The organism is Streptomyces sp. NPDC029138 (genome assembly GCF_055564375.1).
The window spans coordinates 1-57,671 of the sequence record NZ_JBVHWM010000058.1 but is presented as its reverse complement, the minus strand read 5'-3'; the positions used below and the strand labels follow the sequence as shown (position 1 = coordinate 57,671).

The following is a 57,671-nucleotide window of genomic DNA, read 5'->3' as shown; positions in this document are numbered from 1 at the left end:
TCCAGCCGCTGTACTACACGAACGCCTCCTCCAACGACGGCAAGTGGTCGGACAAGAAGTTCGACAAGCTCGTGAACGAGGCGAACGCCGAGACCGACCAGGCCAAGTCCGTGAAGCTGTTCCAGCAGGCCGAGGGAGTCGTCCGGGACAACATGGCCGCCATCCCGCTGTGGTACCAGAACGGCAGCGCCGGTTGGTCGAGCCGCCTGTCGCATGTGGCGCTCAACCCGTTCAGCGTGCCCGTCTACGACGAGATCAAGGTGAGCTGAGCCGCCATGGGGCGTTATGTCGTCCGGCGACTGCTCCAGATGGTGCCGGTGTTCGTCGGGTCCACCCTGCTGATCTTCCTCATGGTCAACGTGATGGGCGATCCCGTCGCGGGCCTGTGCGGGGAGCGGGCGTGCGACCCGGCGACGGCGGCGCAGCTGAAGCGGGAGTTCGGCTTGGACAAGCCGGTCTGGCAGCAGTACCTCACCTACATGGGGCACCTGTTCACCGGCGACTTCGGTACGGCGTTCAACGGGCAGAAGGTCACCGAGCTGATGGGCACGGCGTTCCCCGTCACCATCCGGCTCACGATCGTGGCGTTCCTGTTCGAGATCGTCATCGGCATCACGCTCGGCGTGCTGACCGGCCTCAGGCGCGGCCGGCCCGTCGACACGGCCGTCCTGCTGATCACGCTCGTCGTCATCTCCGTCCCCACCTTCGTCACTGGTCTGCTGCTCCAGCTGCTCCTCGGCGTGCAGTGGGCCTGGATCGAGCCGTCCGTCTCCCCGGAGGCGCCTTTCGGCGAGCTGATCGTGCCGGGTCTGGTCCTGGCCTCCGTGTCCCTGGCCTACGTCACCCGGCTGACGCGGACCTCGATCGCGGAGAACAAGCGCGCCGACTACGTCCGTACGGCCGTCGCCAAGGGCCTGCCCCGGCGCCGGGTCGTCGTCCGGCACCTGCTGCGCAACTCGCTCATCCCCGTGGTCACGTTCATCGGCACGGACATCGGGGCGCTGATGGGCGGGGCGATCGTCACCGAGCGGATCTTCAACATCCACGGGGTGGGCTATCAGCTGTACCAGGGCATCCTGCGCCAGAACACCCAGACGGTCGTCGGCTTCGTGACGGTCCTGGTCCTCGTGTTCCTTCTGGCCAACCTCCTTGTCGACCTCCTGTACGCCGTACTCGACCCGAGGATCCGCTATGCCTGAACAACAGCCTTATGAGGCCGAGGGCGCGATCGCCGGTACCGGGATGGGCGGCGCCATGGACCTCGCGGCCGACGAGGCCGCCGGCCTGGACAGACCCGCAGGAGGGCCCGGAGGCGGCGCACCCCGCTCCCTGTGGTCGGACGCCTGGCGCGACCTGCGCCGCAACCCCGTCTTCATCATCTCCGCCCTGGTCATCCTCTTCCTCGTCTTCATCTCGGTCTGGCCGTCGGCGATCGCTTCCGGGAACCCGCTCCAGTGCGACCTGGCCAAGGCGCAGGACGGCTCGGCTCCCGGGCATCCCTTCGGCTTCGACGGTCAGGGCTGCGACGTCTACACGCGGACCGTGTACGGGGCCCGTACGTCGGTGACGGTCGGCGTCCTGGCGACGCTCGGGGTGTCCCTGCTCGGGTCGGTCCTGGGCGGGCTGGCGGGCTATTTCGGGGGCCTGTGGGACTCGGTGCTGTCCCGGATCACGGACATCTTCTTCGCGATCCCGGTGGTCCTCGGTGGTCTGGTCCTGCTCTCGGTGGTGACCTCCAATACGGTCTGGCCGGTCATCGGGTTCATGGTGCTGCTCGGCTGGCCGCAGATCTCCCGGATCGCGCGCGGCTCGGTGATCACCGCCAAGCAGAACGACTACGTCCAGGCCGCCCGCGCGCTGGGCGCCTCCGACTCCCGCATCCTGCTGCGGCACATCACCCCGAACGCCGTCGCACCGGTGATCGTGGTCGCGACCATCGCGCTGGGCACCTACATCGCCCTGGAGGCGACCCTGTCCTACCTCGGCGTGGGCCTCAAACCCCCCAGCGTGTCCTGGGGCATCGACATCTCCGCCGCCTCGCCCTACATCCGCAACGCCCCGCACGCCCTGCTGTGGCCCTCGGGCGCCCTGGCGGTGACGGTGCTGGCGTTCATCATGCTCGGCGACGCGGTCCGCGACGCCCTCGACCCGAAGCTGAGGTGACGTTCACCGTGCTCCTCGAAGTCCGGGACCTCCACGTGGAGTTCCACACCCGCGACGGCATCGCCCACGCCGTCAACGGCGTCAGCTACGCCGTCGACGCGGGCGAGACCCTCGCCGTGCTCGGCGAGTCCGGGTCCGGGAAGTCCGTCACCGCGCAGGCCGTCATGGGCATCCTCGACACGCCCCCGGCCAGGATCACCGGCGGGGAGATCGTCTTCGACGGCCGCGATCTGCTGACGTTGTCCGCCGAGGAACGCCGCAGGGTACGGGGCCGGCAGATGGCGATGATCTTCCAGGACGCGTTGTCCGCCCTCAACCCGGTGATGACCGTGGGGGATCAGCTGGGGGAGATGTTCGTCGTCCACCGGGGCATGTCGAGGAAGGACGCGCGGGCCAGGGCCGTCGAGCTGATGGAGCGGGTGCGCATCCCGGCCGCCGCCCAGCGCGTCCGCGACTACCCGCATCAGTTCTCGGGCGGGATGCGCCAGCGCATCATGATCGCCATGGCGCTGGCCCTGGAACCGGCCCTCATCATCGCCGACGAGCCCACCACCGCCCTCGACGTCACCGTCCAGGCCCAGGTCATGGACCTCCTCGCCGAGTTGCAGCGCGAGTACCGCATGGGACTCATCCTCATCACCCACGACCTGGGCGTGGTGGCCGACGTCGCGGACAGGATCGCGGTGATGTACGCGGGCCGGATCGTGGAGTCCGCCCCCGTCCACGACCTCTACAAGGCCCCGGCCCACCCCTACACCCGGGGCCTGCTCGACTCCATCCCCCGCCTCGACCAGAAGGGCCGGCAGCTCTACGCCATCAAGGGCCTGCCACCGAACCTGACCCACATCCCGCCCGGCTGCTCCTTCCACCCCCGCTGCCCCATGGCCAGGGACGTCTGCCGCACCGACGAACCCCCGCTCCACGAGGTCTCCGACACCCGCACCAGCGCCTGCCACTTCTGGAGGGAGTGCCTCGATGACTGAACCGATTCTCCAAGTGAGCGGCCTGGTCAAGCACTACCCCCTCACCCGGGGCGTCCTGCTCAAGAAGCAGACCGGCGCGGTCAAGGCCGTCGACGGCGTCGACTTCACCCTCGCCAAGGGCGAAACCCTCGGCATCGTCGGCGAATCAGGCTGCGGCAAGTCCACCGTCGCCAAGATGCTGGTCAACCTGGAGAAGCCGACGGCCGGCACGATCCGCTACAAGGGCGAGGACATCACCCGGCTCTCCGGCAAGGCGTTGAAAGCGGTCCGCCGCAACATCCAGATGGTCTTCCAGGACCCCTACACCTCCCTCAACCCCCGCATGACGGTCGGCGACATCATCGGCGAGCCCTACGACATCCACCCCGAGGTGGCCCCGAAGGGCGACCGTCGCCGCCGGGTCCAGGAACTGCTCGACGTCGTCGGCCTCAACCCCGAGTACATCAACCGCTACCCCCACCAGTTCTCCGGCGGCCAGCGCCAACGCATCGGCATCGCACGCGGACTGGCGCTGCGCCCCGAGATCATCGTCGCCGACGAACCCGTCTCCGCCCTCGACGTCTCCGTCCAGGCCCAGGTCATCAACCTCCTCGCCCGCCTCCAGAGCGACTTCGACCTCTCCTACGTCTTCATCGCCCACGACCTGTCCATCGTCCGCCACATCTCCGACCGCATCGCCGTCATGTACCTCGGCCGCATCGTGGAGACCGGCCGCGACACCGAGATCTACGATCATCCCACCCACCCCTACACCCAGGCCCTGCTCTCCGCCGTCCCCGTACCCGACCCCGACGCACGCGAACACCGCGAACGCATCATCCTCACCGGCGACGTGCCGTCCCCGACGAACATCCCCTCCGGCTGCCGCTTCCGCACCCGCTGCTGGAAAGCACAGGACCGCTGCGCCCACGAGGACCCGTTGCTGGCCGTTCCGGCGGAGTTCCGCTACACCACCGGCCCCGCCGCGCACCCCTCGGCCTGTCACTTCGCCGAGGAGAAGCAAGTAGTGCCCCCGGAATGAGTCATGCTCACTCATAGTCACTGTTACAGTCGCAGGCATGAAAACACTTGACATGACGGATGCCGCCGCACAAGCGTGGCTCGAGAATGTCGCGGCCATCGCCGAAGCCCTGCCGGGAGGCCTGTGTGTGCGGGCCGAGCCGGGAATGGCTCTGCTGGGCAGTGGTGCCCCGCTCGCGTCGGTGAACGGTGTCTTCGACGTCCGTTCCTCGCCACGTCCCGGACTGATCGCCGGTCTCGCCGAACGCGCCGCCGATGAGATCGAAGTGCCGTGGTGCATCCAGGTCAGGGCGGAGCCGGATGCCGGGATGGCCGAGACGGCGGCCGCTCATGGCATGACGACCGTGGTGCGGACCCCGCTCATGGTCCGCGAGTTGGCGGGTCGTGGGCCACTCGGCGGCTTCGTCCCGCCCGCGCGGTTCGCTCTCAGGCACGTCGGACCCGAGGACAGTGCCGTCTTCGCCGCGGCTCTGGCAGCCGGTTTCGAGGCGCCGACCAAGGTGATGAGCCTGCTCGGAGGCGCCGAGGTACTGAGCCTGCCCTGCGCGACCGGATACCTGGCCGAGGTGGACGGCGAGGTCGTGGCGACCGGGCTGGCACTGCGCGCCGAAGGCTGCGTCGGCATCTTCAACATCTCGGTTCCGCCCGGGCGACGCAGGCAGGGGTACGGCGCCGCCGTCACCTCGGCGATCCTGGAGGCCGAACGGGAACGGGGTGCGCGACTGGCGTATCTGCTCTCGTCCGAGAAGGGACTGTCCGTCTACACGTCCCTGGGGTTCCGCACAGTGGAGCGGTGGACACGCTACACGGTGTGACATGAGTGGATGCTGATATCAGCTGTCTTCGGCAAGAGTTAAGCTCCTGACATGATACGTCGCCCCTATCACCATGGGGACTTGCCCGCGGAACTGCTCGCCCACGCCGAGAAGACGGTGCGCGAGAGGGGAGCGGGCGCCCTGTCCCTACGGGAAATCGCCCGCGACATCGGTGTCAGCCCCGCCGCGCCGAGCCGGCACTTCAGGAACAAGCAGGCCCTGCTCGACGCCTTGGCGCTGCGGGGCTTCGAACGGCTCGCCGCGGCGACCGAGGACGCCCGGAACGGCGCGGGCGGGACGTTCGCCGAACGGCTCGGTGCCGTGGCCCGTGCCTACCTGGGCTTCGCGCTGGCCAACGGCGCGCTGTTCGACCTGATGTGCCAGGCGGCCACGGGGGCGAGGACGTCAGCGGAGCTGCGTGAGGCCGCCCGGCGCTGGTCCGGGCAGCTGGTCGCTCTCGTCGCCGACGGGCAGAGCGGGGGCGAGGTACGGACGGGGGCGCCGGAACATGTCGCCCTTCCGGTGCTCGCGGCGCTCCACGGTTACGCCCGCCTGGCGGTCGGCGGCGTGTTGCCGACGGAACTGACGGAACACGGCCTGGACGACGTGATCGAGTCCGTCCTGCGGGGTTGCCGGCCCTAGAACCCTGAGCAACAGGCCCTCTCGGTGCCGGCGTTCGTCCGGCGTCCAGTGCCGTGCCCGCGCGTCCCCAGGTCAGCCGTACCCGCGCCCGCCCAGGTCAGCCGTACCCGCGCCTCACCAGGTCGTGCACCGCAGGCGCCCGCACGGCGCCCGCGACCCGCTGACCCGGGACGCCCCAGGTCAGCGCGGCGCCCCGCCCGGGAGCGGACCGGGCGCCGGCATGGAGCGTGGCACCGGTGTCCTGCTGCCCGCCAGCCAGTCGTCCAGCGCACGCGCCAGTTCGGTCAGCGGGGGCGGGACGTCGGGGGCGGAGCGGTCGGCGGCTTCCGGTTCGCACGGGTCCACCAGTCCCGCCAGACGCCGTAGCGCACGGGCCGTACCGGCAGCGTCCGTGCGCAGGCCGTCCGGCTGGTCCGTCACCTGCTGGGCCAGGCTGAGCGTGGCCGCCGACACCTGGTCCAGCGGGGCGGCGGCGACGCGCACGCCGCGGCGCTCGCCCGCGGTGCGCTCGTTCAACAGCCGGAGCAGGGCGACCGCGTCGCGAAGCGCAGCCGCGCGCCCCGGCTCCGGCCCCGCCTCGATCAGCCCGGCCGCCGCCGTGAGCACGGCGGCGACGGCTTCCCGGCGGTGCCGCACGGCCCAGCGCCGGGTCACCAGCTGACCGGCCGCGGCGGCCGCGGCGCAGCCCAGCACCGTTTCCAGAAGACGGTCGGCGGTGATGGTGAGCACCGCTGTCGCTCCGGTGGCGGAGGTCACGAGGAGGACCGAGAGAGGGGTGACGAAGACCATGGCGATGGCGTAGTTGCGGGCGACGACCAGCTCGATGACGAAGGTGAGCGCGGCGAGCAGGACGGCGATCGCGACGCCCCGCGGATGGGTCGCGGCCAGGGCGCCGGCGAGCAGACAGCCCACGGCGGTACCCACGCCGCGCAGCACGGCCCGGGTGTTCGCGCTGACGGCGTGACTGCCGCGCGCGAGCACCGCCGCCGCGGCGGCCATGGCCCAGTAGGGACGCCCCACCTGGCACAGCAGGGACGCGGCACCGGCGAGGCCCACGGCCGCTCCGGTCCTGACGGCCATCCAGGGCAGGGGCGAGGACGGCAAGGATCTCGCGGCCGACAGCAGCCGGTTCCCCGACGCGGCTTCCGCCGCGGCCGGCCGAGCGGACCCGCCGGCACCAAAGACCCTGGCGGCGAGCCAGGACAGAACCGTCGCACAGCAGCCCACGCCGGCGACGGCCAGGACCCGCAGCCCGGTGTGTCCGGGCGGGAGCCCGGTCCCGACCGAGCAGACCAGCACCGGCATCACGATGCCCGGCGGCCGGGCCTGGGCCAGCGCGAGGAACAGCGCGGCGACAGCCGCCCACAGGGCGGTGCCCAGCACGGCCAGCCGGTCGTGCCCGGCGAGTGAGCTGCCGATGGTCATCCCCACGGCGAGCGCGAGGGCGGCACCCGCCACCGCACCGGCCTCCTGGCGTGGCGTACCTCGCCCGCCGTACAGGGCGGCCAGCGCGCCCGTGCTGGAGACGAGACCGAGGACCGGCTGCCCCAGAGCCTGCCCGGCCAGGATGGGAGCGGCCGTACACACGGCGGCGATGGCGGCACTGCGGCGACGGGAGGGCATCGGGTGCAGGACGAACAGTTCCCGCAAGGGGCGTGGTGCCGCGTGCCGGTGTCGGCCGGGAAGGTGCGTGTGGATCATCGGGACCGGGTTCCTCGGAAGGCGGGCGTGGGACGGGCGCCGGACGTACGGCGGGCGGGCCGGTCGCCGAGGGACGGCCGTGCGGGCCACCCTCGGCATACCGGGCCGGCGGGCTCAGAGCGGGTAGACGGAGTGCCGGTCGGCGAGGGTGACCCAGCGCGTCTCCGTGAAGAACTCCACACCCCAGTCGCTGCCGAAGTGGCCGAAGCCGCTGTCCTTGACGCCGCCGACCGGGGCCTGGGGCTCGTCCGCGACCGAGTGGTCGTTGATGTGGACGTTGCCGTGCCGAAGCCGCCGGGCAACGGCGAGACCTGCACTGGCGTTCTCGGTGTAGACCGCGCTGGACAGGCCGTACGCCGTGTCGTTGGCCAGGTCGACGGCCTGGTCGACGGTGTCGACGCGGAAGATCGTCGCGACCGGGGCGAAGACCTCCTCCGAGTAGATCCGCATGTCCGGCGTGACGTTGTCGAGGACGGTCGCCGGATAGAACGCGCCCTGGGCGGGCCCGCCGCCGTGCAGCACGGTGGCACCCTTCTCGACGGCGTCCGCGACCAGAGCGGCGACCCGTTCGGCGGCGCGCGCGTTGATCATGGGGCCGACGAGGGTGTGCTCGCCCTCCGGGTCGCCCTGGCCGAGGGCGCGGACCTTCTCCAGGAAGGCCGCGACGAACTCGTCCGCTATGCCGCGCTGGAGGATGACCCGGTCGACGGACAGGCAGATCTGACCCGCGTTCATGAACTTGGCGACGGTGACGCCGGAGGCGGCGTAGGCCGGGTCGGCGTCGTCCAGCACGACGATCGGGTTCTTTCCGCCGAGTTCCAGGATGACGGGCTTGAGGTGCTCGCCGGCCAGCCGTCCGACGATCCGGCCGACCGGGGTGGAGCCGGTGAAGTTGACGCGGCGCACCCGGTCGTCCGCGATGAGCGCCTCGACCACGGCGGGCGCGTCGGCGCGGTCGTTGGTCACGACATTGACGACACCGTCCGGCACACCCGCCTCGGCGAGGATGTCGGCCAGGAAGTACCCGGAGGTGACGGGGGCGTCCTCGCTGGGACGGATCACCACCGGGTTGCCGGTGGCCAGGGCGACCGCGATGGCCCGGGTGCACAGGATCAGCGGACCGTTCCAGGGCACGAACGCGGCGACGACACCCGCGGGTTCGCGCACCGCCACGGACCACTCGCCCGCGACGTCGCTGGCCAGCAGCGAGCCGGTGGGACGGGTCGCCATGGTCGCCGCCTGCCGGATGAGGTCCACGGACATGCGGATGTTGAAGGCGGCCCACGTCCGGGTGCCGCCGGTCTCGCTGATCATGATGTCGGTGAACTCGGCGACCCGTGCCTCCAGCAGATCCGCCGCCTTCTGGAGCAGCCCGCGGCGCACCGACGGGGCGGTGCCGGCCCACCCGGGGAAGGCGGCGTGCGCCGCGTCGACGGCCCGGGTGACGTCCTCGGGGCCGGCCGCGGGCACCTTCAGGTACACCTCGCCGGTGACGGGGTTGAGGTCGTCGGTGGTACGTCCGGACAGGGCGGGCACATCCTTGCCCCCGATCAGGAGGCCGCGGGACGCGGTTGCGGTGGCGAGGTCGGTCATGTTCACTCCTTGGCATGCGGCGCGCCGGCGGCCCCGGGCACGGAGCCGGCCGCGCGAGGATGTGACGACTGTGTCAACCGCGCACCCGCCGTGGCTGTAGGGCCGGCCGCAGGTCCCGGAGCGGGACCGTCGTACGGGCGGCCGTGGCGGCCCCCAGGCGGGGGAGTGGGGAGAGCCCGAGAACGCGCTGCTCAGACCTTGTGCGTACGGCGCGTCCGATCAGCTCCGCCGGTCGTCTGTGCGGGGAAGAGGAAGGCGACCGCGAGGGCGGTGAACGCCACGACGCCCGTGGCGACGAGGTACGACAGCGCGTACCCGTCCGCCGGCGAACCCGTACTGCCCGTACGCGCGGCCGCGATCGTGGCGAGCAGGGCCAGTCCCACGGCCGACCCCAGCTGCTGGGCGGTCACGAACATGCTGCCGGCGAGGCCGCGCAGAGCCGGCGGGACGTCGGACGTGATCGCCACCGAGCTGGTGGGGAAGGCCAGTCCCATGCCGATCGCCGTCAGGACGATGCCCGGCAGGACGTGGGTGGCGTAGCCGCTGTGCGCGGTGAGCGTCGACAGCCACAGCTGGCCCACGCCGACGAACGCCAGCGCGAGCAGGAGCGTCCGGCGCAGCCCGAGGCGCGGCTGGACTCGCCGGGTGAGCAGGATGGACACGGCCATCACGAGCGCCGTCGCCGGGATCAGGGCCAGGCCGGTCAGCAACGTGGACATGCCGCGCACCCGTTGCAGGTACAGGGACACGAAGTACACGTAGCCCGCGACCACTCCGCCCAGCAGCAGCATCACGACCAGCGCCGTGCGCCGTGCCCGGTCCCGCAGCAGGGTCAGGGGCAGCATGGGGTCGGAGGACCGGCTCTCGACCAGGACGAACACACCGGTCAGCAGGACGGCGGCGAGGAGCGGGACGAGCGACAGCGCGCTGCCGAAGCCGCGCTGCTGGCCTTCGCTCAGTCCGTAGATCAGCGCGCCGGCCCCCGTGGTGGCCAGCGCGGCACCGGGCAGGTCCAGCCGGGCGGCGGCCGGTCCCCGGCGGTCGGCGGGGAGCCTGCGTGCCATCAGCCATGCCAGGACCGCGATCACCGGCGGGTTGACCAGCAGGACCGAACGCCAGCCCAGGTACTCGGTGAGCACCCCGCCCAGCACGATGCCCGCGGTGGCTCCGGCGGCGCTGCTGCCCTGGAAGACGCCGAGCGCGCGCGCCCGGGCCCGGGGGGTCGTGTAGGCGTCGGTGAGCACGCCGAGCGCGCCCGGTGCGACGAGGGCCGCGCTCGCTCCCTGCGCCAGCCGCGAGACCACCAGCATGAGAGCCGAGGTGGCGAGGCCGCCGGTGAGCGAGCTGAGTCCGAACGCCGTCAGTCCGACGAGCAGCGCCCGCTTGCGGCCGATCAGGTCGGCGGCGCGCCCGGCGACCAGCAGCAGCGCGCCGTACGTCAGGGCGTAGCCGGTCACCACCCACTGGAGTCCGGCGGCGGTGAAACCGAGCCGGCGCTGGATCGCCGGCAGGGCGACGTTGATGATGCTGAAGTCGAGCTGGAGCACGAACTGCGCGGCGGCGGCCAGCGCGAGCACCCAGGCCGTGCCCGCTGCCGCGGCCGTGCCGCTGTCGTTCGGGGACTCGTCCGGCCGGCCGCCCGGCTGGTCGTGGCCGGAGGCGGGACGGTACCCGGGGGTCGGGTGTGTCATGACGGAAGTCCGATCGGTGCGGAGCGCCGGTGGCCGGCGGGCGCGACGCGTGACGGCCGCGGTGCGCCGGTGCGGCTGAGGTGGCCGGTGAGGGGGTACGGCGTGCGACAGCGCTCTTACAGGACGGGGGCGAGGTCGAAGTTGTCGTGGAACAGGTTCCGCGGGTCGTACCGTCGCTTGAGGGCGACCAGCCGGGCCAGCGTGTCCGGCGGGAAGGCCTCCGCCAGGCGTTCGGGGCGGGTGTCGGTCTCGAAGCTCACGTACAGGCCGGACAGCTGGGAGCGCAGCGGCTCCCAGTACCGGTCCAGCGCGTCGGGCTCGCTGCCCATCGCGACGACCTGGAAGGCGGCCGACCGGTGCGCGAAGGCGGTGGCCGCGGGGTCGGCGTCGGCGATGGCGCCGCCCATCGCGCGCAGCTGGAAGAAGTACGACTCGCCGCTGGTGACCAGCCGGGCGGCGGCCCGTGCCGCGGCCGGGGTGAGACGGTCGAGGAGGCCGCTGCGGCTGACCGGTTCGCCGTACGCGGGGGAGGAGGAGCCGGTCTCCGAGACGACGTCGGAGTAGTCCACGAGTCCGATGTGCTGGGCCAGCAGCGGTGCGAGGTCGGCGAAGGGCTGGAGCCGGTCCCGGATGACACCGGGGTCCTCGGAGTCGACCAGGATCGCGCTCTGGGCGATGACCTTGCTGCCGTAGGGCTGACCGATGGTGAGGAAGGCCGTCGTGTCGCGGGGTGCCGCCCCGGCGACGGCCGCCCAGTCCTGGAGGAACTCGGCCGTGTCGGTGGCGTCGTGCACCAGGCGGGCGTGGCCGAGCAGTCCGACGGGCCCGGCGGTGAACTCGAACGCGGTGACGACGCCGAGGGCGAATCCCGCACCCCGGACGCCCCAGAACAGGTCCGGGTTCTCGTCCGCGCTGACCCGCAGCCGCCGCCCGTCGGCCAGGACGATGTCGGCGGCCCGCAGCCGGTCGATGGTCAGGCCCTGCTGCCGGCCCAGCAGGCCGATGCCGCCGGCTGTGGCCAGGCCGCCGACGCCGACCGCGCCGTGATCCCCCGAGGTGATCACCCATCCGCGCGGATGCAGGGCGGTCGCGACCGTGCCCCAGGAAGCTCCCGGTTCGATCCGTACCAGCCGGGTCCTCTCGTCGAGGACGTCGATCCGGTGCATCGAGGACAGATCGATGACGATGCCCCCGTCGTTCGTCGACCTGCCGCTGAAGCCGTGGCCGCCGCTGCGGACGGACAGCGCGACCGGCTGGGTGCCGGCGAAGACGACCGCTTCGGCCACCTCCCGGGCGTCGCGGGGACGCAGCACGAGCGCGGGCCGTCCGCCGCGCACGCGGCTGGAACGGAGGTCCTGGTAGGCGGGGTCGCCGGGAGTGACGGCGATGCCGGAGAGCCCGGCCGGGAGGCCGGCGAGGTCGATGGCGGGTGTGGCGACGGGGTTCACGGAGGGCTCCTGGAGAGTGCGGGACGGCTCAGGCGGCGCGGCTCTGGTCGGCGACTAGCTGCCGTGCGGCGGGGATGACGTGCTCGCCGAAAAGGCTGATCTGGTCGGGGGTTTCGCGCTCCGGCACGAGGTTGACCGCGTCGAAACGCTGCTCGGTGACGAAGTGGGCGATGATGCGGGCCCACTGGTCGGGGTTGGCGTGCACGGGCCGGCCGTTGGGCCCGGACAGCGGGACGTCGACGGGGGCCGTGGAGCCGGTGACGGAACCGACCAGCTGGATCACCCGGCGGATGTCCCGCGGGGAGCGACCGGCGGCGCGCGCGGCGGCGTCGATGGCGTCCTGCGCGGCCGGCTTGGTCTCGAACGGGGTGGCCAGCGGCGCGATCCAGCCGTCGGCCCGGCGGCCGAGGAGGTCCAGCATGCGGGGGCCGGAGGCGCCGAGCCAGATCCCGACGGGGTGGACGGGGGCGGGACCGGTGGCCACCGCGTCGAGGGAGTAGGTCTTGCCCGGGAAGGTGACGGAGGGGCGCGGCTCCCACATCGCGCGCAGCACCGTGATCGCCTCGTCGATCGCGTTCACCGTCTGACCGGGGGTCCAGGTGGGTCCGCCGAGGCCGGCGATCTGCGGCCAGGACCGGCCGCCGCCGAGGCCGAGGTCGAACCGCCCCCGGGAGAGGACGTCCAGGCTGGCCGCGGTCTTCGCGAGGAGGGGAGCCGGGCGGAGCGGAAGGTTGGCGACGTCGGTGAGGAAGCGCAGGGTGCTCGTCCGTGCCGCCAGGTGGCTGATGAGGACGTAGGGGTCGAGGAAGTCCGGGACGTACGGGTGGTCCTGGACGGCGGCGAAGTCGAACCCGCTGCTCTCGGCGGCCTGGGCGTTGTCGGTGATCAGGCCGTTGTCGCGGTGGGGGCTGAGGAAGACGCCGAAGCGGATGTCGTTCACGGAGATGTCCTTTCTGCGGGGCCGTACCCGGGCCGGGAGGGTCTGGGCGGGGCTCAGGAGGCGGCGGTGAACCGGCGCCGGGGGTGGCGGTTCTCCTCCAGTTCGTCGACGAGGACCGCCGCGAGGTCCCCTTCCGTGATGGCGCTCTCGCCGTCGGCGTTGACGACGGCGTCGTCGCCCGCCCGCACCAGGTAGTGGCCGGTCTTCTCCCCGGGGAGGAGGTAGTGCGGCGGGGGACTGAGATAGGTCCACTCGACGCCGTCCCCGGTGTCCCGCAGGATGCGCAGGGCCTCCGCCTGGGCGAGTGCCTCGGCCCTGAACCGTTCGGGGAACGCGGGCGCGTCCAGGGCCCGCAGGCCGGGGGCGATGTACAGGCTGCCGCCCCCGCCTACGAAGGCCACGCGCCGGACGCCGGCCCGGGGGGCGAGTTCGAGCAGCAGGGTCGCAGTCGCGGGGATGCGCGAGCGGTCGGCGGTGGTCCGGTCGGTCACCGCCGAGACGATGACGTCGCTGCCGGCGACGGCGTCGACGACCGAGTCCGGGTCGTCGAGGTCGGCGGGTACCGCGCGGGCCCCCTCCAGCGCGGCGAGCGCGGCCTGGTCGCGGCCGATGGCGACGACCTCGTGGCCCCGGGCGAGCGCCTCGCGGGCGATCGTTCCGCCGAGCCGGCCGGAGGCTCCGATGATGGCGATCTTCACGGCTGTGCCGATCCTGTCAGGTCAGATGGGTCGGGGGGCTTCGGTGACGTGGGTCAGCCGGTGGTCGAGCGGCGCCGGGCCAGGACGGCGACCGTGCCCAGCAGGACCAGGAGGACGCCGGCGAACCAGGTCATGACCGTGGTGGCGGAGAAGGAGCGGGTGGCCACACCGATGCCGACGGCGGGCGCGGTCAGGCCGAGGTAGGAGATCAGGAACAGTCCGGCGAGGGCCTCACTGCGCTTGGCGGGGACGGCCAGCGCGGCGACCGTGCCGAGGGACGCCTTGAACAGCACGCCCGCGCCGATGCCGGCCACGATGCCGCCGACGAGGAACGCGGCCAGGTTCGCGGTGTGCATCCCGATGACGAGTGTCGCGACACCGGCCGCCTGGGCCAGCAGTCCCAGCCTGCGCTTCGCGGCGGTGGTCAGCCGGGTGGTGAGGCTCTGCGCGGCGGCGGCGGCACCGAAGACGGCGAAGACGATCAGCCCGGCCAGCACGCGGGAGGGGTGGTGCAGCGCGCCGGCGACGAAGCCCGGAGCCACCGAGGTGAACAGGCCGAAGACGGCGAAGGACGCGAACCCGGCGGCAGCGGCGGCGGTGTATCCGGCGCGGTCACCGTGGTCGACCGAGATGCGCTGGGGCCGGTAGGCGGGCCGGACGAGCTGTTCCTCGACCGTCTCGGGCGTCAGGGCGATGGCGACGATGCTCGCCAGCAGCAGGGCGGCGAAGACGATGTAGGGGGTGCGCAGGGGGCCGGTGACCCACTGGGCCAGGAGGCCGGCGACGAGCGGTCCGATGCCGAGGCCGCCGATGTTGGCCGCGGTCGACACCAGCTCGAACCGCTGGGCGGAGGCACCGGGTCGGTGCGCGGTGTGCAGTTCGTGCAGGTGGGCCGTCGCGGTGGCGGTGACCATGCCGACGCCGAGGCCCGTGACGAGCCGGGCGACGAGCAGGACGGGCAGCGACGTGTTCGTCAGGAAGAGCACCGCGGCGATCAGCTCCAGGCCGATCGCGGGGATGAGGATCTTCTTGCGTCCGACCCAGTCCGAGATGTGACCGGCCAGGATGAGACTGATCACCACGCCGACCGCGTAGGCGGCGAAGACGACGGTGACCATGAAGGTGGAGAACCCGTCCTTCGCCATGTAGAGCGGGTACAGCGGCGTGGGGACCGTGGAGAACGCCATCGCGGTCAGGAAGGCGAACGCGATGAGCGAGAACCCGACGCCGTGGCGGCGGGCACTGGCACGGGTGCCGGCGGGTGCTGCCACGCGCGGGCGGGGTGCGGATATCGACTGTGCCATGGGGGACTCTCCAGGCTGAGGCGTTTTGCTTGAACGCTTAACAGAGTGGACCGCCGCAACTATCTCGTCCAACGAAACCTGGAGAGCGTGACGATCTCTGAGAGAGATACTTGAACCATGGAACTGCGCCAGCTCGAATGCTTCGTCGCCGTGGCCGACGAGGCGAACTTCACCCGCGCCGCGGCCCGCCTGCACATCGTCCAGTCCGCGGTCTCCAGCACGATCAAGAGCCTCGAACGCGAACTCGGCACCCCGCTGCTCGACCGCAACTCCAAACGCGTGCTGCTCACCGACGCCGGCGCCGCCCTGCTGCCCCGCGCACGCGCCACCCTGCACGCCGCCCGGGAAGCCGCGGACGCGGTGGCCGAAGTCCGCGGCGGACTGCGCGGCACCCTCCGGCTGGGGACGATGACCTCGGTCCGGCTGCTCGACCTCCCGGCGCTGCTGGGCGAGTTCCACCGCCGTCACCCCGGTGTGCTGCTCCAGACCAGCGCGGTGCCCTCCGGTTCCCAGGGGCTGGTGGACGCCCTCCTCGAACGGCGCCTCGACCTCGCCTTCGTCTCGGTGCCGGGGCCGTGTCCCGTCGGCGTCACGCTGACCGACCTCACGAGTTCGGTCCTCGACCTCGTCGTACCGGCCGGCCACCCGCTGGCCGGGCGCCGCAGCGTGTCGATCGCCGAACTGAGCGGTCTCGACTTCGTCGACTCCCCGGTGGGGTACGGCAACCGGACCGTGGCCGACCGCGCCTTCGCCGCCGCGTCCGTGCCCCGCCGCGTCGCCGTCGAGATCACCGACGTCGCCACCGGCGTGGACTTCGTACGGCACGGTCTCGGGGTGGCGCTGCTGCCCCGGTTCGCCCTCCGGGAGGCCGCGGACATCGCCACCCTGACCGTGAGCGACGCCGACCTGAACTGGCCCCTGTCCCTCGCCGTGCCGAGCGAGTACCGGCCCGGTGCGGCGGCGCGCGCCATGATCGCGATGGCCCGCGAGTTCGTGACCTGAGACGACCGGCCCGTTCGCGCGGCCGGACCGGCTCCGGCGCACCTGAGCCGGCCGATCCCCGTCATGCTCGCTCATCGCGTCAACGTACGGCGGTGTCATGCGTCGGCTCATGACATGAATAGGTGAAACGAGACGTCGACCAGCCTGGCTTCTCATGCGAAATACTCATGAAACATGCGGTGTCTGTGGTACCTTCAGCATCATGAGTATGGGTCTGGCCGAGCGTGTGCGGTCCGCGGTGGCCGCGCTCCTGCACGCGACCGGCGAGTCGCAGAGCGATCTCGGCGCCGCGCTGGGGGTGAGCCAGGCCCAGGTGAGCCGCCGTCAGTCCGGGAGCGCGGCCTGGAGCCTGGCCGACTGCGACGCGGTCGCCGCACACTACGGAGTGGACGTCCTCGACCTCCTGGCCGGACCCACCCGCGCCGTCGAGGCGCTGCCCGCCGCACGCCGCCGCCTCCCCGGTGGCCGCGCCACCACCGCCCGCCCCGCGGCCGTACCGGACGGGGGAACCCGATGACGGACTTCGACGCGATCGACGCCCTGCTCGCCGAGGCCAAGCAGGAGGCCCCGCTGCCGCCCGCCGAGGAACGGCGTGCCCTGCGCGAGGGACTGAACCTCTCCCGGACCCAGCTCGCGCGGGCCCTGAACGTCAGCCCGTCCACGGTGGCGGGCTGGGAGTCCGGACGGGACCCGAGCGGCGAAGTCCGGGAGAAGTACGCGTACTTCCTGAAGGGAGCGCGGACGAAACTGGGGGCGGCCCCGGCCGAGGAGCCGGAGGAAACCGAACCGACGGCCACCGCCCCGAAGGAAGCCGAACCGACGGCCGGCGCCCCGGTGGCCACCGCCCCGGCGGAGACCGACCAGCACCCCGCCCAGGACGACGCCGGCGATGACGACGTAGTGGCCCTGCCCACCCCCCAGCCCTGCGTCCTGTGCGGACAACCCGCCCGCCATGAGGTCGCCGGATTCCCCCAGCACCTGGACCCCACGCACTGCGGCACACCCGAGCACGCGCACACACCCGGGCACGCGGGCAGGCCCGAGCACAGGCCTACCTCGGAACCCACGCCCGCACGCCCGCCCGGCCCCGCCCACCCCCGCCGACAGACAGACGGCGGCAGCGGCGTGAAGGTCGTCCCCGCCGGTCGCCGGCTCAAGACCGCCGACAACCCGGACCTGATCGCCGCCGCCGTGTCGGCCGCCCTCGACCAGCACGGCGGCGATGTCGAGGCGGCCACCGCCGCGCTGGTCAGGCGGGCCATCCCGGACGCGATGGCGTTGCTGGACCAGACCCGCAAGGGCGGCCGGTACGACATCGTCGCGCACCCCTGGCTGCCCGATGTCCTGCGCAAGCAGACCTCCCGTGGCCCGGACCAGGTCTGGGAGGCCCGCCCCAAGTGGACCCGCCCCGAACTGCCGCCCGGCGAGCACGAGGTGACCGCGCTCGACGTCAACGGCGCCTACCTGTCCGCCCTCAAGACACATCTGCCGCTCGGCCAGCTGGAGCACTCCACCGGCAACCAGCACGACCGCCGCCGCGCCGGCGTCCACCTGATCACCCCGCCCGCCTGGGAGCACGACGCCTACCTGCCCAACCCCATCGGCAGCCGCGACGAGCCGGGCCCGCTCTGGGTGACCGAGCCGACCCTGCGCCTGCTGCTGCGCCTGGCGGGACCGAAGTACGGCCTGTGCGACCCCCCGGAGATCCACGAGTCCTGGACCTCCGGGGCCACCGAGGGACTGCTGGAGAAGTTCCGCGTCGCGCTGAAGGACGCCCGGGACGGCGCGATCGCCCGGAACGACGACGTGACGCTGGAGTACGTCAAGGCCATGTACTCCAAGTTCGTCTCCACGATGGGGGAGTCGAACTACAACCGGGAGCTGTACCGCACCGACTGGATGCACCTGATCCGCTCCCAGGCCTTCGCCAACCTGTGGTGGAAGGCGCACCGGGCCTACGACGAGGGGCTGATGGTCGTCCGCGCGATGGGCACCGACGAACTCCACGTGATCGGCGACTGGCGCGCGGTGTTCCCCGAGGGGCGCGGGGTCAGCGAAGTGAAGGTCAAGGACGTGTACAGAGTCGGCACCCCGGTGGCGGCCGACCAGGACGTGTAGCGTGACGCGTACGTGAGGTCGTACGGGGTCGAGGGGCGGTAGGAGACAGGGAGATGCCGGAGAGGACGCTCAACTTCGGTGCGTACGGGGCGCGTGGCATCAAGGGGTACGAGGCCGTCGCCCGGCAGCTGGACGCGCTGGCCGGATTCGTCGCCACCCCGGTCACGGCCCGGCGCGGCCTGCTCGCCCGCCTGCGTTACCTCACCCGCAGCGACCAGGCCCGCCAGGCGGCCCGCGAGGCCGGCCTGACCGTCACCGACCGCACGCTCAGGGCCTGGCTGCGCGGCGAACGGAATCCTTCGAAGAGGAACCTGGAGCGGATCGAGACGGCCTATCGCGCGGTCCGCCGCCAGAACGTCTCCCGCTACCTGCTGGCGCGGCTCAACCGCGAGGGCCGTGGCACCCGCGTGGAATTCCACCCGCTCAACCAGTCCCAGGTCCTCCGCCCCCGCCAGCGGGTCGTCTCCTACCGCACGCTCAACGTCCGCCGCTGGGACCGCATCGTGGAGGCCTGGGCGGCGGGTGACGCGCAGGCGCTGGACGACGCCTGGATCAACGACGCGGTGGTGGACCTCGGCTCCGAGTGGGGCCAGTACGAGTACGTCACCAACATCGGCTTCGCCGCCTGAGCCCTGCTGCCCCTGACAACCGCGCCCGCCGGCGTCAGTACGGCAGCTCTCCCGTGCCCCGCGTCGCGATCGGATGGCCGCTCAGCACCTCCTCGGCGATGCCGAAGCCGGCCACCAGCGTGGGCGCGGCGGGGACCAGTTCCCCGATGACCGCGTCCGTGGCGTCCGGCAGCGAGACGGCGTCCTCGGGGCGCAGCCGGTCGGTCAGCAGCAGGTCTCCCGTGTGCGGTGCGATGCTCCGCAGGGCGAACAGCCGGTGCAGGGCGAACAGCAGGGCCTGGGCCCGCTCGTCGGCCGTACGGTCGGCGGCCTCCAGCAGGGCCGCGCCGGCCAGCCGCCGGGCATGCGCCTCGACCAGCCGCAGCGCCGGGGTGACTGCCTGGTTCCAGCGGCCGAGCGGGTCACCGGGCCGGCCGGCCCGCAGCCGGGTCCGGGCACGCTGGTGCCAGACGCGTTCGACGTCGGCGAGCAGGGCTTGCAGATGGTCAGGGGAGGCGAGCCGGTCCACACCGTCCGGTACGGGCGTCGGCGGCTGCGCGGTGTAATGGCCGAGCAGCAGCTCGCCCGCCGCCTTGGCCCAGATGACCAGGTTGTCGCCCTCGGCGGTGATGGCGCCCTCGTGGGCCGGTATCTGCCCGGCGATGCCGTTGACGAGGAACAGGCCCTGCGCGCCGCACCGTTCCCGGCACTCCGTCATCACGGCGCGTCCTTGCCAGGTGATCCAGCCCTTGGCGACGGCGATGGCGCGCTCGGCGTCCTCCTGCTGCTCCGGCTCCGTGGCCTCGGCCCACTGCCGGACCACCGAGCGCTGGAGGAACGACGCCGCGTAGGTGGTGGCGAGGGCCTCGATCAGCGGGGCGTGGTGGCTGCGGTAGGCGAACAGCGGCACGGTCTCGCCGGTGCGGACACCGCTCGTCCGCCGGTTGTGCGCGTGGGCCACGGCCACGGCGAGGGCGTTGCGGGTGACGCCGAGGCTGAACGCGCTCATGCACAGCTTGCCGGCGGTCACCCGGCCCACGGAGGCGAGGAAGCGTTTCCGCTTGCTTCCGACGGTGCTCGTGAAGGTACCGTCCGGGGCGAGCCGGCCGTGGTCGGCCTGGAGCATTGCCTCGTACGGCAGCCGGACCCGGTCGAAGACGGTCCGGCAGTGGTCGACGGGGCTGGTGGAGGTCTGCGGCAGCCGGGTGACGGTGATGCCGGGCAGCGGGCGGCCGGCGTCGTCGTGCAGCGGCGCGAGGAAGAGGAAGACGCCGTGGTCGGTGCTGTCCACGATCAGCCGGGCGGCCACGACGGCGTCCTTCGGCCCGCCGGTGGTACTGGTGTTGGGCATGAACTTGGCCGCGGCCGGCGTCGGGGTGTGCAGCTCGAAGACGCCCTCGGCGGGGTCGTAGGTGGCGGTGGTCTCCAGCTGCGAGACGCTGTTGCCGTGGCCCGCCTCCGTGCACAGGAAGGTGCCGATCCTGGTCATGCCGGTGTACGGCGTGAGGTCCCGCCGCTCACCGTCGTGATCGACGAGGCTGCCCAGGAAGAGGTTGTAGTGGATCGAGCTGACGGTGCACAGCCCCACGTCGGACACGCCGATCCACTCGTGCAGCGCGCTCAGCGCCTCGGCGTCGCGCACGAGGTCTTCAGGCTTGTCGACGTTCTTGTTGACCAGGCGCAGCCGGTCATAGGACAGTTCGGTCCGCTCCTCGGGGGACAGTCCTTCCTGGAAGAGGAACGGAGCGGTCGCGAACAGCTCGCGCCAGGGCTTGTGCAGAGTGTCGAAGCGGCCTTCGTACAGGGTTTTCCTGAGTGCCTCGGCGGTCGCGGACACGATGCCGACTGCCTCGGAGGGGGAGTGGTTCATAGTGAGTGATCGTAGTTGATATCACTAAGTGTCAGTTGAGCGAGATAGGTGAGCAGGTGCATCGCATGTATTGATGTCACCGAACGTCGGAGCGGCCCCTGCGGTACAGAAGGACGCTGATGACCGCTCCCGCGAGGAAGAAGCCGGCCGACCACCAGTAGGCGGTGGCGTAGCTGTGCAGCTGCGCCTGTGCCAGGACCTGTGGCGTGGGCTGCCTGCCGCGCGCGTAGGCGGTCGCCGCGCTGGTGGCCAGGGTGTTCAGCAGAGCGGTGCCGACCGCGCCGCCGATCTGCTGCATGGTGTTGACGGTGGCCGAGCCCACACCGGTGTCCTCGGGAACGAGGCCGCTGGTGGCCAGGCTCACGGCGGGCGGCAGGACCAGACCGATGCCCAGGCCCATCACCATCAGCCAGGGCAGGATGTCGGCGGCGTAGGTGCTGTGCAGGCCCAGTCCGGTGAACCTGGTCAGGGCGAACGCCGCGATCAGGGCACCGGCCGGGATGACGTACTTGGGTCCGAGGCGGGGCACGAGCACGATCGTGGAGACCTGTGCCGTGACCATCAGCACGCCGATCATCGGCAGGAAGGCGAGGCCGGTCCTGACCGGGTCGAATCCGAGAGAAGTCTGCAAGTAGTAGGTCAGGAACAGGAACACACCGAACAGTCCGGCACCGCAGACCGCCACCACACTGAAGGAGGCCGCGCGGTCGCGGTCGGCCAGTACCCGCAGCGGGAGCAGCGGGTGTCCCGCCCTGCCCTGCCACACGGCGAAGGCGGCCAGCAGGACCCCGGCGGCTGCCAGGAAGCCCCAGGTCAGCGGGGAGGACCAGTGGTGGCTCTCGGCGTTCGAGAAACCGTAGACCAGCGAGAACAGCCCGCCCGACGCCAGGAGCGTGCCGGGTATGTCGAGGGAGGGCCGGTCGGTGGGACGGCCCCCGCGCAGGAAGACACTGCCTCCCACCACGGCGAGCACGGCGAAGACCAGGTTGACGTAGAGGGTCCAGCGCCAGCTGAGGTGCTCGGTCAGCACCCCGCCCAGCAGCAGGCCGATGCCGCCGCCCGCACCGGCGATGGCGCCGTAGACACCGAAGGCCTTGGCACGGTGCCGTGTACCGGCGAACGTGATGTTGAGAAGCGCCAGGGCGGCCGGGGCGAGCAGGGCGCCGAACAGGCCCTGGAGCGTGCGGCCGACGACCAGCACCGTGAAGTCCTGGGCGGCGCCGGCCAGTGCCGAGGAGGCCGCGAAGCCGACCACGCCGGCCAGGAACACCGCCTTGCGGCCGATCAGGTCGGCCAGCCGGCCGCCGAGCAGGAGCAGGCTGCCGAACGCGAGGGAGTAGGCGGTGACCACCCACTGCCGGTTGCCGTCGCTGAAGCCGAGTTCCTTCTGGGCCGACGGCAGCGCGATGTTCACGATGGTGGCGTCCAGCACCACCATCAGCTGGGCCAGGGCGATGACGCCCAGCACCCACCACTGTCTGCCGTCGCCTCGCGCGCGGGGTGCGCCGTCGTGGGCCGTCGCGGCGGGGCTGTGGTCGTGGACGTCGTAACTCATCGAGCGCACTCCGAGGGCTGACCGGACCGGACAACGGCACCGAACCGGCTCCCGCGCCGCGACGGCGCGGTCGCCCGGGGCGGTGCAGCACCACTCCGGCGGAGCCGGGCTCGGACCGTCCTCCACCCTCTCCCGCGCCGCGGCCGGTCAGCCATGGAGAGAGCACCAGCAACACGCCCCGGCACACGTGGGGAACGCCCTACGCGCAGGCTCGGGCGGGCGTCCGGCGGGCGGCGGTGCGCGGCGCCCTCAGGCGGCCGCGGGGTACCGGATCCCGATCGCCGTGTGGAAGGGGGCGCAGACCACGTGGACGTTCCCGCCCGCCGGCACCTGCGCGGACGTCACGACGCGGCCGACTCCCGCAGCGGGCGCAGTGCCTCGGTCATCCGTACCAGCTCGTCGAGCATCGCCTTGGCGGCGCCGCGCATGATCTCGTTGGGCACCAGACGCTTGTCGTCGTCGATGAACTGCTGCACGAAGGGGATGGACACGGCCTCGAAGACCGGGGTCATCTTCAGGGTGGTCACCACCTGCTTGATCATTTGTGCCGCCCGGGTCCCCGCGGAGACACCGCCGTAACTGACCATGCCGACCGGCTTGTACTGCCACTCACTGTGCAGGTAGTCGATCGCGTTCTTCAGCTCCGCGTTGTAGCCGAAGTTGTACTCCGGCATCACGAAGATGAAGGCGTCCGCCTCGGAGACCTTGGCGCTCCAGTCGCGGGTGTGCTGCTGGGTGTAACGGCCGAGCCGCGGATGATGGGGCTCGTTCATGAAGGGCAGGTTCACCTCGGCGAGGTCGACCACCTCGATCTCCGTGAACCCCCCGTGCTCCGCCGCTTCCTTCTCGATCCAGTCCGCGACGCTCGGACCGACGCGTCCGGGACGTGTGCTCGCCACGATGATCTCAAGCTTGCTCATGTGTGTCAGCCTGCCTCTCCGAAGACTTAGTGAAACTAAGAGCACGTTAGGCAGTACATATTCCTTGCTGTCCTCACATGGGTGACAACAAGCCAAGTACATGCGTGATGGTGGTCACGAGTGCGGCGGGGGTGCGTCACCGCTGTGGCCGGGGCTCGTGCCGTGCTCGCGGACCAGCCGGAGCGCTTCCTCGCGGTCGCGCCGGTCCAGGGCGTCGACCAGCTCCCGGTGCAGCTCCAGGCGCTGCGCGATGTACTCGCCGAGCGGCTGATCGCCGGCGGGCAGTACCGACAGCGTGTGGCTCTCGATGAGGTCGAGCAGGCTGGCGTAGAGCGAGCTGAGCAGGGCGTTCGGGCTGATGGCGGCGATGGCGGCGTGCAACCGCCAGTTGGTGTGGACGAAGGCGACCGCGTCGGCCGCGTCCACCGCCGCCGCCATGGCGGCGATGTGCTCGCGCAGACCGGCGACGTCGGCCGGCGAGGCGTGCCACAGCGCGTCCTCGACGAGCAGGGGTTCGAGGGCGTCCCGGATGCGCACGGCCTCGGCGACGTCGTGCTGCCGGGCGTCCAGGGCCAGTACGGAGTTGCCGAGGCGCACGATGGGGGACTGCTCGGCGCTGAACAGACCGCCGCCGGGACCCGGCCGCACGGTGACCAGACCGCGGGCCTGAAGCAGCCGCAGCGCCTCGTTGAACGTCCCGACCGAGACCGCGCAGAGCGTGCGCAGCTCCTCCTTCGTGCCGAGGCGGGAGCCCGGCGGCACGCTCCCGACCAGCTCGGCGACCCGTTCGGCCGCCTGTTCGGCGCGACCGGAGGCCGCACCACGGCCGGGGCCGGCCACCAGGGTCACCGCCGCTTTCCGTGGCCGGAATTGGTATTCATCATGCTCTTTTCGCCTCCGTGCTCTTGACGCCCTGGACCACTGGGCGCACCATCGAGGTATTCATCATGCTGAATTGCCGGTGGGCGGGCAAGGCCTCGCAGTCGCCCGGTGTTCGGCCTGTCTTCCACGCCGGCGGCGCCCGACCCACGCGTCCCTGCGAGTGCCGTCGCTCTCACCCTCTTCTTCGGGAGTCACCCATGCGCATCGCCAACCTCTCCGGCCGTCTCGTCCTGATCCGCGACGGCCTGGCCGTCGATGTCGAACGGGCCAGTGACGGCGCCTTCCCGGCCGATCCGCAGGCCGTCTACGAGCGCTGGGAGGAGTTCCGTTCCTGGGCCGAGGGCGCGCAACTGCCGGCTGGTGAGCCCTTCGAACCCACCGCGCTCGGCTCCCCGGTCCCCGCGCCCCGGCAGACCCTCGCGATCGGTCTCAACTACCGTGCTCACGCCGCGGAGTCCGGCTTCACGGTCCCCGAGGGACTGCCGCCGGTGTTCACCAAGTTCGTCACCAGCATCACCGGGCCCGTCACCGAGGTGCGGCTCCCCGCCGACGGGCACACCGACTGGGAGGTCGAACTGGTGGCGGTCATCGGCCGCCGGGCCGAGGCCGTGCCGGAGGCCGAGGCCTGGGCCCATGTGGCCGGGCTGACGGTGGGACAGGACATCTCCGAGCGGATCGTGCAACTGGCGGGCCCGGTACCGCAGTTCAGCCTGGGCAAGTCCTACCCCGGATTCACGCCGATCGGCCCGTGGCTGGTCACGCCGGACGAGTTCGACAACCCCGACGACCTGGAACTGCGCTGCACGATCAACGGCGAGGAGGTGCAGAAGGGCCGTACCCGCGACCTGATCTTCTCGGTGCCCACGCTCATCGCCCGGCTGTCCGCGGTGCTGCCGCTGCTGCCCGGAGACGTCATCTTCACCGGCACCCCGGCCGGTGTGGGCCTGGGCTGCGATCCGCAGCGCTGGCTGGCGGCGGGAGACGAACTCGTCAGCACCATCGACGGCATCGGTGAACTGCGTCAGAACTTCGTGGCCTGAGCCCGCCGGCCCGGCCCGACGGAAGAGGAGTCCCATGGCACTGCATCGTCTGGCCTCCATCACGATGGGGGTCCCCGACGTTGCCGAGACCGCGGCCTACTACACCGACTTCGGCCTCACCCCGGAAGCCGACAGCTGGTTCTCCACGCGTGACGCCGGCCGTCAGCTGCACATCGTGCGCACGCCGACGCGCCGCCTGGTCGAGGTGCGCGTCGGTGTCGACGACCCCGACGACCTGGCCGCGGCGGCCTCCCGGCTGCGCCGTCTGGGCGTCGAGTCCCGCGTCGAGGACACCACGCTGACGGCGTACGACAGGGCCACGGGCGTCCGCGCGGTCCTGGAGGTCGCCCCTCGGCTGGTGCAGGACCCGGTGCCTGCCCCCCTCTACAACGGCCCGGGCCGCGCCGAGCGCACCGGCTCACGTGCCGCGGGTGTCATGCGCACAGGCCGGGTGCGCCCCCGCAAGCTCGGACACGCCGTGCTCGGCACGACGGACTTCGAGGGAACGACCGCCTTCTTCCGCGACGGGCTCGGCTTCAAGGCGTCCGACTACGTCAAGGACCACGGGGCGTTCCTGCGCTGCTCCACCGACCACCACAACGTCTTCGTGCTGAAGATGCCCGTCGCCTTCCTGCACCACTCGTCCTGGCAGGTCGACGACGTCGACGAGATCGGCCGCGGCGCCTTCGCCATGCTGGAGGACCACCCCGAGCGGCACGTCTGGGGCCTGGGCCGCCACCATGCCGGGTCCAACTTCTTCTGGTACCTGAAGGACCCGGCCGGCAACTTCAGCGAGTACTACTCCGACATGGACTGCGTCATCGACGACCAGCTGTGGAAGCCGGAGGTCCTGGAAGGGGCGAAGGGCCTGTTCAGCTGGGGGCCGCCGCCCCCGCCGTCCTTCCTCTCCCCCGAGGACCTCGCCGCCCTGATGACCGGGTCGCACAGCACGGCGGGGTAGTCGGGAACGCGCACGGCGGGCCCGCACGGGGCGTGCCCGCCGCCGCAAGGGGTCACCACGAGGCGCAGCCTCCCGTCTCGCCGCTGCAGTAACCGTCCGTGTGGACCCCGGTGCTCGTGGCGGCGAAACCGGGGGTCGCGCCCAGCAGACCCATACCGAGGGCAAGCAGGCACGTGGCGATCAGGCGACGCATAGTGATCAACTCAATTCCAGTGAGGAAAAAACGGACATGAGCATCTGATCATGCTAAATACCTCAAAGGCATGATGAAGATCTACGCAAGGTACTTCTGTGCACGCGAGTCTGCCCGGATGTCCCTGGCGGGCTCCCCGGGTTCACGGAAGTGCGGCCCCGGCTGAGCCGGGGCGGAGAGCCGTAGCACCCCCAGCGGGTCGACGGTGACCAGGCGGAGTTCGACCGGGCTTCCGTCGAGGTCCCGGCCGCCGCGTTCCTCGCGTTCCCGGGGGCTCTCGGCCTTCCGCAGCGCCGCCGCCCGGGCCGATTCGGCATCGGCGACGTGCGCGATGACGTAGTAGTGGCGCACCGGCCGGCCCCGCTCTGTGTGAAATCCGAGGCCGACGAGCCATAGCTGTTCGGTGATCATGCGTACACCCCTCATAGTCGCCGCGGCCGGTCAGGAAACGGGTGACGGTTCCTCGCATCAAACTTCGCGCAAAGGGACATTTCGGTCATCCGTCATATGACTGCAACGGTGAGACCGGCCGTGGCGAGGCGACCGGGCGGCGCGGCGTGGGCAGGCCGATACCCACGTGCCGCGCGGCCTTCAGCCCGTGATCATCGGGAGTCCACCAAGGCGTATCAGGGTCTGAACGCTTCCGGTGCATTCATCGTGCACCTTTCCCGTTCACCCCTTTCCCCGACCTTGCCGAGGACAACCATGTGCCTTGACGGACACTGCGAGCACAACGCCGATCCCCTCACTCCAGAAGCCGGAGTGGGCCGGCGACGGCTGCTCACCGCCGGACTGGCCGGCGCCGCCGCCCTGACCCTGCCCCCGGTCTCCTTCGCGCAGGCCGCCGACGGCCCCTCCGGCGGCACCCCGCCCGCCGGTGGCGAGGCCACCCGCGTCATCACCGGCTTCCTGGAGACCGGAGCGGCGGACTTCGTCTACCTGCCCGTCGAAGTCCCCGAGGGGGTGCGGAAGATCGCCGTCTCCTACTCCTACGACAAGCCGGCCGTCCCCGCCGGGACACCGGGCAACTCGTGTGACATCGGTGTGTTCGACGAGCGCGGCATCGCGCTCGGCAGCCGTGGTTTCCGCGGCTGGTCCGGTGGCTTCCGCACCTCGTTCGAGATCAGCAACAGCGACGCCACGCCCGGCTACCTGCCCGGCCCGGTCAACGCCGGCACCTGGCACGTCGTGCTCGGGCCGTACCAGGTGGCCCCACAGGGCATGAACTACCGGGTTCAGGTGACGCTCACGTACGGCGAGCCCGGCCCCGCGTACGTCACCACGTACCCGCCGCAGCGGGCCAAGGGGCGCGGCCGTGACTGGTACCGCGGCGACTGCCACCTGCACACCGTCTACTCGGACGGCAAGCGCCTGCCGGGCGAGGTCGCGGCGGGCGCCCGTGCCGCCGGGCTGGACTTCATCGTCTCCACCGACCACAACACCCCGGCCTCGCACGGCGTGTGGGGCAAGTACGCCGGACCGGACCTGCTCGTCATCACCGGCGAGGAGGTCACCACCCGCAACGGACACTGGCTGGCGCTCGGCCTGCCGCCCGGCGAGTGGATCGACTGGCGTTACCGCTCACGCGACGACGCCTTCGGCCGCTTCGCCCGCCAGGTGCGCCGGGGCGGCGGCCTCGTCGTCCCCGCGCACATGTACTGCGCCTATGTCGCCTGCCAGTGGAAGTTCGGTTTCGACGACGCCGACGCCACCGAGGTGTGGACCGGCCCGTGGACCTACGACGACGAGCACGCGGTCAGCACCTGGGACCAGAAGCTCGGTGAGGCGGTCCGCACCGGCAGGCGCTGGCTGCCGGCCATGGGCAACAGTGACGCGCACAGCGAGCCGCAGGTCATCGGCCTGCCCCACAACGTCGTCCGCGCCGACGACCTGAGCACCGACTCGATCATGGACGGCATCCGCGCGGGCCGCAGTTACATCGCGGAGTCGGCCTCCGTCGAGCTGACCTTCACCGTCACCGGTCACGGCAGGCAGGCCGGTATCGGGGAGACCCTGGAAGTGCCCGCCGACGCGCCGGTCGACGTCCGTCTCGACGTGCGGGGCGTGCCCCACGGCACGGTCCGGTTCCTCACCGACGAGGGGCAGATGCACCAGGAGTCGGTGGACGCCTCCGGCTCCGGCACGGTGGTGTGGCGGACGACCGCCTCCCTCGCCTCGTACGTGCGCGCCGAGGTCCGCCACCCGATGGCGGACGGCAGCCCGGGGCAGGGCAACACCATGGGCGACGCCCTGCTGTTCGGCCCGATGGCGGCGCTGACCAATCCGGTCTTCCTGACCAGGGTGCCGGACCGGCGCGGCTGACGGCGTCACCGCACCCGGACCACCTCCAGGCTGCTCGGCTTGTCGCCGCCCTCGCTCCGCAGGGTGATGTCGAACAGCAGCCGTCCCCGGCCGGGGCGGAGCGTCACCTCCCGGCCGGGGGAGACCCGTTGTTCCCGGTCCTGGTCACGGACACCCGGCCGGGAGCCGGCTATGGAGGAGACGTACTCGGTGGTGTCGCCGGAGTTGCGGACCGTCACCGCTGACGTCGGCACGCACGTGTCCCCACCGCGGTGAGGGACCGGGCAGACGTACCGCAAGTCACCGAAGCCGTAGGTTCCGCAGGACAGTTCCATGCCGCCCGGGAGGGAGGACCGGCAGACACGGCCCGCGGTCACTCGGTCGGCGTCGTTCGGCCGTCCGTCCCGGAAGGGGATCCTGTGCCCGGTGACACCCCATGCGGTCACGGCGGTGCAAGCAGCGATGGTTGACCACAGGACTCCTCGTCGAACACATCTCATGGACATAGCAAAATAGGCCACGGCCTCACGTATTTGCTAATGCTGACATGATGAATGTGCCGGTTTATGGATGACCAGGCATCATGCTGTGCACATCGATGCATGACGGACGTTGCTGTGTCCTGACTGGTGATATGGTGCGCGCGCCATCACACATCTGTTGGGAATTATATGAGTGACAATACCTCTGCACGGGGTGGCCGCGGCCGGCACCGGAAGGCGAAGCAGCCTGGCGAGGGGGCCCGGCGAGCCGTCGTCCTCGCCCTGGCCGTACCTGTCGCCTCGGCCGCGCTGGCGAGCCCCTCGGCATTCGCCGCCGACAATCGCGGCGCGACGGCGGCGGGGCACAGCAGTCCCGACCGGACCACCGGTGTCGACGCCGGCGATCAGCAGATGATCGCGAACCTGGAGTCCCGCATCGCCGACCCACGCCTGGGGACCGAGGTCAGCGGTGTGGTGCTCGACGCCGACTCCGACGCCACCCTCTGGGACCACAACGGCTCCACCGCGCTCATGCCGGCCTCCAACGCCAAGCTCGCCACAGCGACCGCCGCCCTCACCGTCCTCGGCCCGGAGCACCGCTTCGAGACCAAGGTGGTCTACGGCCACGGCACCCTCACCCTCGTCGGGGGCGGCGACCGCACTCTGACCGGGGACGACCTCGCGCAGCTGGCGCACACGGCTGTCGCCGGGCTGAAGAAGGCGGGCCTGACCACGGTGAAGGTCGCCGTGGACGACAGCCTCTTCCCCGAACCGACGCTGGCCGACGGCTGGAACGAGGGCTACTACCCCGACACCGTCGCGCCGGTGCGCGCGCTGGTCGTCGACGGTCATGGTGTCATGGACACATCCATCGACGCCGGGCAGGCCTTCGCCCGGCTGCTCACCGCGGACGGCGTCACGGTGGACGGGGATGTCACCCATGCCACGGCGAGCCGGTCCGACGTGCCGGTCGCGCACCACGCGTCCGCTCCGCTCGCGGACATCGTCAAGCACATGCTGAAGACCAGTGACAACAACATCGCCGAGACCCTGCTGCGCATGACCGCGTTGCGGGCCGGGCGCCCCGCCACCTTCGAGGGCGGCACCGAGGTCGTGCGCCATGTGCTCAGCCATCGTTACGGCATATCCCTCGACAACTTCGAGCTGCACGACGGAAGCGGCCTGTCCCGCAGCGACCGCATCCCGGCCGCCACTCTCGCGCAGATCCTCGAACGGGTGACGGAACCCCGCTACGCCCACACGCTGAAGTCCGTTCTGGACGGCCTGCCGGTCGCCGGGGAAGCCGGAAGCACCCTCGGCCCGGAGTACGGCCGCTTCGACGATCCGCAGTCCGAGTGCGCCGTCGGCAAGGTGCGGGCGAAGACCGGGACCCTCACCGGTGCGATCGGCCTGAGCGGTCTGACGCGGACCGACGACGGGGAGTGGAGAGTCTTCTCGTTCGTCGAGAACGGCGCGACGGCCGCTCAGGCTGACACCAAGGACGCCATGGACGGTCTCGCGGCCACCGTGAACGGCTGCTGGGCCTGAGCGGCGTTCCCCGAGTCCACAGGGAGCGGTGAAGAGGGACTCGGGCACGGGAGGGCGTCCGTCGCGGACCGGAGCAGGTCCGCCGGACGCCCTCCCGTGGAGGGTGTCAGTACCTCAGCCGCTCCAGCCGGTTGGCCCAGGGACTGACCGGGCAGGCCGTGCGGTTCGCGGGATCGAGGAACAGACCCCGGCGGGACGTGGACTCGAAGTCGGACACGGCGAGGGGGGAGTTGACGATGTCGGCGACGGGGTGCCGGGCGAGCACCTAGCCGGTGTCGGGGTTCACGACCGTGACCTCGCTGAGGGCGTTGTCGCCGCCGCCGGTGGCCGCCTCGTAGAGGTGGGCGGCGACGGCCACGTGGTGCAGGGCGGTCTCCTCTCACCCGTCCGGCAACCGCCGGAGGAGTCACCGTGATCCGCTCAGGACCGCCGGTACCGACGCCGCGTCATCCGCCCTCCCGGCTGGCCCGTCGGAGCCGCGGAGCGAGGTCTCCCTGATGAACAGGGTGACCAGGAACGCGACGCACGCGAGCGGCGCGCAGTACAGGAAGACGTCGCCGATGCCGTGACCGTAGGCCCGTTCCAGCCACAGGCGGACGGCCGGGGGCAGCACGCGCAGGTCCGGGACGGCGCCGTCGGCCGACGCCGTCGCGGCCACCAGCCGGTCGCGCGGGCCGAACGAGCCGAGGTTCCCGGAGCCGGCTTCCCGCCGCTCCCCGGCACGCCTTTCCCGCACACCACCAGCACCTCGCACCCGAGAGGGGAACCCCCGATGACGTCCGTACCCGGTCCGGACCGGACCGCCGACCTGAACTGGCTGCTCAACGACATGGTCCGGCGCGTGCCGCAGGTGGGCCACGCGATCGTGCTGTCCACCGACGGTCTGCTGCTCGCGTCATCGGAGGGGCTGGGCCGCGACCTGGCCCAGCAGCTGTCGGCCGTCGTCTCCGGCTTCCACAGCCTGGCCAGGGGCACCGGCCGCCACTTCGGCGGCGGCACGGTACTCCAGACCGTGGTGGAGATGGAGCGCGGCTATCTCTTCGTGTGCGCCGCCGGCGAGAACGCCTGCCTGGCCGTCCTGGCGCCGGAGGGCGCCGACATCGGACTGGTGGCGTTCGAGATGGCGCACCTGGTCGGCAGGGTCGGACAGCATCTCGGCGTCGGCGCCCGCCCGCCCGCCCCGTCAGCGGCCGACTGACGTCATGCCCGAGTCCTGGTCGAACGGCGAGGCGGTGGCCCTCGTAAGGCCGTACACGCTGGTCCGGGAACGCACGCCGGCACCGTGCGCCGGGCACTCGACCTCGACCCGCACGTGCCCGTGCTCCACTGCGACGCCCGCCGCCGCGAATCCGTCAGGACACTCCTCGTCCGGTCCGTCGAGTACGTGCGGGAACAGGAGGCATCCCGCGCCGGCGCGTCCGGTCCGCCGCTGTACTGATCACCCACTGCGAAAGAAGACAGAGAATGAGAACCCTCACCGGCATCGAGAACCGCAACGACTTCGACGCCCTGGTCATCCGGACCGACTTCGACGACGCGGAGGCCTGGCGCGCCGTACGGGAGGCACTGTCGCAGCCCGCTGACGGCGACGAGCCGGAGACCCCCTTCGTCATCGACGACCCTTCCTGGGCGGGCGCGAGCGCCGACGAGGTCCGGGCGGCGGTGCGCGCCCACGAACATCTGCGGGAGTATCTCGGTGCCGCCTTCATCGCCGACCGGACGACCATGCGGGGCCCGCACCACGCCCTGCTGGCGGTCCTCACGAGCAGCCGCGAGGATTTCGAGGACGCCGCGGACTGGGAATCGACCATCGAGTTCGGCACCGAATTCCGTGTCGTCCCGGTCGGAGTCAACGCGATCCACGCCAACCTCGAAGTCGCCAACATGGACTTCGAGGAGTACGCCGAGGCGGCCCAGGACGCGCCTGACGGCGTGCTGAACTGGTGGCAGGACTGACCCCTTGAGCGGGGGCGTCGACACGCCCCCGCTCAGCCCGGCGCGCGTCGCTCACGCGTTCCCGGGGCGTCTCACTTGCAGGAACTCGCGTAGCCGCACAGGTTGGTGTGCAGGGGCGAGGCGGACGCGGCAGTCGCACCGACGAACGGGGTCAGCACCAGCACCCCGGTCGCCGTCGCCACGACCCCCTCATCCCTCCAGCACGTCACGCAGCTGGGTGCGCGAGGAGATGCCGAGCTTGGGGAAGCCCCGGTACAGATGCGTGCTGACCGTGCGCGGGGACAGCGTCAGCCGCGCACCGATCTCCTTGTTCGTCAGCCCGGCCGCCGCCAGCTCGGCGACCTGCCGTTCGTGGGGGGTGAGGCCCTCCGGGACCGTGCCGCCGGCGGCGCCGGCCCGGTCGCCGCAGGCCCGCAGCTCGGACCGGGTGAGCGCGCTCCACGCCAGGGCGTTCCGTTCACTTGCTGACTCACCCGGGCCGGTGACCCCCGATACACCGGCCTGTGCGCCCCAGCCGGGATCGGTCACGCCGACGCCGAAAGTGCCGTTGGCGCCCCCTCCGAAGTCGTGCGGGCGCTGTCGCAGGGCGGTCGGAGAGGTCGCGTAGGCCGTTCCCGGGTCCGCCTCCGGAGAAGGCGGACCCGGGACCCGAGTCCTCAAAGGAGTCGGCGTCCGGCTCGTCACCCGCGTCCACGTCACCTCGGGCGGTCGTTTCCGGCGCGCGGGACCAGACCGGGGACGGTCCTCGCGTGACAGGGCGCGCCCGTCCCCAGCGGTCCGCACGACCCGCACCCTCGCGGCGCCCGCGCGCTCCCCCTTCAGCCCGCCGCCCAGCTCGCCCGGTCAGGCCTGCCGCGGCTCGGCACCGTCCTCCTGTCGCCGTGTTCCGCGGCTACCAGCGAGCGTGCGACGGCGCCTGAGACTGCGGTGCTCGTTCTCGCTGAGGCCGCCCCAGACGCCGAACTCCATACCGGTGTCACGTCCCCACGCCAGGCACCGTTCGACGACGGGGCAGCCCCGGCAGACCGCCTTGGCCTCCTCGATCTGCAGGAGAGCCGGCCCGGCATCGCCGATGGGGAAGAAGAGTTCCGGGTCGTGCGTGCGGCACGCCGCGTGATGACGCCAATCCATGGTCGCTTTCCTCGCCGGGCCCGCGCGGCGCCTCGTTCCTGGCCGTGCCGGAACCCGCGGTGCGCCTACCGCAGGCCGCACCCGGTCCCGTCATCGGCATCCGGTCCTCGGGAGCCGTGTCGGGGCTGTCGTCGTGTCAGGTCCGCTGCTGCCAGGGTGCCGGGACGGCGTCCGGCGGCCGGGCGGACCGCACAGCGAGCCTAATCAGCCTGACGCCGACGCGCATTCGGACGTCACGGCGCCCGTCGGTGCCGCGCCAGGAAGGGGCTTCGACGGACGGTGATGCAGGCCGACGGGAGGAACGCGGGGAGCGTACGGCGACACTGCCGGCGTCCGATGACGTGCGCGTGCCGCACGTCATCCAGGCCGCCCTCCGCCGCATGCGCGAAGGCGTCCGGCCGCTGGCGGCCCCGGTGGCTCCGCGGTTCCGTGCGTACAGCTCCAAGGCACGGCGGCCGGCCACCGCGCACGTCCCGACGCCGCTCCCGCACAGCCGTGGCCACGACGACGCGTCCGCCCGCGCGGGCAGCCGCGTCCGCCGGTCCGTCAGCCCACCGCGATCTTCGCCGCGTTCTCGGCCAGCCAGTCCTCGAAGCCGCGCAGCGCCGGGTTGATCGCGCGCAGCCTGCCGAGATCGCGGGCACCGGTGAACTCGCGGTCGAAGTCGCCGTAGTACTGGAACATGTTGCCGATCTCCCGGGCGGCGGGAGTGTCGAGGGCGCGGAAGTCGTCGTAGGGCACGGACCGGAAACGGACGGGCTCGCCGAGGGCGGCCTCCAGCTTCTCGGCGTACTGCGCGCCGGTGAGGTGGTCACCGGCCAGACAGACGGTCTCGCCGACGAACCGTTCGCCGCCCTTGAGCAGGGCATGGGCGGTGCGGCCGATGTCGGCGACGTCGACGAGGGCCAGGAGCCTGCCGTCCTCGAACGGCATGGTCACCGTCAGGACGCCGTCCTCGGTGCGGCGCGGGGCCAGGGGGCCGAGGAAGCCCTGGTAGTAGGAGGTGGTGCTGAGGAACGTGGTGGGCACGCCGGCCTGCGTGAACAGGTGGTTGCCCGCGCCCTTGGCGTCGAAGTGCGGCACGTTGTAGCCGCCTTGGAGCACCGGCATCCGGTCGTCGTCCAGCGGCAGCAGCTCGCGGGTGTCGTCGAGGGTCGACCAGATGACGTGTCGCAGGCCCGTCGCCCCGGCCGCCCGGGCCAGGACGCCGATCTCCTCGGTCTCCTTCGCCGCCGAGCCATGGGCCCAGAAGTCGGTGACGAGGAAGGCACCGTACGCGCCGTCGAACGCCGCGTGCACGGTCGGTTCGTCATGGAAGTCGGCCCGGACCACCTCGGCGCCGAGCGCGGCGAGATCCCTGGCGGCGGGCGAACCAGGGTTCCGGGTGAGCGCTCGTACCGTGAATTCCGCGTCCGGGTCGGAGAGGACCGACCGTACGACACCACCACCCTGCGCTCCCGTGGCGCCGACCACCGCTATCACTTTCCTGGCGCCCATGACAACAGTCCTCGTCGTAGGTAAGGAACCGGGGGATGTGTCAAGGACGCTAGGCACGGTGACCGGACGCGTCAACCGCGGTGGGTGGACGTGTGACGTCCCCCGACCGATGGTCCGCCTTCTCCCGGGCCGGCCGGGGATTGTCGCGGACGGTGGAAAAGCACTCGGGCCGGACGTGACGCAACGCACACCGAGGGAGACGACTTCGACGGCTGGTCCGGCAAGTCTGTGAGACGTGCGGCGTCGGGCTGATCGCGGTGATTCCAGTCACATGGTGGAGGCCCCGGTCACTGGGCCGTGGCAGTATCACGGTCACGGACAGGTCTCGGTGCCACCTGACGCCGTGTGTTCGGGCCTTCGACATGCTCGCGGGGACCCCGCAGGTGTTTCCCGCGGACGCACTGCTGGTGCCGTGTACAGGCTCAGCGCCCATCCTTCTTCCGCGGGACCTCCTGCCCCGGCCGGAGACCTCGCGCGCACAGGCAGACACAACCGCATCATGGTGCCGATCCGCCACGTGTGCCTCAGCTTGGAAGGATCGATACAGATCCCCACCTGTGCATTGGAGACATTGGATGAAGTTGTCGGAGCGGAGTGGACTTGACACTGGCCCGCAACTCATAGGTGAAGCCCTGCTCGCACATCGCCGCCGTATGGTGACCCAACTGGAGAAACTCAAGCCCGAGCAGTGGACTGCCCCTACTCGGTGTGCTGAGTGGAGCGTGCAGGACGTGGTGCGTCACTTGGTGGACTTCGGACGCTACGACATCGCAAGGCTCACCGGAAGCAGAGAGCTTGCCCTCTACGAGAAAGAGGTGTTCGTCCCCAGCCGCACACCCGCGGTGTGGCTGACCCGTAGTGCGCGGCAGACACCGCAGGAGACATTGGCGGCGTTCGCGCAGCTCGTCGACAAGGAGTACGTGAGTTTCGGTGCCCGCATCGGCCGAGGTGATACAGACCTGTCGGGTGCGGTGCCACAACACCCGGTGCATTGGTCGGTCCGTTCGCTGCACGTGCTGTGGGACGCCTGGTTGCACGAACGGGATCTGGCTGCCGTCTGCGGACCAGCCGAACCGGAGGACAGCGACATACTCCGCTTGGTCATTGCCTACGGGCTGCTTCTGGCCGCGGGTGTCGCGGTGAGAACAGGCCCCTTGCCGCAGGCTACCGTCCTGCTGACAAGTGCTCCGGACGCGGGGTACAGAATCGGGGGAGAGGCCAGGAACGTCACAGTGGACACGTTGACGACACAAGACGCCGCCGCGGCCGGCGGTCCACGACTGGCTGGGGTCGCGGAGGTGGTACTCGACAGCCTTTCCGGCCGGGGTGCACCCCTGACCGCGGTGCTCTCGGGTCCGGTTCCTTTGCTTGACAGGCTGATGCAGTTCCCACGTCTCATGAACCCTGGAACCGTCTCGAGCGGAGATGGCGTGAGATGCGGCATCCTCCCCTCCTGCGGGTGCGGATCTCACGCGCTGGCTTGTTCCTGACGAGTGTGGGGACTGGCCGCCTGAGCACCACGACGTTCCGACGACAGCGGTTCGATCGACTACGACGACGCCCACCCGGACGCGGCGCACCGGGGCCGCCGAACAGTCCCGTGCGTGTCTCTGCGAAGTCCGTGGCGGGAGTGACACCGGCGTAGGAGCGCAGGACCGCCCTGGGACACCCCGCCTCCAGCTGCCGGGCCGCGTTGATCGGCACGCAGTTCTGGCTCCCCTGCTGCGCACCGGCTGACATGGCATCATCAGCCCCGATGGAACCGCACGGCGTCACCGGCGCCGCGATGCAACCGCAGGACGTCGGCCAGCCCGTGTGCCAGTGCGACCGCGGGCGGCGCCGCTGCGCCCGTGCCTGTCCCGGACGCGTCGGCGGAGGGCGCCGGCGTGGGGTGTCCGAGGGCGTGGACCACCGCGCGGACCTGGGCGGCCGGGTACGTCGCCGCGTAGGGCTCGGCGCGGTCGTCGGCGTAGGCGTGGGCCAGGGCGTCGCCCACCGCTCGCGCGTGGGTCTCGGCGAAGGACGCCGCGTTCGCGTCCGTGCTGAGTTCCGCGTACCGGTGCCCGTACGCGTCGGCCTCGGCCGGGGTGTGCCCGTGGGCCAGGGCGTAGGCGCGCGCGTTGGTGTGCGCCTCGGCGTAGGCGGACCGGTGGTCGTACGCCGCCCCGTAGACGCGCAGCAGCACCGGCCGCAGGGCCGTCTGCCAACTTCCGTACGGCACCGGGCCGCGGGCCGCCGCGCGGTGCAGCGCGGTCAGGCCGGCCACCGCGCCGGACCCGTCGTCCGGCCACGCCGTGGCCAGCAGCGGCAGGACAGTACGGGCCTGCCAGGCGTGCACCGCCCACAGCCCGCCCGCCCACAGCCCGCCCGCCGGCGGCCCGGCCCGCAGGGCGTCGTGCACGGCGCGGGCCCAGCCGTCGGCGACGGGGACCGGAAGCTGCTCGTACAGGGCGGTCAGCAGGTGCCACACCCCGTCCGGTACGCGGACGCCGGTCTCGGTGTCCGCCGGGGGCGCGTCGGCGGCGGTGGCCAGCGCGGCGAGGAAGGCCTCGGCCCCTGCGGCATCCGTGCTCATCTGCGTCTTCGTCTCCTTGCCCCGCCGGTGCGGCGGGAGTCAGGCCTGCGGGCGGGTGCCCTCGATGGCGACACGGTGGCCGTGGCGGGTGTGCGGGAAGTAGTCCCACACCGCGTGGTGCTGGACGCAGCGGTTGTCCCAGAACACCAGCGTGCGGGGCTCCCAGCGGACCCGGCACTGGAGCAGCGGGGTGCGGGCGACGTGCGCGTACAGCAGGTCGAGCAGGGCGGTGCTCTCGGCGCGGGACAGCTGGGGGATGTGCGAGGTGTAGGGGGCGTTGACGAACAGCAGCTTGCGGCCGGTCTCCGGGTGCCGGACCACGACGGGATGCTCGGTGCGCGGGACGTCGTACTCGGCCGGCGGGGTCAGGCCCGCCATCGTCCAGGGCAGGGCGCCGTCGTGCACGGCGGTCAGGCCGTCGAGGAAGGCGCGCAGAGCCGGGGAGAGCAGTTCGTAGGCCAGGTGCATGTTGGCGAACATCGTGTCCCCGCCGCTGCCGCCCTCGGGGACCGTGGTGAGGTGGAGCATGGAGCCCAGGGAGGGCGCGGCGTCGGCGGTGCCGTCGGCGTGCCAGCCGTCACCGGCCACCATCCGGGACTCCCCGGTGGCCTTGATCTCCAGGATGTGCGGATCGGAACCCTCGGCGGGGAGCGCCACGGCGTGCAGCTCGCCGAAGAGCCCGGCGAACCGCTTGTGCTGCTCGGGGCTGAGATCCTGGTCCCGGAAGACGAGCACGTGATGGGCGAGGAACGCGTGCTTGACCTCCTTCTCCTGCTGCGGTGTCAGCTCGCGGGAGAGGTCCAGGCCGGACACCTCCGCGCCGAGCACCGGGGTGATCGTCCGGACCGAGAGGGTCTCGTACGGCTCCGGCGGCCGGGTCGTCAGGCGCTCGACGGCCTGCAACGCGTACTCCTCCACGTGGTTCCTCCTCAGGAATGGGGGGCGAGAGATGCCCAGGGGATGGTCGGGCCGGGTCACAGGCCGTGGTCGAGCAGGTCGGCGACCAGCAGGCGGCCGAAGGCGAGGTTGCCGTGGATGGGGTCGTCGGTCTCGCAGAAAGCGGGGCGCTGGAGTCCCGAGCGGTCGGTGACCCGGGCGCGCAGGTCGACGATCTCCACACCGCGCGCGGCCAGTTCGGCACGCAGGACGTGCTGGGCCGCGAAGAAGACCGCCGGGTCGGACATGGCGGGGACCCGCTGCGGAGGCATGAGGGCGAGCACGCGCAGGCCGAGCGCGACGGTGTGCTCGTAGAAGGCGAGCGCGCCGCGTGCCGTGGCCCGCACCAGCGCGGCGAACAGGTCGCTGCCCAGGAATCCCGGGGCGTAGGCGCCGTGCGCGTCGCGGTGGACGGCCCAGTTCTCCCGGGTGGCGATGGTGTGCGCGCTCAGGCCGAAGGTGCACACCAGCGGCACCGGCAGCCGGTCCAGGGAGGGTGCGCCCAGCGCGTCGAGGAACCGGCGGTACAGACGCTGGGCCTCGGCGTCGCGGAAGACGACGTCGGGGCCGTCCGCGTCGAAGAAGAGCCCGAGGAAGTCGCGCCCGGAGCCCACCGGACCGCCCTGGAAGGGCAGCCCGGCGGCTTCGGCGGCCCGCCCGACGCACGCCGCGTGCGAGTCACCGAGGAGCAGGAAGCGGGCCGGGAGCGGGGCCGGGGCGGTGGTCGCGGCTGTAGTAGTCGAGTACGGCGTCGTCACACCAGGGGTCCTCTCCGCCGGCATCCGGGGTGGGGGTGGGGGTGGGTTCGGGGGCGTGCTCCGGACGGTCGGGCCGGCCGTGCAGCCCGTCGAGGAAGTGCCGCATGACGAAGGCCACCCCGTCGGCGCTGACCGTGCGGAGGTTGGGCTCGTAGAACGCGGCCCGGTAGGGGAAACCGGTGACGATCTCGTAGGAGGGGAAGTAGTCGACGTGCTCCAGCTCGTCGGCCAACTGCCCCGCCGCCGCCCGCAGGACGGACTTGGAGTGGGTCGTGGCCACCAGGGCGTGCCCGCCGGTGGCGGTCGCCGTCAGCGGCACCGGCGAGACCGTGAGGACCGTGCGCAGCCGGGGATTGGCCTCCCGGGCCAGGGCGAGGGCCGCCGTCAGATCGCGCCGCACCTCGGCGACCGTGTGGTTGCGCAGCCGGTGCCGGTCCGGGTCGAAGGTGCCCCGTACCGTGCCCGGGCACATCGGCAGGACGGTGCCGTCCGCGGTGTCATGCCAGGCCTCGGTCAGGCCGAGCGTGAAGACCAGCACGTCGGCCGTGGCCAGGGCGCGGCGGATCGCGTCGAGGGTGACCTCGCGGGAGGCCAGCGCCTCCTCCGGGGAGGAGAAGCCGTCGGGTTCGACGGTGGGGCGGTACGGGTCGTGGAAGCGGCCGTCCGCCTCCCGCCAGACCTCGGCGGGCGGCATCTGCCGTCCGAGGGCCCACGCGAACCACTGGCGCAGCGCGGCGGCGGTGTAGATGTTGCCGGTGCGGAAGGAGAAACGGCGGTAGCCGCGCGCCTGCCTTGCTTCCTCGGTGAGTCCAGGAGGCGGGGGTTCCGCGTCGTACCAGTGCATGCCCTCCCGCAGCAGGGCGGGTCCGATGTGCCGGGCGAAGCAGGAGCCGGCGGTGATGACCGGGGCGTCCTGGCCGATGGGGAACTTCGGCGTCCAGAGGTCCTGGATGTCCGCCGGCGGCCGTTCGGCGACGGCGGTGCGCCAGAAGGAGCGGTCGGGGAGGCGTGCGTAGGGGTGTCGCATGCGGGGGTTCCTCCTGGTGTTCCGGTCGTCCGCTGGACCGGGGTGATCCGCTACAGCGGGCGGGACTCGGCGGGGACGGGCGAGTGGGATGCCTCCGGGGTACGGCCGTGCGAGGCGAGGTCCGCGCCGATGAGGGACGCGATCCCGGCCGCTCGGGGCGGGCCGACCAGCCCGTAGTGATCGGTGTCGACGCGCAGGACGCGGGCGGACGGCGGCAGGTGGTCGTGCCAGCGCGCCGCCGCGGTGGGCTCCGGGGCGAGGGCGTGCGCGTCCGGCACGGGCCGCCCGGCCAGCCACAGGGTGGCCGGGGTACGGGTCAGCCGTGGCGGCCGGTGCCCGGCCATGGCCGCCAGGTTGGCCCGGCAGCAGTGGGCGAGGCGCTCCGCGTAACCCCGGCCCCGCTCGGTCAGCGGTCCCGCCCGGTTGCCGGCCAGTTCGCGCGCGAAGACGGCGTCCACCTGCCGTTCGTCGTAGGCGGCCAGCCGTGGTCCGGCGTCGGGCGGCGGCGGGTCCAGCAGGTAGAGGCCGGGGACCGGGTCGCCGTCCGCCTCGGCGAGGGCGGCCATCGACAGCGCGGTCCAGGCCCCGAACGACCAGCCGGCCAGGCGCAGCCGGTGTGCGGCCGGCGGGAACGCGGCGCGGACGGCCGCGAGATAGTGCGCGGCACGCTCGTCGACCGACCGGGCGGGCCGGTCCGGGTCGCGCAGCGCCGGGTCGGGGATCAGACAGACGGTCGGCCCCGGCGGCAGCGCGGACACGAGCGGACGGTACGCCTGGATGTCGCCGCCCACCGGATGGACGAGACACAGCACGTCCGGGCCGGTGCCGTGCTGCCACACCTCGACGTCCACCGGCGCCGCCGGGCCGCCGGGCGCCGGACGGGTCCGGGCGCGCAGATGACCGGCGATCTCGGTGAGGGTGACGCGGTGACTGAGCCGGGACAGGTCGAGGTCGACACCGAATCGCCGTTTCACCTCGTCCAGGAGGTCGAGCAGGGTGAGCGAGTCGGCACCGAGGTCGTAGAGGGAGGCGTCGGGGTCGATGCCGGGGAGGCCGAGCAAGTCGGCCGCGGTGGTGGTGAGTTGGGGGAGGGGGTCGGGGGGTGGGGGTGTGGTCGGGGTGGCCGGGGTGGTCTGTGCGGGGATGGGTACTGGGTCCGGGGCCGGTGCGTGGACCGGAGCCGGAGCCGGTGCCGGAGCCAATGCCTGCGCCTGTGCCTCCGCCTGTGCCGCGGCCCGTCCCGGTGCTGCCGTAGCTGTCGGCTCGTAGAACACGCGGGCCTCGGACAACGGCGTGGTGTTCACCATGAGGTGCGGCAGACCCAGCTCCAGTGCCTGTCCGAAGACGGCCGCGCCCTCTTCCGGGGTGAGGGCGACGGCGAGGTGGTGCTTGTGCCGGGCGTCCGGGGCCGGTACGTCCCACGCCATACCGGCCTCCCGCCAGGCGTCCCAGCCGATCGACACCCGGGTCGTGCGGTCGGCGCCGGTGCCGGGCGCGTAGTGGGCGAAGGCGTCCAGGAGGCCGTTCGCCGCCGCGTAGTCGAACAGGCCGACGCCGCCGAACCGGGCCGACATGGAGGAGCAGTAGACGGCGTGGTCGGGGCGGTACGCGGCGATCAGGCGCTCGACGAGCAGGGCGGCGCCCAGCTTCGCCGCCGTACTCCGGCGGGCTCTCGCCCGGTCACGGCGTACGAGCAGTCGGCCCGCGGCGATGCCGACGGCGTGCACGATGCCGACGAGCCCGTCCAGATGGGGTGCGAGCCGGTCGGCGATCGGTTGCGGCGCCTCGTCGGCGAGATCCGCTCGCACCAGGGTGACCCGGTCGGCCCACGGGGCCAGCACGGCGGGGAGGTCGGACCGGCGTGCGACCAGGACCACCCGGTTGCCGGCCGACTGCCGCAGCAGGTCGGCGGCGATGGTGCTGCCGATGCCCCCGGTGCCGCCCAGGACGAGATGGGTCCCGGTGCGGCTGGGGCGCGGACGGGAACCCACGCCCACCGGCACGGGCACCGCCTGCGCGGTACGCCGCCACCAGTACCCGCCCCGCAGAGCGAACACCGGCTCGGACAGCGCCGCCTCCCCGCCCCGCTCCTCGCGCGGCTCCGGCGGATACGACCCCCAGCCGGCCGACGCAGGACCGGTACCGGCGGCCCCCGCTGCCCGCTCGTCCCGCCCCTCCTGCGACAGTTCGCGCGGATACGACCCCCAGTCGGCCGACGCGGGACCCGCGCCGTCGGCCTGCGCCGCCTGCTCGTCCCGCCCCTCCTGCGGCAGATCGCGCGGATACGACCCCCAGTCGGCCGACGCGGGACCCGCGCCGTCGGCCCCCGCCGCCTGCCCGACCCACTCCTCACACGGCAGATCCGGCAGATACGCCCCCCAGTCGGCCGGCTCGGGTCCCGGCAGGTCGGCCCAGCGCAGGGGCAGTCCCAGTTCCTGGCGGGGGACCCGGACCGCCGCGGCGAGCAGGCCCGCCTCCGGGCGGGCGACCTCACCGGTGACCGGCTGTGCCTGGTACGACAGCAGCCACACGCGGGGCCGGTGCGCGGCGGGAACGTCCGCCAGGGCCCGGCACAGCGCCGCCACCGTGTCCAGGCATGCCCACCGGGCGGTCTCCAGCGAGCGCCGGCCGACCTCACCACGGACGGCGAGCGGCAGGGCGTGCAGCCAGTCGACACCGGCGCCGGCAGCCTCGGTCACCTCGGCGAGCAGTGCCGCGAGCTGGGCGGGGTCGGCCGGGTCGGCCTCGTAGGCGGTGCCGTCCCGGCGGACGAACGTGTCACCGGCCCGCACCAGCACCACCCGCGCGTAGTGCCGCTCCAGCTCCCGCCATGCCTCGGCCCCGGTTCCGGGCGGTACGACGACCACGGCGGTACCGCGCGATACGGCACCCTCGCCCGTACGCACCCTGGCCCTGCGCATCCGCACCCACAGCGGCTGATGCAACCAGCGGTCGGCGGGAAGCCGGGCAGGCCACCCGGCAGCGGCACCGCCATCGGCACCCCCACCGGGACCCCCGCCGCCACCAGCACCTGCACCGGCACCGGCAACCGGAGCGGCATCACCGCGCGCACCCTCGCGCCCCGCCACCTCACGCCCCGCACCACGCGCCCGCTCGTGACCGACCCCACCGGTCCCCTCCCCACCCGATGCCACAACTCGGCGCGGGAAGTCGTACTCGGCCAGGTCGAAGGCCGGCGGCGGGAAGTTCCAGGGGGCCGGTGCCGGGCCCGGGGACCAGGTGATGGTGTGGCCCGTCGTCCAGGCGTCGGCCAGTTCACGCGGGTCGTGGTGCTCGGCGACGACACGGACGTCGGACGCGGGCGGACGGGTGGGCGTGAGCGAGCGCAGCCAGGACACGGCCGTTTCCACGTCGGGACAGACGGCGGCGGCCCGGTGGGCGAGGGCGGGGCGGCCCGCCTGGAGGTGGCGCAGTACCCGGGGGTAGTTCTCGGGGTGTGCGGTCAGGTGGTCGGCGATACGGCGGCCGTCCGCGCGCAGTGCCTGCGGGCTGCCCGCGGACAGCACCAGGCAGGGCGGCACGGGGAACTCCGGTCCCGTTCCCGCCGTCCGGTCCGGCGCTTCCAGCACGAGGTGCGCGTTGGTCCCGCCGATCCCGAAGCTGCTCACCGCGGCCACGCGCGGACCCGGGAGCGGCCAGGGCTCGGCCTCGGTGGGCACGCGGAACGGGCCGCCCTCCAGCTCGGGGTTGAGCCGGTCGAAGTCCACGGTGGGCGGGACGGTCCCGTGGTGCGCGGCGAGCACGGCACGGACCAGTCCGACCACGCCGGCCGCGGCACCGAGGTGCCCGATCTGGCTCTTGACCGAGGACAGCGCGAGCCGTACCCCGTCCCCGAGGCCGTACGCCTGGCGCAGCGCGGCGGCCTCGACCGGGTCCCCCAGCCGGGTACCGGTGCCGTGCGCCTCCACATAGCCGAGGTCGCCACCGGCGCGCCCACTGCGCCGTACGGCCGTCTCGATCGCGTCCCGCTGGCCGGGCACCGACGGTGCGCTGTACCCCAGCTTGCGGGCACCGTCGTTGTTGACGGCCGAGCCGGTGACGACGGCGTAGACGGTGTCGCCGTCACGCCGTGCCAGGGAGAGGGGCTTGAGGACGACGACGCCGGCCCCGCTGCCGCCGACGGTGCCGGCGGCGTCCGCGCTGAAGGGCCGGCAGTGTCCGTCCGGAGAGAAGATGTGCTGCGGCCGGTAGGTGTAGCCGTCGGTCAGGTCGGGGTCGACGAGGACACCGCCGGCGAGCATCACGTCGGCGTCGCCCTGCCGCAGCAGCCCGGCGGCGACGTGCACGGCGACGAGCGAGCTGGAACAGGCCGACTGCACGCTGAAGGCGGGCCCGGTCAGGCCCAGATGGTAGGCGGCCTTGGTGGCCAGGAAGTCCTTCTCGTGGTGCAGGGCCAGCCGGAAGGAGTCGGGCAGGGCCGCCGGATCGGCCTCGTGGAGCATGCGTCTGCCGTAGGTGTCCTCGCCGCAGGCGGCCACGATGCCCACGCGCCGCGCGGTGGGGTCGGCGAGTCCGGCATGGGCGAGCGCCTCCACGCAGCTGAGCAGGAGATGCCGTTGCTGCGGGTCCATCAGCCGGGCCTCGGCCGGGCTGATGCCGAAGCGTGCCGGGTCGAAGGACAGCAGTCCGTCCGGCTGGCTGCGGGCGCCGACCCGGCCGCCGGACGCGGGGAAGTACTCGATGCCGCGTCCGCCCGAGGTGACCAGGTCCCAGAAGGCGGCCAGGTCGGGGGCGCCCGGCAGCCGCACGGCCATGCCGATGACGGCGACGGGCTCCGGGCGGTCGGGGGCGGACGCGCGCGCGTCACCGTCGTACACCGCGGGGACGCTGGCCGCTCCGGCCGTCTGCCGTGCCGCGTACGGCGGTGTCGCGGGCCCCCTGCGGGACTCCACGGCCTGGGCCAGCTCCCTGATCGTGACGTGTTCGAAGAGGTCGGGCACGTCGAAGGGGAGATCGCCCTCGCCCGCGCAGCGCAGGTGGAAGCGCATCAGGTCCAGGCTGGTGGCGCCCGCGTCGAAGAACCGCTGCCGGGCGTCGACCGTCTTGCCGGTCGCGTCCGCGAACAGGGCGGCGAGCCGTTCCTCCAGCGCGGCCGGGGGGTTCTCCGGGGCGGTGCCGCTCCGGGGGGTCAGGTCGTGGCCGGGAGCGCCGGGGGCCGCCCGGCGGTCCAGTTTTCCACTCGGGGTGCGCGGCAGCGCGGTCAGCCGCCGGAACCGGGTCGCGCGCGCGTGGGCGGGCAGCCGTTCCGCCAGGTGGCGGGCCAGGTCCGCGATGTCGGGGTCGGGGTCGTCGTCCCGGCACTGGAGGCAGGCCATCAGGGCGCCGTCCACGACGGTCACGACCGCGTTGGTGATCCCGGGGTACTCCAGCAGCGCGGCCTCGACCTGGCCGAGTTCCAGCCGGTGGCCGCTCAGTTTGACCTGGGTGTCCTCGCGGCCGGCGTAGTGCAGCAGGCCCTGCGCGTCGAAGCGGGCCAGATCGCCGCTGCGGTAGAAGGTGCCCAGTTCGGGATCGTCGGTGAAGCGACGGCGATTGAGGTCGGTGTCGCCGAGGTAGCAGCGCCCGGCCATGAGCCCGCCGATCAGCAGGTGTCCGGTGGCGCCGGGCGGGAGGGGGTGGCCGCCCTCGTCCACCACCCGCAGCACGGCACCCGCGACCGGCCGGCCGATGGCCGGACGCGACGGCCACGCGGCCGGGTCGCCGTCCAGGCACAGACCGCTGACGACATGGGTCTCCGTCGGGCCGTAGTGGTTGAACAGGCGGGCGCCGGGCAGGCCGGCGAACCAGCCACGGATGGCGTCGGTGCACACCAACTGCTCACCAGCGGTGATCACTTCACGCAGCGCCGAGGGATGGCGGCCCGTGCGCACGCCATACTCGGCGAGCAGCTGGAGCGCCACGTACGGCAGGAAGATCCGCTCCGCTCCCCCGGTCTCCAGCTGCTCCAGCAGGGCGGGCATGTCCTGCCGCCAGGCGGGGTCCACGAGGCGGAGCAGGCCGCCCGCGCACAGGGTGGTGAAGATCTCCTGGAAGGAGACGTCGAAGGACAGCATCGAGAACTGCTGGGTGACGGCCGGGCGGGACAGGCCGCCGGGGCCGCGCTGCCAGTGCAGCAGGTTGCACAGGGTCCGGTCGTACACCTGGACGCCCTTGGGGGTGCCGGTGGAGCCGGAGGTGAACAGCGTGTACAGCGGGCGGCGGCCCGCGTGCGCAGGCGTGGCCGCGCCAGGTGCTGCCGCCGGGGTGCCGGTGAGCGTGAGGGTGTGGCGCGCCAGGCGGGGCGGTGCTATCGGGTCGAGGTCCGCGACGCCTTCGGGTGCGACGAGGACGCAGACCGGGTCGGTCCGGTCGAGGACGTGCCGCAGCAGGGAGCGCGGATAGGCCGGGTCGAGCGGTACGACGGTGAGGTTGAGGCGGGCGGCGGCCAGGAGGGCCACCACGTGTTCCGGCGAGGGCGGCAGGTAGAGGGCGACGGCGGCTGGGGCGGCGGGGTCGTCGGGCAGGTGGTGGCGGGCGGCCAGGTCGGCTGCCAGGGCCGCCGCGTGCGCGTCGAGTTCGGCGTAGCTCAGCGTGCGGTCACCGGCCGCGACGGCAGGGGCGTCGGGGGTGCGCCGGACCTGCTCGGCGAAGCCCTCGGCGACGGTGGTGAAGCCGGCGGCCGGCTCGGGGCCCCGGCCGGGCTCGGGCAGGCCACGCCGATAGGAGGCGACCAGGTCGTGCAGGGTGGTGTCCGCGCCGTCGGCGAGCCGGTCGATCGCCTCGCGGAAGAGCCGGGCCGCCGCCTCGGCCCGGTCGGCGCCGATGTCGTCGCGGTACTCCCACAGGCAGTCGAACCCGGCCTCGTGCTCCACCACCGACAGGGTCAGCGCGCACTTGGCGCCCAGCGGCCTCGGCCACACCGGCCGCACCTGGCAGCCCGGCACCCGGAACGCGTCGAACTCGGTGTTCTCCAGCACGAACAGGAAGTCGAACAGCGGCCTGCGCTCACGGAAGGCCTGGTCGGCCAGTACGTCGGCGAGGGCGACGTCCTGCCCGTCCAGCACCGCGCGCACCGACGCGGCGTGCCGGCGCAGCTGGTCGTCGAGCGGAGTGTGCGGCTCCAGGTGCGACGGCACGAGCACGGTGTTGGCGAACATGCCGACGCAGTCCTCGAACTCCGGGCGGTGCCGTCCCGCCACGGGCGCGGCGATCAGCGGGCGCGCCTGGCCGGTCACGCCGTACAGCGCCCAGGCGAAGGCGGGCAGCAGCAGTTCGAACCTGGTCATGCCGCGCTCGGCGGCCACCCGGTCCAGTACGGCGCGGCGTCCGGTGTCGAGGGTGGTGCGCAGCAGCCGGGCGGCGGGGCGTTCGACCGGCCCGGCCGTGTCCAGGGCCGGTGACGGGTCGTCGTGGCGGCGGTGGTGGTCGCGCAGCCGGGAGCGGCGGCGCTCGTAGGCGGGGCTCGTGTGCCAGGCCCGCTGCCAGTGCGCGAACTCCAGCGGGGTCACGGCGGCCGCGTCCGGCCGCTCCTCCGCGCCGGCGCAGGCGGCCGTGAGATCGCGGAAGAGGATGTTCAGCGACCAGCCGTCCACGGCGATGTGGTGCAGATGCAGCAGCAGGATGCCGCCGTCGTCCCCGGGCAGCCAGGCGGCCCGCAGCATCCGGCTGTCGCGCAGGTCGAAACGGCGGGCGAAGAAGCGGTCGGCGGTGTCCTGCCACGGCTCCCCGGGCCGCGTGTCGCACGGCTCCCAGGGGTCGTAGGGCGCGTCGAGGTGCTGCCGCAGGCCCTGGGCGGTGGGCACGAGCCGGGTGCGCAGCGCCGGGTGCCGGTCGACCAGCGCGCGGATGGCGGCGCGCAGGGCCAGGGGGTCGACCGGGCCGCGCACCTCGAAGGCGAGCGGCACGTCGTAGGAGGCGTCCAGGGGGTCGCGCTGGTGCAGCAGCCACAGCCGTTCCTGTTCGCCGGTGGCCGGTGCGGTGGGCTCGCCGGTGGGCGCGGGCACGGGCGGGTGGTCGCCGGCGGACGCGCCGGGATCCCGTACGGCGTCGGCGAGGGCGGCGAAGTCGCCGCGCAGCACCAGTTCCTGGGGGATGTCGACGGCGAAGCGCCGCTGGATCTCGAACCGCAGCCGCAGGGCCTTCAGGGAGTCGCCGCCGCTGGGTATCCAACGGTCGTCCGGACGCAGTCCGGTGACCCCGAGCACCTCCTCGGCGAGGTCGAGGAGGCGCCGCTGAGCCGCCGTGACGGGTACGGCCTCCCGGACTCGCCCCCGCCACGGCTCCCCGGCACCGGCCAGCAGGGCGGCCTGGTCCACCTTGCCGTTGGCGGTCCGGGGCAGCGCGTCGACGAGGTGCGTGTGGTGGGGGCGCATGTAAGGGGGCAGGGCGGCGGCGAGATGCCGGTCGTACGCGTCGTAGGCGTCCTCGGCGAGCTGTTCCGCCGGCACCAGGAAGGCGAGGAGTTCGTTGCGGCCATCCTCGTCGCGGCGGGTGCAGACGTACGCCTGGCGGACGGCGGGGTGGGCCAGGATGCGGCGTTCCACCTCGCCGGGTTCGATGCGGAAGCCGCGCACCTTGACCTGCCGGTCGGCCCGGCCGACGTAGGTGACAACGCCGTAGGCGTCCTGCCGTACCAGGTCCCCGGTCCGGTACCAGCGCCGCTCGCCGCCGTCCGGGTCGGGCAGCCGTACGAAGCGCCGCGCGGTCTCCTCCGGGAGATTGCGGTAGCCGAGGGCCGACGCGGGTCCGGACAGCAGGAGTTCGGCGACCTCACCGGGTTCGGCGGTGCGTCCGTCGGCGGTGCGCACGGTCACGCCGGTGCCGGGCAGGGCCGTGCCGACGGGCACCAGGTCGCCGGTGAAGTCCCGGGGGATGGCATGGCAGAGGGCGAAGGTCGTCGCCTCGGTCGGCCCGTACACGTTGTGCAGTACGGTCCGGGAGCCGGGGTTGGCCTCGTACCAGCGGCGGATCAGGCGGGCGTTGAGCTGTTCCCCGCCGATCAGCACCTGCTGGGCGGCGGCGAAGCAGTCGGGCACCTTCTCGACGACGGCGTTGAACAACGCGGTGGTGACAAACAGGGTGTCGACGCGGCGGTCCCGCAACTCGGCGGCCAGCAACAGGGGATCGTGCACCTCGCGCTCACCCAGGACGACACAGGTCCCGCCGGTGAGCAGCGGCACCCACACCTCGAAACTGATCGCGTCGAACGCCGGGTTGGCCAGGCAGGCGTAACGGACGCCGGGCCCGAGCCGGATGTACCCCGGCTCGGCCAGCCGCCGGACACCCGCGTCGGTGACCTCGACACCTTTGGGGCGACCGGTGGTACCGGAGGTGTAGAAGAGGAAGGCGACGGGGGACGCGGCCGGGGTGCCGACCGGCGGACGGGGGCTCGCGACCGGCTCGTCGCCGCCGACGAGCCGGGCCGCCTCCAGTACGCGGACGCCGGTCGGCAGGGCGAGTGAGTGCGGGCCGTCGTCGTACACGACGGCTACCGCCTGCGCGTCGGTGAGGATGTGCCGTTGCCGCTCCGGCGGACTGAGCCGGTCGAGCGGGACGACGGTCGCGCCGAGGCGGCGGATGCCGAGCATGACGCACACCAGCCGCCACGATCTGGGCAGGCACACGGCGACCGCGTCACCGGGCCGGACCCCGGCCCCGCGCAGCCGGTCGGCGACCCGGCCGCCGGCCCGCTCCAGCCCCGCGTAGTCGAGGATCACGTCCCCGTCCTCGACAGCTGGCAGGTCCGGCGTACGGCGGGCCTGAGCGAACACGGCGTCGGCGAGGGAGGAGGGGGCCGGGGCGTCGGGAGCGGGGGTGCCGGGCGTCACGGTGGCGGGCGGCGCGGCAGCGGGCGCCCCGACCACGGGTGCCGCAGCAGCATGCGCCCCAGCATGGGGCGCCCCGGCGCCGGGTGCGGCGGCAGCCGCCGCGACAACGGGTGACGTGGCAGCCGACCCTGCGGCAGGCGTCACAGCAACCGGTGTCACGGAGGCAGGCGCCCCGGAGTGGCCGGAGCCGACGTCGCCTCGCTCGGCGTGGCCGGAGCCGATGTGGCCCGAGTCGGCCTGGGCGGAGCCGACGTGGTCGGAGCCGGGCCGGGTGGAGTCGTGGTTCATCGGGGCTCCCCACCGAAGTCGGCCACGGCAGCAGGACCAGTCGCGGCCGTCGGGTCGGCCAAGGGGGCGCCGTGATGGCGGAGTTCGCTGGTGAGCAGGTCCGCGACACGGGAGAGGTGCGGAGCTTCCAGCACCTCCCAGTGGTCGCACTCCAGGGTCTCCACCCGGAAGTCGGCGGCGGCGCGCCGCTGCCAGAAGTCGCGTACCTCGGCGTGCTCGGGGGTGTCCGCGCCGCCCGGTACGGCCTGCGCGAGGACCAGCCGGGCCGGGGACGCGGCCGGGTCGTGGTCGCGGGCGGTCAGGCGGTTGTGGTTGTAGATGCGGAAGTACCGCTCGATCTGGGCGTCGTCGATGCCGGGGTACATCCCGTTGAACCTCACCAGCTTGTCGCGGAACTCGCCGAACTCCACCGGGGTGATGTCGGCGCGGGCGGCGGGATCGTCGGTGGCCTGGGTGTCGAGCAGGACCACGCTGACGTCACCGCGCCCGGCCCGGGTGAGCAGGCGTCCCATCGCGTGGGCGACGAGTCCGCCGTAGGACAGGCCGGTCAGCACCAAGGGGCCCTCCCCCAACGGCTCCAGCAACCGCAGATACGTTTCGGCCATCGCCTCGACCGTCGGCAGCACCTCCTCACCGGGATTCACGCCCGGTGACTGGATGCCGGACAGGCCGACGCTCTCGGGCAGGTGCCGGGCGAGCGGCAGGTAGCAGAAGGCGGTGCCGCCGGCCGGGTGGACGCAGACCACCCGGGGCCCGGTGCCCGCCCGGAACTCGATGACGCTGCCCGTCTCCCGGACCGTGCCGTGCCCCCGCAGGCGTCCGCCGAGCGCCTCGATCGTGGGATGCAGCATGACCTCGGCGACCGGCAGCGGCCGGCCGAACGCCTCGGTGACGGCGTGCGCCATCTTGATGGCCGACAGCGAAGTGCCGCCGGTGTCGAAGAAGTTGTCGCCGATGCCGATGTCGGGGTGGAGCAGGATGTCCTGCCAGATCCGGTACAGGCGGTGTTCGACGCCGTCGCGGGGGCTGGCCGTGTTGACCTGGGCCGTACCGTGCTCGCGGGCCAGGCGCGACAAGGCCGGGCGGTCGATTTTGCCGCTGCGGTTCAGCGGGAGGGCGGGCAGGTCGAGGAAGACGGCCGGGATCATGTAGTCGGGCAGCCGCCGGGACAGGGCCGTCCGCCACTCCTGCGTGGTGCGGGCGGCGGCGGTGCCCCGGCCGATCCCCGCGACCAGCCGGGGCTGTCCGGCGGGGTCGTGGTCGGCGAGGACCACGGCCTCGCGCACGCCGGGCAGGGCGGTGAGCGCCGCCTCCACCTCACCCGGTTCGATACGGAACCCGCGCAGCTTGATCTGATCGTCCGCGCGCCCCGCGTAGTGGGCGTTGCCGTCCGGGAGGCGGCGGGCGAGGTCTCCGGTGCGGTAGATGCGTTCGCCGGGTACGAACGGGTCCGGAAGGAAACGTTCCTTCGTGAGGTCGGGACGGTTGAGGTATCCCCGGGCGAGGCAGGCGCCGCCCAGATAGACCTCGCCGACCACGCCGGGCGGGACGGGTTGCAGGCGGGCGTCGAGCACGTACAGGCGGCTGCCGGCCAGGGGCCGTCCGATCGGGCAGGGGCGGTCCAGCGGCCGGGGATCGTAGTAGGCGGTGCTGTACAGCGTGGCCTCGGTCGGCCCGTAGCCGAAGCAGACCCGCAGGCCCGGCAGGTGCCGGGTCATACGGTGCAGGGCCGCCTCCGGGATCGGCTCGACACCGGTCAGCAGCGTGCGCAGCCGCAGTCCGCGCAGCCGCCCGGCCGGGTCCTCGTCGACCCACTTCACGTACGCCGGCGGCAGGAACGCCTGCGCGATGCGGTGCTCGCGCATCCAGCCCAGCAACGCCTCCGGGTCACCGCGCAGTTCCTCGGGGACGATGTGGAGGACACCACCGGTGGTCAGCGGCAGCAGCAGTTCGTGCACCGAGGCGTCGAAGCCGATGCTGGACCAGGCGGAACCGGCCTCGCCGGGTACGGTGCCCATGCGGGCGTGCCAGTTGGCGAAGAGGCTGAGCACACTGCGGTGTTCGACCGCCACGCCCTTGGGCCGTCCGGTGGAGCCGGACGTGAAGATGACGTAGGCCAGGCGGTCGGGCGCGTGGCCGATGCCGGGGGGCGGGTGCTCACCGGTCGCACCCTCCGCCTCTGTCGCGGCCAGGTCCAGCCACTGCTCCGGGCGGTCGCCGGTGCGCCGGTCGCTCAGCACGACCCGGCAGACGGCGTCCTCGACCATCCCGGCCAGCCGCTCCCGGGGCTGCCCCGGATCGAACGGCAGCCAGGCGGCACCCGCCTTCAGGATTCCGAGAATGCCCACGACCAGCTCGGCGGACCGTGCGGCATGCAGCCCCACCACGTCACCGGGTCGCACGGAGCGGGCGACGAGCGCATGCGCGAGCCGATTGGCCCGACGGTCGAGCGCCGCGTACGTCAACGTCTCCCCACCCGGCGCCACGACAGCGAGCCGCTCGGCACGGGCACGGACCTGGGCCTCGAAGAGGGGGACGAGACCGGAGGCGGTGGGGAAGGGGTTGGGGGCCGGGACGGGGGTCCGGGGGCTGGCGGGGGTGCCGGGCATGGCAGAGGTGCCGGATGCGGCGGGCCCGCTGGACACGGTCGCTGCGCCGGGCACGGCGGGATCGCCGGACGCGGCGGAGGCACCGGACAGGGCAGAGGTCCCCGGCACTGCCGGGCCACCCGCCTCGGCGGAGGCGTCGAACGCGGCTGAGGCGCCCGGCACGGTGGACGCGGCCGGCTCGCCGGGCCCTCGCGGTGCCGGTACGGCCGGAACCTGGGCGGCGGCCTGCGCCGGGGCTGCCGGCCCGGTCGCCGCACGGGTCACCGGGCCGTGCGCCGCACCGGTCACCGGGACGGTCGCTGCACCAGTCACATGGCCGCCCGCCGGCACACCCCCCGTCGCGTCCCAGTCCTCCAGCAGTGCTCGCCGCTCCTTCGCGTCCATCAGCTCCAGTGCGGCGATGTCGCGGTCGGGGTGGTGGGCCATGTCGGTGAGCAGGCGGCGCAGATGGTCCGCCCAGCGCCGGGCGGTGGTGGCGTTGTAGAGGGCCGTCGCGTAGTCCAGGTGTCCTACGACCCGGCCCTCGGACTCCGTCAGGGACAGCGCGAGGTCGAACTTCGCGGGGACGTGCGGGATGGGCAGGGGCTCCGCCGTCACACCGGGCAGCCGCAGCAGGTTCCGCCGGTCGGGCGTCCAGGCGACCATGGTCTGGAACAGGGGCGTACGGGACGCGCTGCGGGGCGGGTTGACCAGTTCCACGACGCGTTCGAAGGGCAGGTCCTGGTGGGCGAGGGCGGCCCGCAGGACCGCGCGGGTACGGGCGACGGCCTCGGCGGCGCTCGGGGAGCCGGACAGGTCGATGCGCAGGGCCAGGGAGTTGACGAGGAAGCCGATGAGACCGGCGGCTGCGGGGCCGCGCCGGTTGGCGACCGGACTTCCGATAACGATGTCAGAGCGCCCGGAGAGTCGCGAGAGGAGGATCGCCCAGCCGGTCAGGGCCGTCACGAAGAGGGTGGCGCCGTGCCGTCGGGCCAGCGTGCGCAGTGCCGCCGTGGTCTCCGCGTCGAGTGCGAACGCGGCCCGTCCGCCGTCGTAACTCTGCTCCGGCGGGTGCGGGCGGTCCGTGGGCAGGTCCAGTGACGGCGGTGCGTCCTGGAGGGTGTCGTGCCAGTACGTCTCCTGGGCCCGCAGTGCCCCGCCGAGTACGGCGTCACGCTGGGCCCGGACGTGATCGGCGTACTGGGCCGGCAGCGGGGGCAGCGGGTCGGCGCCGCCGTGCGCCAAGGCCTCGGAGAGGACGCCCAGTTCGCGCATCATCACGTCCATCGACCGGCCGTCGTAGACGCTGTGGTGGAAGGTCAGCAGCAGCACATGCCGCTCGGCGCCGAGGACGATCAGCCGGCCGCGCCCGAGGGGACCGGCCGCCAGGTCGAAGGGGGTACGGGCCTCCGCCTCCTGAAGAGCGAGGACGCCGCTGGTCGGATCCGTCGAGCCCCTCAAGTCCTGGACAGTGAGGGCGAAGCCGGCGCCGGGCGGGTCGACGTGCTGACGGACCTCGCCGTCCTCCGCCACGAGCCGGGTGCGGAGCGTCTCATGGCGCCGGGTCAGGGCGTCGAGGGCGCGCGCCAGGACGTCACGGTCGAGGGGGCCGACGAGTTCGAACGCCAGGGTCTCGTTGTACGCCACGTCCCCGCCGGGGAGTTGGGCGAGAAACCACAGGCGCTGCTGGGCGTACGAGGCCGGATGGGAACGGGGTGGGGGTGGGTTGTGCACCGCTGAACCTGACCTTCCCGTGGAAGGAAGTGAACGGCCCTCCCCACAAGCGGGACAGCCGCGCCTGAGTACTTGCCGAACGCACAACTGCCGTGATCATCGATCACTGACTCAGGCCATGTCAACGGTCAAGTGTTTTCAGTTCATGCGGCGCTGATTAAGCCTGCGAGTCCGTCTGAACAGTGGAGTCAGCAAGGGAGAACTCATGTCTCTACCCCGCTTTGTGACGGCCTATGCCACCAGGGAGTGGTCCCGCTCGCCGGCGCCTCGGCTGAGCCCGGCGTGTCGGTGAACGCCTGCCGCCCAGGAAAACTGCTGATGCGCAACGGGCCACGGCCCGACTTCGGGGTGGGCGATCTGGCGCCGCGGAAACTGCCGTACCGGCTCGTCGCCGACACGCGGGTGAACAACGGCCTCCTGCCCTACTCCACCACCACGCACATCGAGTGGACCTTCCTCTCCGGCAACGCGGACGATCAGACCATCCCGCTGGGCCAGCTCGACTACGGAGCGGACATTGACGCCGCGGGGCGGGCCAGGCGCACGTCGGTGTTCTCCGTCACGCCCGTCGTCGTCGGCAGCGACGCCGCCCAGGACGCGGTCTCCTCGGTCAAGCTCGAAGTCTTCTACGACGACGGGGTGTCGTGGCGGCGGCAGGACCTGAAGCGGAACAAGGACACCTGGCAGACGCCGCTGCACGCCCCGGCCCCGGCCGGCTACGTGTCCTTGCGCGTCACCGCGAAGCAGCGCAACGGCGGCGGCATCACACAAACCATCACCCGGGCCTTCGGCCTCCGATGACCCTCACCGAGCGGCCGGCGCCCGACCCCTCGCGCGGCGTGGGCGCCGGCCGTTCCTCCGCCGTGTTCGTGGCGGTCCTGCGAGAGGGAGGCGACGGGGAACCCGGAAGACAGTCCCTCGTGGCGACGACACGGCCGCGACGAGGCTACCGTTCTCGTTTCCGCCATCAACGAGTGGTGGTGACGTACTGGTCCGACGACAACTCGAACACCCGTACTCGCCGACCGCAGGTGGGATTGACGGTCTCACGGACCGGACGCATCCCCAGTTTGGTCATAATCCGTTCGGAGGCGTCGTTGCCCACTTGAGCGATGCTGACGATCCGCTCCAGCCCTCGCACTTCGAACGCGAACCGTACGGCGGCCGCAGCGGCCTCGGTGGCCAAGCCCTGCCCCCAGTGGGAACGTCCCAGCCGCCAGCCGACCTCGACCGCCGGCAGTACCTCCGGCAAGAAGTCGGGCACCGAGAGGCCGGTGAACCCGGCCAGCTCGCCACTGGACCGGATCTCCACGGCGAACAGGCCGAAGCCCTGTGACTCCCACTCGCTCTCCCATGCCTGGATCCCGCTGCGAGTCTGCTGTTCGTCACGGACGCTGCCGTCACGGATCCACCGCATGACCTCGGGGTCGGCATTGACGGCGGCCATGGGCGCAACGTCTTCCTCGCGCCAGCGGCGCAGTATCAACCGGGGAGTCTCAAGCGTGACCATCCAATCATCCTGGATCACAAATGGGCTCTCCGTCATCTTGGGGTCATGGCTGACCTGCTGTTACACCCTGCCATGGCAAGATTTCGGCACCGCTGATGATCGATGTCGACCTGTCCGGGGCCTGGCGGGTGATCCGCGAGGCGGGAAACAGATGATCACCCGAAGATCCGGCAGCATCGCCAACATGGCTTCCACCGCGGGCCTGGCCGGGTGCCGCCGCTTCGCGGGACACGTCGCCGCAAAGCACGGGATCATCGGGCTGACCCGGGCCGACGCTCCAGACTCCGCGCCGTTCAGGGTACGGGTCAACGCCGCGTGCCCCGGCTCCGTGCGTGACCGTCCGGACGTCGAGGGCGCATGCCGACCGAGATCGCCCGCGCCCTGACGTGCCGGTGAGCGAGCACGAGCAGGCGTTCACGCGGGCCCAGCCGATGAACGCGCTCCTCGAACCGGAGGACGTCGCCGCCGCGGTGGTCCATCTCGCCTCCGACGACGCACGGCAGGTGACCGGATCGGTCGTCACCGTCGACGGCGGCTGCACCGCCCGATGACCCGGAAGGGAGTCCCGATGGAGCACGGCTTTGGACCGTGGGGCCCGGCCCGCACACGCTGCCACGCCCTGCGAGCCGCGGTACCGGCGGACGGTGACACCACCGCTCTCGCGGAGCGGTTCTCCACCGTCGGCGCCCGGCTGCGGCGGGAGGACCGGCCGGTGCCGTCCACCGGTGCGGCCGCGGTCCGCGGCGCGCCATGGAACTGGCCCGCCCCGCCGAGTCGTTGCGTGCGGTGCTATTGGGCTGGGCCGACGCCGCGGCGGACCTCATCGTGGTCGCACCGAGGCACCAGTACGGCCGCGCACCCTGGAATGGCCGGTGGCCGGCGGTCCGGCTCCGGCCGACGGCATCCATCGGATCCGGGACCGCTGCAATGCAGCGTCCCGGTGGTACGGGGGAGACCACCGGGACGGCGACACCCACCCTACTCAGCGCTGTTGACCCGCGGGGCGGGGATCGCGGGGAATGTCCGGATGTGGTCGTCGCGACGGCTGCCTGGGTCGGCTGCTGACCGGGCCGACGTCGTCCATCGGACCAGCTCGTATCCGACTCGTGGGCGGATGATCGTATGACGGAGCGCTGGTCGGGGTAGAACGGATGCCGGGCGTCTTCACAGGGTGGAAGATGCCGTTACTCACTCCGGCCGGCACCCCCGGCGAGATCGAAGGACGCAGTATGGCCAGCGGCACCGTGAAGTGGTTCAACTCCGAGAAGGGCTTCGGTTTCATCGCCCAGGACGGCGGCGGACCGGACGTCTTCGCCCATTACTCGAACATCTCCGGCAACGGGTACCGGGAGCTGGTCGAGGGCGA

Annotated in this window: 46 protein-coding genes and 1 pseudogene (1 of these 47 running past the window's edge); 22 read left to right on the top strand and 25 right to left on the bottom strand. The window is 72.4% G+C overall.

The genetic code is table 11. The features are described 5' to 3' along the window. The 7 genes in view from ACZ4WH_RS32950 to ACZ4WH_RS32920 are tightly spaced (at most 51 nt apart) and all read left to right on the top strand, a layout consistent with a single transcriptional unit that may run on beyond the window. Nucleotides 1–269, top strand: the end of a protein-coding gene (locus ACZ4WH_RS32950; RefSeq protein WP_468187750.1) for a peptide ABC transporter substrate-binding protein. Its footprint begins 1,366 nt before the window's first position; the window shows 269 of its 1,635 coding nt (coding positions 1,367–1,635); the start codon falls outside the window, past its left edge; the stop codon is at nt 267–269. Between the two features lie 6 nt (nt 270–275). After that, on the top strand, nt 276–1,199 hold the full coding sequence (locus tag ACZ4WH_RS32945) for an ABC transporter permease (RefSeq protein ID WP_468187748.1): 924 nt from the start codon (nt 276–278) through the stop codon (nt 1,197–1,199). Next, nucleotides 1,192–2,163 carry an ABC transporter permease gene (locus ACZ4WH_RS32940; protein ID WP_468187746.1) on the top strand — a complete coding sequence of 324 codons (972 nt, stop codon included), beginning with the start codon at nt 1,192–1,194 and terminating at the stop codon, nt 2,161–2,163. Before ACZ4WH_RS32945 ends, ACZ4WH_RS32940 begins: the two co-directional genes overlap by 8 nt. Nucleotides 2,164–2,171: 8 nt before the next feature. Beyond that, nucleotides 2,172–3,146 carry an ABC transporter ATP-binding protein gene (locus ACZ4WH_RS32935; protein ID WP_468187744.1) on the top strand — a complete coding sequence of 325 codons (975 nt, stop codon included), beginning with the start codon at nt 2,172–2,174 and terminating at the stop codon, nt 3,144–3,146. Then, complete coding sequence (locus tag ACZ4WH_RS32930) at nt 3,139–4,167, top strand: ABC transporter ATP-binding protein (RefSeq protein WP_468187743.1); 1,029 nt, start codon at nt 3,139–3,141, stop codon at nt 4,165–4,167. The genes ACZ4WH_RS32935 and ACZ4WH_RS32930 overlap by 8 nt, the downstream gene beginning before the upstream one ends. Before the next feature lie 37 nt (nt 4,168–4,204). Beyond that, nucleotides 4,205–4,981, top strand: a complete 777-nt coding sequence (locus ACZ4WH_RS32925) for a GNAT family N-acetyltransferase (RefSeq protein WP_468187741.1) — start codon at nt 4,205–4,207, stop codon at nt 4,979–4,981. 51 nt (nt 4,982–5,032) lie between these two features. Continuing rightward, nucleotides 5,033–5,623 carry a TetR/AcrR family transcriptional regulator gene (locus ACZ4WH_RS32920; protein ID WP_468187739.1) on the top strand — a complete coding sequence of 197 codons (591 nt, stop codon included), beginning with the start codon at nt 5,033–5,035 and terminating at the stop codon, nt 5,621–5,623. A gap of 180 nt (nt 5,624–5,803) precedes the next feature. Here the strand turns inward: ACZ4WH_RS32920 and ACZ4WH_RS32915 are convergent, their stop codons facing one another. The 7 genes from ACZ4WH_RS32915 to ACZ4WH_RS32885 all read right to left on the bottom strand — a co-directional run bounded on the left by ACZ4WH_RS32915 (nt 5,804) and on the right by ACZ4WH_RS32885 (nt 14,998). Next, nucleotides 5,804–7,324 (bottom strand): FUSC family protein, encoded by a 1,521-nt coding sequence (locus tag ACZ4WH_RS32915; protein ID WP_468187737.1) that lies wholly within the window; start codon nt 7,322–7,324, stop codon nt 5,804–5,806. A 114-nt stretch (nt 7,325–7,438) separates the two neighbouring features. Continuing rightward, nucleotides 7,439–8,917: an aldehyde dehydrogenase family protein gene (locus tag ACZ4WH_RS32910; RefSeq protein ID WP_468187735.1), complete on the bottom strand. Its 1,479-nt coding sequence runs from the start codon at nt 8,915–8,917 to the stop codon at nt 7,439–7,441. A 191-nt stretch (nt 8,918–9,108) separates the two neighbouring features. Further along, nucleotides 9,109–10,608, bottom strand: a complete 1,500-nt coding sequence (locus tag ACZ4WH_RS32905) for an MFS transporter (protein ID WP_468187733.1) — start codon at nt 10,606–10,608, stop codon at nt 9,109–9,111. Between the two features lie 116 nt (nt 10,609–10,724). Next, complete coding sequence (locus tag ACZ4WH_RS32900; protein ID WP_468187732.1) at nt 10,725–12,056, bottom strand: FAD-binding oxidoreductase; 1,332 nt, start codon at nt 12,054–12,056, stop codon at nt 10,725–10,727. 28 nt (nt 12,057–12,084) lie between these two features. Then, nucleotides 12,085–12,996 carry an LLM class flavin-dependent oxidoreductase gene (locus tag ACZ4WH_RS32895; protein ID WP_468187730.1) on the bottom strand — a complete coding sequence of 304 codons (912 nt, stop codon included), beginning with the start codon at nt 12,994–12,996 and terminating at the stop codon, nt 12,085–12,087. 53 nt (nt 12,997–13,049) lie between these two features. Next, nucleotides 13,050–13,694, bottom strand: coding sequence for an NAD(P)-dependent oxidoreductase (locus ACZ4WH_RS32890; RefSeq protein ID WP_468187729.1), 645 nt, complete (start codon nt 13,692–13,694; stop codon nt 13,050–13,052). A gap of 53 nt (nt 13,695–13,747) precedes the next feature. Beyond that, a complete protein-coding gene (locus ACZ4WH_RS32885) occupies nt 13,748–14,998 on the bottom strand; it encodes an MFS transporter (protein ID WP_468187727.1) in 1,251 nt (416 codons plus the stop codon). A 117-nt stretch (nt 14,999–15,115) separates the two neighbouring features. On the opposite strand from ACZ4WH_RS32885, the gene ACZ4WH_RS32880 reads away from it, so the two are divergent. From ACZ4WH_RS32880 to ACZ4WH_RS32865, 4 genes are all read left to right on the top strand, one after another. Next, nucleotides 15,116–16,000, top strand: coding sequence for a LysR family transcriptional regulator (locus ACZ4WH_RS32880; RefSeq protein WP_468187725.1), 885 nt, complete (start codon nt 15,116–15,118; stop codon nt 15,998–16,000). Between the two features lie 202 nt (nt 16,001–16,202). Further along, nucleotides 16,203–16,517 carry a helix-turn-helix domain-containing protein gene (locus ACZ4WH_RS32875; protein WP_468187723.1) on the top strand — a complete coding sequence of 105 codons (315 nt, stop codon included), beginning with the start codon at nt 16,203–16,205 and terminating at the stop codon, nt 16,515–16,517. Then, entirely contained in the window at nt 16,514–18,118 is a 1,605-nt protein-coding gene (locus ACZ4WH_RS32870; RefSeq protein ID WP_468187721.1) for a helix-turn-helix domain-containing protein, read from the top strand. The genes ACZ4WH_RS32875 and ACZ4WH_RS32870 overlap by 4 nt, the downstream gene beginning before the upstream one ends. A gap of 53 nt (nt 18,119–18,171) precedes the next feature. Further along, on the top strand, nt 18,172–18,747 hold the full coding sequence (locus tag ACZ4WH_RS32865) for a helix-turn-helix domain-containing protein (RefSeq protein ID WP_468187719.1): 576 nt from the start codon (nt 18,172–18,174) through the stop codon (nt 18,745–18,747). Nucleotides 18,748–18,781: 34 nt separating this feature from the next. Here the strand turns inward: ACZ4WH_RS32865 and ACZ4WH_RS32860 are convergent, their stop codons facing one another. The 4 genes from ACZ4WH_RS32860 to ACZ4WH_RS32845 all read right to left on the bottom strand — a co-directional run bounded on the left by ACZ4WH_RS32860 (nt 18,782) and on the right by ACZ4WH_RS32845 (nt 23,920). Beyond that, nucleotides 18,782–20,596: an acyl-CoA dehydrogenase family protein gene (locus ACZ4WH_RS32860; protein WP_468187717.1), complete on the bottom strand. Its 1,815-nt coding sequence runs from the start codon at nt 20,594–20,596 to the stop codon at nt 18,782–18,784. Between the two features lie 76 nt (nt 20,597–20,672). Further along, nucleotides 20,673–22,151, bottom strand: coding sequence for an MFS transporter (locus tag ACZ4WH_RS32855; RefSeq protein ID WP_468187715.1), 1,479 nt, complete (start codon nt 22,149–22,151; stop codon nt 20,673–20,675). Between the two features lie 341 nt (nt 22,152–22,492). Then, on the bottom strand, nt 22,493–23,071 hold the full coding sequence (locus tag ACZ4WH_RS32850; protein WP_468187713.1) for an NADPH-dependent FMN reductase: 579 nt from the start codon (nt 23,069–23,071) through the stop codon (nt 22,493–22,495). A gap of 114 nt (nt 23,072–23,185) precedes the next feature. Then, the gene (locus tag ACZ4WH_RS32845; protein WP_468187711.1) at nt 23,186–23,920 is read right to left on the bottom strand and encodes a FadR/GntR family transcriptional regulator; all 735 of its coding nucleotides are present in this window, start codon (nt 23,918–23,920) and stop codon (nt 23,186–23,188) included. Between the two features lie 230 nt (nt 23,921–24,150). Between ACZ4WH_RS32845 and ACZ4WH_RS32840 the strand changes: the two genes are divergently transcribed. Further along, complete coding sequence (locus ACZ4WH_RS32840; protein WP_468187709.1) at nt 24,151–24,993, top strand: fumarylacetoacetate hydrolase family protein; 843 nt, start codon at nt 24,151–24,153, stop codon at nt 24,991–24,993. A 34-nt stretch (nt 24,994–25,027) separates the two neighbouring features. Next, entirely contained in the window at nt 25,028–25,954 is a 927-nt protein-coding gene (locus ACZ4WH_RS32835; RefSeq protein ID WP_468187707.1) for a VOC family protein, read from the top strand. 274 nt (nt 25,955–26,228) lie between these two features. Here ACZ4WH_RS32835 and ACZ4WH_RS32830 read toward each other — a convergent pair whose 3' ends face one another. Beyond that, nucleotides 26,229–26,558 (bottom strand): hypothetical protein, encoded by a 330-nt coding sequence (locus ACZ4WH_RS32830; RefSeq protein WP_468187705.1) that lies wholly within the window; start codon nt 26,556–26,558, stop codon nt 26,229–26,231. A 294-nt stretch (nt 26,559–26,852) separates the two neighbouring features. Here ACZ4WH_RS32830 and ACZ4WH_RS32825 point away from each other — a divergent pair, with 294 nt between their 5' ends. Continuing rightward, nucleotides 26,853–28,469: a CehA/McbA family metallohydrolase gene (locus tag ACZ4WH_RS32825; RefSeq protein ID WP_468187703.1), complete on the top strand. Its 1,617-nt coding sequence runs from the start codon at nt 26,853–26,855 to the stop codon at nt 28,467–28,469. A 5-nt stretch (nt 28,470–28,474) separates the two neighbouring features. On the opposite strand, the gene ACZ4WH_RS32820 is transcribed toward ACZ4WH_RS32825, so the two are convergent. Next, nucleotides 28,475–28,702: a hypothetical protein gene (locus ACZ4WH_RS32820; protein ID WP_468187701.1), complete on the bottom strand. Its 228-nt coding sequence runs from the start codon at nt 28,700–28,702 to the stop codon at nt 28,475–28,477. 417 nt (nt 28,703–29,119) lie between these two features. Between ACZ4WH_RS32820 and dacB the strand changes: the two genes are divergently transcribed. Further along, entirely contained in the window at nt 29,120–30,478 is a 1,359-nt protein-coding gene (dacB, locus tag ACZ4WH_RS32815) for a D-alanyl-D-alanine carboxypeptidase/D-alanyl-D-alanine endopeptidase (RefSeq protein ID WP_468187700.1), read from the top strand. 106 nt (nt 30,479–30,584) lie between these two features. On the opposite strand, the gene ACZ4WH_RS32810 is transcribed toward dacB, so the two are convergent. Both ACZ4WH_RS32810 and ACZ4WH_RS32805 read right to left on the bottom strand, forming a co-directional pair. After that, a complete protein-coding gene (locus tag ACZ4WH_RS32810) occupies nt 30,585–30,743 on the bottom strand; it encodes a hypothetical protein (protein WP_468187698.1) in 159 nt (52 codons plus the stop codon). 141 nt (nt 30,744–30,884) lie between these two features. Continuing rightward, nucleotides 30,885–31,214 carry a hypothetical protein gene (locus tag ACZ4WH_RS32805; RefSeq protein WP_468187696.1) on the bottom strand — a complete coding sequence of 110 codons (330 nt, stop codon included), beginning with the start codon at nt 31,212–31,214 and terminating at the stop codon, nt 30,885–30,887. Nucleotides 31,215–31,250: 36 nt separating this feature from the next. Here ACZ4WH_RS32805 and ACZ4WH_RS32800 point away from each other — a divergent pair, with 36 nt between their 5' ends. The 3 genes from ACZ4WH_RS32800 (at nt 31,251) to ACZ4WH_RS32790 (ending at nt 32,434) form a co-directional block, all read left to right on the top strand. Next, nucleotides 31,251–31,676 (top strand): roadblock/LC7 domain-containing protein, encoded by a 426-nt coding sequence (locus ACZ4WH_RS32800; RefSeq protein ID WP_468187694.1) that lies wholly within the window; start codon nt 31,251–31,253, stop codon nt 31,674–31,676. Between the two features lie 84 nt (nt 31,677–31,760). Next, a complete protein-coding gene (locus ACZ4WH_RS32795; protein ID WP_468187692.1) occupies nt 31,761–31,916 on the top strand; it encodes a hypothetical protein in 156 nt (51 codons plus the stop codon). A 26-nt stretch (nt 31,917–31,942) separates the two neighbouring features. Further along, nucleotides 31,943–32,434, top strand: a complete 492-nt coding sequence (locus ACZ4WH_RS32790; protein WP_468187690.1) for a DUF6924 domain-containing protein — start codon at nt 31,943–31,945, stop codon at nt 32,432–32,434. A gap of 189 nt (nt 32,435–32,623) precedes the next feature. On the opposite strand, the gene ACZ4WH_RS32785 is transcribed toward ACZ4WH_RS32790, so the two are convergent. The 3 genes from ACZ4WH_RS32785 to ACZ4WH_RS32775 form a co-directional block, all read right to left on the bottom strand. Then, the gene (locus tag ACZ4WH_RS32785; RefSeq protein WP_468187688.1) at nt 32,624–32,962 is read right to left on the bottom strand and encodes a helix-turn-helix domain-containing protein; all 339 of its coding nucleotides are present in this window, start codon (nt 32,960–32,962) and stop codon (nt 32,624–32,626) included. Between the two features lie 315 nt (nt 32,963–33,277). Next, nucleotides 33,278–33,565 (bottom strand): WhiB family transcriptional regulator, encoded by a 288-nt coding sequence (locus ACZ4WH_RS32780; RefSeq protein ID WP_468187686.1) that lies wholly within the window; start codon nt 33,563–33,565, stop codon nt 33,278–33,280. A 546-nt stretch (nt 33,566–34,111) separates the two neighbouring features. Continuing rightward, nucleotides 34,112–35,062, bottom strand: coding sequence for an NmrA/HSCARG family protein (locus ACZ4WH_RS32775; protein ID WP_468187684.1), 951 nt, complete (start codon nt 35,060–35,062; stop codon nt 34,112–34,114). 575 nt (nt 35,063–35,637) lie between these two features. Between ACZ4WH_RS32775 and ACZ4WH_RS32770 the strand changes: the two genes are divergently transcribed. Beyond that, nucleotides 35,638–36,552: a maleylpyruvate isomerase family mycothiol-dependent enzyme gene (locus ACZ4WH_RS32770; RefSeq protein ID WP_468187682.1), complete on the top strand. Its 915-nt coding sequence runs from the start codon at nt 35,638–35,640 to the stop codon at nt 36,550–36,552. 257 nt (nt 36,553–36,809) lie between these two features. Here the strand turns inward: ACZ4WH_RS32770 and ACZ4WH_RS32765 are convergent, their stop codons facing one another. Genes ACZ4WH_RS32765 through ACZ4WH_RS32740 form a run of 6 tightly spaced genes read right to left on the bottom strand, consistent with a single transcriptional unit; the run spans nt 36,810 to nt 54,708 of the window. Continuing rightward, nucleotides 36,810–37,637 (bottom strand): hypothetical protein, encoded by an 828-nt coding sequence (locus ACZ4WH_RS32765; protein WP_468187680.1) that lies wholly within the window; start codon nt 37,635–37,637, stop codon nt 36,810–36,812. Between the two features lie 39 nt (nt 37,638–37,676). Then, the gene (locus ACZ4WH_RS32760; RefSeq protein ID WP_468187678.1) at nt 37,677–38,555 is read right to left on the bottom strand and encodes a TauD/TfdA dioxygenase family protein; all 879 of its coding nucleotides are present in this window, start codon (nt 38,553–38,555) and stop codon (nt 37,677–37,679) included. Nucleotides 38,556–38,611: 56 nt separating this feature from the next. Then, nucleotides 38,612–39,331 carry a hypothetical protein gene (locus ACZ4WH_RS32755; protein WP_468187676.1) on the bottom strand — a complete coding sequence of 240 codons (720 nt, stop codon included), beginning with the start codon at nt 39,329–39,331 and terminating at the stop codon, nt 38,612–38,614. After that, the gene (locus ACZ4WH_RS32750; RefSeq protein ID WP_468187674.1) at nt 39,252–40,358 is read right to left on the bottom strand and encodes a GSCFA domain-containing protein; all 1,107 of its coding nucleotides are present in this window, start codon (nt 40,356–40,358) and stop codon (nt 39,252–39,254) included. The genes ACZ4WH_RS32755 and ACZ4WH_RS32750 overlap by 80 nt, the downstream gene beginning before the upstream one ends. Before the next feature lie 50 nt (nt 40,359–40,408). After that, entirely contained in the window at nt 40,409–50,473 is a 10,065-nt protein-coding gene (locus ACZ4WH_RS32745; protein WP_468187672.1) for an amino acid adenylation domain-containing protein, read from the bottom strand. Next, nucleotides 50,470–54,708, bottom strand: coding sequence for a non-ribosomal peptide synthetase (locus ACZ4WH_RS32740; protein ID WP_468187768.1), 4,239 nt, complete (start codon nt 54,706–54,708; stop codon nt 50,470–50,472). Before ACZ4WH_RS32740 ends, ACZ4WH_RS32745 begins: the two co-directional genes overlap by 4 nt. A 405-nt stretch (nt 54,709–55,113) precedes the next feature. On the opposite strand from ACZ4WH_RS32740, the gene ACZ4WH_RS32735 reads away from it, so the two are divergent. Further along, the gene (locus ACZ4WH_RS32735) at nt 55,114–55,596 is read left to right on the top strand and encodes a hypothetical protein (protein ID WP_468187670.1); all 483 of its coding nucleotides are present in this window, start codon (nt 55,114–55,116) and stop codon (nt 55,594–55,596) included. Nucleotides 55,597–55,762: 166 nt separating this feature from the next. On the opposite strand, the gene ACZ4WH_RS32730 is transcribed toward ACZ4WH_RS32735, so the two are convergent. After that, on the bottom strand, nt 55,763–56,305 hold the full coding sequence (locus ACZ4WH_RS32730; protein WP_468187668.1) for a GNAT family N-acetyltransferase: 543 nt from the start codon (nt 56,303–56,305) through the stop codon (nt 55,763–55,765). A 92-nt stretch (nt 56,306–56,397) separates the two neighbouring features. On the opposite strand from ACZ4WH_RS32730, the pseudogene ACZ4WH_RS32725 reads away from it, so the two are divergent. Continuing rightward, a pseudogene (locus ACZ4WH_RS32725) lies at nt 56,398–56,856 on the top strand (SDR family oxidoreductase); the annotation flags it as partial. Nucleotides 56,857–57,534: 678 nt separating this feature from the next. After that, the coding region (locus ACZ4WH_RS32720; RefSeq protein WP_468187766.1) for a cold-shock protein at nt 57,535–57,671 on the top strand (137 nt) is incomplete at its 3' end.

Excerpts from the sequence above, each read along its gene's own strand:
- ACZ4WH_RS32835 (WP_468187707.1), top strand. The coding sequence starts at position 25,028 with ATGGCACTGCATCGTCTGGCCTCCATCACGATGGGGGTCCCCGACGTT.
- ACZ4WH_RS32780 (WP_468187686.1), bottom strand. The coding sequence starts at position 33,565 with ATGGATTGGCGTCATCACGCGGCGTGCCGCACGCACGACCCGGAACTC.
- ACZ4WH_RS32775 (WP_468187684.1), bottom strand. The coding sequence starts at position 35,062 with ATGGGCGCCAGGAAAGTGATAGCGGTGGTCGGCGCCACGGGAGCGCAG.
- dacB (WP_468187700.1), top strand. The coding sequence starts at position 29,120 with ATGAGTGACAATACCTCTGCACGGGGTGGCCGCGGCCGGCACCGGAAG.
- ACZ4WH_RS32945 (WP_468187748.1), top strand. The coding sequence starts at position 276 with ATGGGGCGTTATGTCGTCCGGCGACTGCTCCAGATGGTGCCGGTGTTC.
- ACZ4WH_RS32940 (WP_468187746.1), top strand. The coding sequence starts at position 1,192 with ATGCCTGAACAACAGCCTTATGAGGCCGAGGGCGCGATCGCCGGTACC.
- ACZ4WH_RS32870 (WP_468187721.1), top strand. The coding sequence starts at position 16,514 with ATGACGGACTTCGACGCGATCGACGCCCTGCTCGCCGAGGCCAAGCAG.
- ACZ4WH_RS32765 (WP_468187680.1), bottom strand. The coding sequence starts at position 37,637 with ATGAGCACGGATGCCGCAGGGGCCGAGGCCTTCCTCGCCGCGCTGGCC.
- ACZ4WH_RS32735 (WP_468187670.1), top strand. The coding sequence starts at position 55,114 with ATGCGCAACGGGCCACGGCCCGACTTCGGGGTGGGCGATCTGGCGCCG.
- ACZ4WH_RS32790 (WP_468187690.1), top strand. The coding sequence starts at position 31,943 with ATGAGAACCCTCACCGGCATCGAGAACCGCAACGACTTCGACGCCCTG.
- ACZ4WH_RS32745 (WP_468187672.1), bottom strand. The coding sequence starts at position 50,473 with ATGAACCACGACTCCACCCGGCCCGGCTCCGACCACGTCGGCTCCGCC.
- ACZ4WH_RS32910 (WP_468187735.1), bottom strand. The coding sequence starts at position 8,917 with ATGACCGACCTCGCCACCGCAACCGCGTCCCGCGGCCTCCTGATCGGG.
- ACZ4WH_RS32840 (WP_468187709.1), top strand. The coding sequence starts at position 24,151 with ATGCGCATCGCCAACCTCTCCGGCCGTCTCGTCCTGATCCGCGACGGC.
- ACZ4WH_RS32930 (WP_468187743.1), top strand. The coding sequence starts at position 3,139 with ATGACTGAACCGATTCTCCAAGTGAGCGGCCTGGTCAAGCACTACCCC.
- ACZ4WH_RS32865 (WP_468187719.1), top strand. The coding sequence starts at position 18,172 with ATGCCGGAGAGGACGCTCAACTTCGGTGCGTACGGGGCGCGTGGCATC.
- ACZ4WH_RS32850 (WP_468187713.1), bottom strand. The coding sequence starts at position 23,071 with ATGAGCAAGCTTGAGATCATCGTGGCGAGCACACGTCCCGGACGCGTC.
- ACZ4WH_RS32875 (WP_468187723.1), top strand. The coding sequence starts at position 16,203 with ATGAGTATGGGTCTGGCCGAGCGTGTGCGGTCCGCGGTGGCCGCGCTC.
- ACZ4WH_RS32915 (WP_468187737.1), bottom strand. The coding sequence starts at position 7,324 with ATGATCCACACGCACCTTCCCGGCCGACACCGGCACGCGGCACCACGC.
- ACZ4WH_RS32830 (WP_468187705.1), bottom strand. The coding sequence starts at position 26,558 with ATGATCACCGAACAGCTATGGCTCGTCGGCCTCGGATTTCACACAGAG.
- ACZ4WH_RS32855 (WP_468187715.1), bottom strand. The coding sequence starts at position 22,151 with ATGAGTTACGACGTCCACGACCACAGCCCCGCCGCGACGGCCCACGAC.
- ACZ4WH_RS32770 (WP_468187682.1), top strand. The coding sequence starts at position 35,638 with ATGAAGTTGTCGGAGCGGAGTGGACTTGACACTGGCCCGCAACTCATA.
- ACZ4WH_RS32905 (WP_468187733.1), bottom strand. The coding sequence starts at position 10,608 with ATGACACACCCGACCCCCGGGTACCGTCCCGCCTCCGGCCACGACCAG.
- ACZ4WH_RS32885 (WP_468187727.1), bottom strand. The coding sequence starts at position 14,998 with ATGGCACAGTCGATATCCGCACCCCGCCCGCGCGTGGCAGCACCCGCC.
- ACZ4WH_RS32825 (WP_468187703.1), top strand. The coding sequence starts at position 26,853 with ATGTGCCTTGACGGACACTGCGAGCACAACGCCGATCCCCTCACTCCA.
- ACZ4WH_RS32860 (WP_468187717.1), bottom strand. The coding sequence starts at position 20,596 with ATGAACCACTCCCCCTCCGAGGCAGTCGGCATCGTGTCCGCGACCGCC.
- ACZ4WH_RS32750 (WP_468187674.1), bottom strand. The coding sequence starts at position 40,358 with ATGCGACACCCCTACGCACGCCTCCCCGACCGCTCCTTCTGGCGCACC.
- ACZ4WH_RS32925 (WP_468187741.1), top strand. The coding sequence starts at position 4,205 with ATGAAAACACTTGACATGACGGATGCCGCCGCACAAGCGTGGCTCGAG.
- ACZ4WH_RS32800 (WP_468187694.1), top strand. The coding sequence starts at position 31,251 with ATGACGTCCGTACCCGGTCCGGACCGGACCGCCGACCTGAACTGGCTG.
- ACZ4WH_RS32920 (WP_468187739.1), top strand. The coding sequence starts at position 5,033 with ATGATACGTCGCCCCTATCACCATGGGGACTTGCCCGCGGAACTGCTC.
- ACZ4WH_RS32730 (WP_468187668.1), bottom strand. The coding sequence starts at position 56,305 with ATGGTCACGCTTGAGACTCCCCGGTTGATACTGCGCCGCTGGCGCGAG.
- ACZ4WH_RS32880 (WP_468187725.1), top strand. The coding sequence starts at position 15,116 with ATGGAACTGCGCCAGCTCGAATGCTTCGTCGCCGTGGCCGACGAGGCG.